Here is a 57671-nt window from a genome sequence, read left to right as displayed (position 1 = left end):
CAACATGCTGATCAGCCTCGATCTGCTGTTTGTCGATGAGCAGAGCAGGCTGGTGAAGATTTTTACCGAGGTACCGCCCTGTAGCGCGACGCCCTGCGATATCTACAGGGTCGAACGGCCGATGCGGTTTGTTATTGAGCTGCCCGCCGGAACAGCATCCCGGCTCGGACTCGAAGCAGGTATGCCGCTGGACCTTGGATCTGTCAGTCACCGTTCAGCGCCAGCGCAATGAATCAGGTTTCCGGATCACGCCCGCTGTCTGGTGTCGCGCCGGGCTCAACCCATCGGCCCTGGCTGATCTTTTCACAATAAGCTTTCAATACGGGCGCGTCAGTGGCGTTGGAGTAGTAGTAGATCGATTGCTGGTAGCCGACCCCTTCTGTGCGTGAGCCTTCACAAACGCCATAGGCGTCGCCCGGACAGGCTTCAACGGTACTGATCGCGAAGCTACGGTCTGGAATATTCGGTCGACAGAAGTTTTCCGTGAAGAGATTCTGGGGAATATTAATGTTCTCCTGGCACAACCGTATCGGCTGGTGATCGTCATCTGACTCGATCAGGCAAGCCGCAGCCTGAATCTCAGCCGTGAGACATAGCAACAATATGGGTGCGAGCAGTTTTTGCTTCATAGGGTATCGGCGATTATAAAAGCCAGACTTTACTGTTTACGTCGCGCTGCCTGCAAGCCGCTTTCCAATTGTCGCGGGTCAGGCCGCTGGGTCATCAGCAGTTCGATTCGATTGTCATTGCGCCAGGGGCTGGGTTGCCAGTTCAAAGTGTTTTCACCGGTGCCATTGAAGCTCATCCAGCCATCCTCGGTGTGCGCGATGCCCTTGGCTCGTTGCCAGTCCGACTCGCTTAACCACTCCTCCAACGCCTGACGTTTGAACTGCTGCGCCGGATGAATCTGCCACCCAATGCTGTACCAGACATCCCGACTGGATTCGCGACGGTGCCAGTCATCCACGGTGCGCCAGAGCATCCCAGGCCCGGCAGGGGTGTCAGGCAAATCATCCAGAGCAGGCGCAACGGATAACGGCCCTGTCTGCCGCGGTACGTTTTCCCAGGGCAACTGGCTGTGTTGACACCAGTAAGCTGGAGCACTGGTCTCCAGCCCGGCGAGCACTGCTTTGCGGTCTGGCATACTCAACTCGGCCGATTTGTTCAGAATCAGCAATCCGGCTCCGGATAAGGCCGACTGCTGTGCATCGGGCAAGGCTTTTCCGCTATGCAGGGCGTGTGCATCGAGCACCATCAGCATGGGTTGCAGTGCGAGTACGTCCTTCCACGGGAAGTTGCCCAGCTGCGACAGAAGTGCGGCCGGGTGCCCAAGGCCAGAGGCTTCAATAAAAAGTCGATCAGGGCGAGTACGCCGTAATAACCGACTCAGGCCGACCTGGAACGGCAAGCCGTTCACGCAGCAGAGGCAGCCGCCAGGCACTTCCGCCAGGCTCACGCCCTCGTCATCGTTCTGCAGCAAGGCCGCATCGATACCTACCTCGCCAAACTCATTGATGAGAATCGCCCATCGCTCGCCTTCCGGCCGCTCCGAGATGAGATGTCGCAGCAAGGTCGTCTTACCGGATCCGAGTGGTCCAGAGATGAGATGCGTGGGGATCTGTTCAAGCATGGCCATGCCCTGAAAGGTGGTGGTCGAAAGCCGTCGCACAATCAAATGACAGAGTGGCGGAATTTTGCTTCGGGGTCTGTCGAATTGGTCGCAGCCTGAAAGGCTATCGTCGCCCGCTTGCCGACAGGTTCCACGTGGAACGAAGCGGCGATCCAGCTGATCAGGTTAGACGCGAACCCAGGCGGATTCCCTAGCGCAGGGAATGAACGTTGGACGGCGGTTCATCCGGGCATGCGCCGGGAAACGGATGAGGCGCCAGCTCCAGGTTGAGCAGTCTGCCCCCGTGCAGCTCGATATAGCCGGGGTAACGACGTTCTCCGGTTACGCTGAACTCGAAGCCATAGCGTCGGATCAGGCCCACCCGACCGCTACGGTTGCGGCCCGGTCTGATGCGGATCAGTGCAATGCTTTCATCCAGCAACTGGACATCGGCCTTGCTGCAATGACGGCGCACCTGCTCCAGAGCGCGGTCGCGCAGGCCCACGCTCTGCCATATCCAGGTGCCGGCCCAGAGCGCCAGAATCAGCAGGGCAACGTGACCCAGATCAATCATCAGTTGGACACTCCGCTAGTGGGGAAAAGCTGATTATTGCACGGTGGGTGATGCAGAACACCCCATCTCAATGTTTGGCGGGTAACAGCCCAAGCACGCAGATGCTATCGGCTGAGGGGTAATGCCAGGTGACATTGAAATCCCAGAACAATGCGCCGTACCAACGGTCCGGACTGGGTTGCTGATAGGCGGGTTTGGGGTCCTGCGCCAGGCATTGTTCGACCAGTTCGACAACCGGCTGTTGGAGTCGCTGAGCATGCTCCTGTGCCTGGCGCAGCGCCTCCGGCGTCCATTGAACCTCGATTAGCGCCGGCGCAGCGGCGGCCAGAGCGTTGGTCGCATGGGGCACGGCGTCGACATAGGGCACGTAGGGCTTGATATCCAGCACCGGTGTGCCGTGCAGCAGATCGTGCCCGGAGATCAGCAGCCGACCGGGCTCGACGGCTTCGAGGGTAACTACCGATTGGCCAATCGGGTTGGGTCGGTGGGTGGCGCGGCTGGCGAAGACGCCGATTTTGCGGTTACCACCCAGCCGGGGTGGCCGTACCCTCAAGTGCGCTTCACCGGAGGGCGCCGCATGGAAGACGAACAATACCCAGATGTGACTGACTGATTCCAGACCTTCCGTTGCCTCGTGCTGATCATAGGGAGCAAGCAGCTCAATGATGGCGCGCGACGCGGGTGCCAGACGAGGCTGGCGGGGGATTGCGAATTTCTCCCGGAAACACGAGTCGACCCGGCCTATCGCCTGGAAATTGAAGTTCACACTAGCCCCGTGGAACTGGTGGTATGGATGCCGGATGATCGTATGTCACAAAATGACTGCCATTCTCGATCTCGATGATCTGCAGGTTTTCCGCCTGTTGGGCACTGGCGCGCATCGACGCTGGATCCAGAACACGGTCATTGGCTGGTACCAACACCGCGCCACACCGAACATTACGGTAGATTTCCAGGCCGGTCGAGGCCGCCCAGGACTCCATATCCTTGAGATTGGTAATCATTGTAGACACATGCCGGGCATTGAACGGCAATCCTGTGATCAGAGCGCGTTTGTGCGGGTCATCTAGCGGGCCCCAACGCTTGCGGTTCTTGTCGGAAACGGGTTGTTGCTGCCAGGCTACGAGGTAAAAGGGTAAGAGCCAGCTGACGATTGGCGAGATCGATTCAGTCGGCTTGGCCTGGGGCAGTACGGGAGCCTCCAGAATGACCTCGGCATCAGCGAACAGATCCGGTCGCTGGCGTGCGGCTTCCAGCACGACGGCGCCTCCGCGGGAGTGGCCATGCACGCGTAGAGAATGATGGCTGACCAGGTGCTCGATTGCCAGGTTCAGCACCGCAGCATCGTAGGCAATGGTCCCTGGCTGGTATTTAGGGACAAAGGTCCACTCGGCCGCCACGGGCTTCTGTTTCTCGATGGGCAGATGATAGTCCGCGCAGTCAAGCGCGATCAGCTCCAGATGGGGCGCTGCATAATACTGACTGAAGTACATGCAGTTTTCAGCAAAGCCATGTACTACCACGACGCTGGTTTTGGTATCGGTATTGGCTCGCCTGGTGATTGCCGCCTTGCCAACCCGATAGACTTCACCTTCGAAGGGAATAGGCGCGAGGGGTGGCGTTTCCCTGCGAAGCAGAAAACGTCGAACATACACAACGATCAACAGCGCAAGGCCGATGAGTCCAATCAGCATTTCCATATGTACCTAACCTTATGTAATCGCGGATGGTATCGTAATGGAATCAACGTGCAATTGATTCACCCATGCGGGCGACAGATTATGGTGAACATCCCGTGCTAGAGCGGGCTTTTGCGGGAGAATAGCAGCTTCTGGACGATGTTGCGGAAGGCAATATCAGGGTAATAGGCCGACCGTCCAAGGCGTTGGGCGGTCGGCTTTTTTGCCGGGCACAAACAGCTTAGCTGGCGGCCTCCCATTGCTGTTCCTGGAGGGCACGCCACATGATCTTCCCCGTAGGGGATTTCGGCAGATTCTCGGTAAATTCGATCAATTTAGGGCATTTGTAGGCAGACATGTTCTGCTGGCACCAGTCCAGTATGTCCTCGGCGCTAACCTGCTCCTGGCCTGCACTGCGCACAATCATCGCCTTGACGGTTTCGCCGCGGCGTTCATCCGGTACTGAAATTACGCAGACTTCCTGCACCGCCGGGTGTCCGTACAGCAGCGACTCGACCTCCGCTGGCCAGACCTTGAAGCCGGATGCATTGATCATGCGCTTGACCCGGTCGACGAGGAAGAAATAGCCCTCCTCGTCGTAATAGCCGATGTCACCGGAGCGGAAGAAGCGTTTACCATCCAGCTCGATGAAGGCTTCAGCGGTCGCCTCGTCACGACGCCAATATCCTTGGAACAGCTGCTCGCCCTGCATGATGATCTCGCCGCTTACACCGGGGCCGACTTCCTCCAACGTATCCACACTGATTACCCGGGCATCGACCCCAATGATTGGAATGCCCAGGCATTGCGGTTTGGGCGCCTGAGGCGGATTCATATGGGTGGCGCTCATGGTTTCGGATAATCCGTAGCCCTCGGAGTACTGCAGCCCGGTTTTGCCTTCCAGCTTGGCGGCCACCGCAGCGGGCATCGCCGCACCGCCGCCGCCAATGGATTGCAGGCTGCTCAGGTCATACTGGTCGATGGTCGGCTCGGAGAGCAGATCCACCACCATGGTGGAGATGTTCCGCCAGCTGGTGATCTGGTGCCGTTCAATCAACTGGGCGGCGGTCTTGCGGTCCCAGCGCGTCATCATCACTTGCGTGCCGCCGATGTAGATCGCACTGTTCATGCACACCTGCATACCGGTCACGTGGAACATCGGCACCGATACCAGCTGCACGCTGTGATGCTGAGCGTTGCCCCATACCGAACAGTAAACGGTGGTCGCCATGACACTGTGATGCGTATGCACGCAGCCCTTGGGATTACCGGTGGTACCGGAGCTGTAGGGGATCACACAGAGATCATCCGGGCCGGTGGTCAGCGGGCCGGGGGCCTGGTTAGCCGCGAGGGCGTTTTGCCAGGCCACCAGGCCAGGTCTATCGGGAATGTAGCCGGTCAGCTGTACCGCGTCGGGCAACTCCACCTCAGGCGGCTCGCGGACATACTCGCCATAGGCGGTGACCACCACGTGGCGCAGCGATCCTTCATCAAGCAGTTCGGTGATGTTGTCCAGCAACTCGAGACCGCACAGGGCAACATCGGCCTCGGTATCGGTAATCAGATACTCCAGCTCGGCGTGGCGGTTCATTGGATTGACCGGGACGACCACGGCATTGGCGCGCAGGATTGCGTAGAAACCGACTACAAATTGCGGGCTGTTCTGCATGTACAGCAGTACCCGGTCACCGGCTTTGACGCCATTGTGCTGCAGATGCCCGGCCAGGCTTTCTGCCTGACGTTCAAGCTCGCGATAGCTCAGCGCGGTACCGTAGTAGAGGATCGCCGGATGGTCCGGGTAGCGCAGGGCGGACACCGTGAGATTGCTATACAGGCTGGTCTTGGGCAAATCGAGAAAATGCGGTACCAGGTCGGGCCACACATCGTAGTGTCGATCGAACATGTTGTTATTCTCCGGCGGGCATAAATACTGACGCTCGAGAGTAGCTGCAGCCGGTGGTGCTGCAAACTGCCAACAGTTTCGTTGTTGATACATCATAAGCGTCAGACACAAGCGCCAGGGTGACTTGACACTGCAATCTGATTCGCGGCCAAGGGCAACAGCGCCTATGGCAACCAGATCCGGAATGTGCCGCCGCCAAGCGGGCCGTCATTGCTCAACTCGATATGACCCTGTACGCCGTTGCGTTGATGAAGCCGGGCGATGCGCTCGCCAAAGTACAGACCCAGCCCCGTACTTCCAGTGCTCAGATCGATGCCCATGACGTAATCTGATTGGCGCTCGATCATGGCAGGAGGATAGCCTTCGCCGTCATCGCTGATGGCAATTGATAGCTGGCCGTCACGCATACTGGCATGGAGCTGAATCGCCGAGCGGGCGTAGCGGATGGAGTTGTTGATGACGTTGGCCACCACCGAGCCCACCAGTTCCGCATCAAAATAGCCGAGCATGCCCTCTTCCTCGACTTCAAGGCTGCCTTTGATGTGGCGTGCCCGCAGGATGTTGTTGTGACGCGCCAGCTGCGCCTCGAGGAAATCATCCAGTTCGATCCAGGCGGGGCGCAGCGGCAACTGATTGACCTGCAGTTTGTACAGGCCAAGCATTTGCACCAGCATGCCGTTAAGCCGCAGGGATTCGTACTCCATCACCCCGTGCTCGCGGCTGCCGCTGAGTTCCGGTGGCAGACTGGCCAGCGATTCGCTGTACGCCTGCATCAGCATCGCCAGCGAATTCTTCATGTCATGCACGGTTGAGGCAATGACCGTGGAGAAATCGAGCCCTTCGCCGGACTGCTCGTCGTGGTCGCTCATAGCGCATCAGCCGCCCGGCGCAGTTTCTGATAGCGCTCGTAACGCTTGTCGGAAGTGGGCATGTTGTGCGCCTGCCCGAGACTCCTCAGGCACTCGGCCTTGAGTGCTTCATCGGGTGTCTGTGCGAGCAGTTGCAGCAGCGATTGCGCCGTATTCAGTGCATAGCTGATATTGCGCGGCTGGCTAGCGCTGGCCTGACGGAACAGCTCGAGAGCTTCAGGGAAATGCTTCTGCTGATAGCACTTGATACCCTCGCGGTTGCACGTCTTGGCCTGCTCGCCTGCCTTGAGGATCTCGGGGTTGTCGGTCTGTGCGGCAATTTGCTCGAGGATAGCTGGATCGTCACCGTACATCTCAGCGCAGGTGGACAGTACGGAGTCCGCGGTGTCAGCCCGTCCCAGGTCGCGCAGTTGTCGGGCCATATCCAGAACGGTGTCCGGAGCCAGGCTGCCCTCGAACCCTTCAAGACGCTCGCTGGCCATCTGCGCGTAACGTTCGGCTTCGCTTTTCTGGCCATTTTTGATGAGCGCGCTCCCTTGCAGCAGATTGGAACGGGCGATCAGCGTTGGATCGTCCTTCCAGGTCTTATCCACTTCCGCCAGGGTCTGACGAATCTCGAGCAGCACCTTTGAGTTGATCACGCCTGGGCCATCCTGTTCAGTCAGGGTGGCGGCTAACTGCAGGTGCGTTTCCGGGCTGCGGAAGGCGGAGTTGCGACCCAGGCCCACAGCATGGCGGAAGGCGCGGGCAGCCTTGGCGTAATCGTCGTTGCGCCGCGCCAGCTTGCCGAGTTCCACCTGACGCTGGAGCGCGTGGGGTGAAATTCTCACGCCCTGTTCCAGACATTGTTGAGCAGCGAGGCTGTCGCCGCGTGCGTCGTGTATGGCCGCGAGCCCATCGAACAGAGCGGGCAGCATGGGAAACAGCTCAACACCCCTTTCATACAGCGCCTGGGCTTCGTCGAGCTTGCCCCTGGCGCGCAGATGATTGGCCAACGCTACCAGCGCCCAGGGCAGCGGCCGGTCGCCGACCAGTCCGCTCAGCAGGGTTTCGAGCTCGGCATCCTGCCCAAGCTGCGCCAACGCATCAGCGAGGTAGCGCTGGCATAGCGTGGCGAGTCGCGGTTGTTCCTGGGTTATGGTTCGACAGGCGTCGACCACCGCCTGCGGATCGTTCCGGCTGACGGCCTCGAGCACGGGTTTGAGGGCGGCTTTGCGCTGGACCAGCTTATCCAGACGTTGCTCAAGGCTGGCGCGGTTGAATGGCTTGGTCAGATAAGCGTCTGGTTCGCATTCCAGCGCGGCCATCACCATCGCCTGGCTGCTTTCGGCGGTGACCATGACAAAGATACAGTGTGGGCTGATGCGCTTGGTATGGTGCAGCTCTTCCAGCACCTGTTGGCCGTTCTTGCCCTCGCCGAGATTGTAGTCATGCAGAATCACGTCGTACTGCGTATTGCGGCACAGCGCCAGGGTCTCTTCACCGGTGGCGACTGCATCGACGTTCCGCACCGCCATCTGGCGTAGCATCCCGGTAACTGAGGAACGAAAGCCGGAAAAGTCATCTGCTATCAGCACGCGTTTGTTGCTGTAATCAATCATCTCGGAATCCTGAATGCGATGCAGGCTATTGTTAGACTTTATTGTGCAAGCTGACACAGCCAATCATCAGGTTAGGGCAAAATGCCATCATTCGGCAATTGGCAGATACGTAATCCGCTGAACCGCACTTCTACGCTGGAGTCTATCAGAGCATCACGATTCTCCATCAGCTTGTAGGCGCCTGACGTCACAACTGGTGTCACCCCAGTGAATACCGAGGTATTACTCATGATCACCAAAAGTTTGCTCGATCAGCTATTAAAATCCGGCTCCGATCTGCTGCAGGGGCAGACCGGTCCCGCATCCTCCAGGCAAACAACCGGGCGCAGCGATTCACCGCTGGGCGGCCTACTGTCCGGCGTTGGCGGCGGAGCCCTGGGCGGTACGGCGATTGGCTTGCTGATGGGCAATAAGAAGGGGCGCAAGGTTGGCAAGAAAGTCGTGACCTATGGTGGGCTGGCTGCCCTCGGCGTGATCGCCTATAAGGCTTACGGCAACTGGCAACAACGGAACGGCAACACCAGCGCGGTGGAGCCCCGAACGGTTGATCGTCTGCCGCCGCCGCAGGTCGAGGAACACAGCCAGGCCATTCTGCGCGCGGTCATCGGCGCGGCCAAGGCTGACGGACATGTCGATGACCGGGAACGGGAATTGATCGAGGGTGAGATCATCAAGCTGACTGAAGACCGCGAGCTGCAGAGCTGGTTTGACCAGGAGCTACGCAAACCGCTGGATCCGGCCGAGATTGCCAAATCCGCTGGTACGCCGGAAATGGCTGCTGAAATGTATCTGGCCAGCCTGCTGATGGTGGACGAGGAAAATTATATGGAGCGCGCCTATCTGGACGAGCTGGCGCGGCAACTGAAGCTGGATCCGGAGCTGAAGACCGAGCTTGAGCGCCAGGCAGAACAGTCGGCGGCATAATGATCTGACTGTTCAGACAGGTCACCCACCGCCGGCTTTGCGTTAAGCCAAGCCGGCGAGGTGGGCGCTATCACTGCGTGGCGGTAGCGTCAGCCTGCCAGCCACCGCCCAATGCCTTGAACAGTTCGACCTCACTGATCAACTGGCTCAAACGGTCACCAATCAACTGTTGCTGCGCGGTGAACAGCTGGCGCTGGGCATCGAGCAGCGTCAGGTAGCTGTCCACCCCGGTGCGGTACCGCCGTTCGGCAATCTGGAAGTAGCTTTCACTGGCTTCGACAAGATCGCTCTGCGCCTGAACCTGTTGCACGTAGGTATCTCGCGCAGCCAGGCCATCCGACACATCACGGAAGGCTTCCTGAATGGAGCGCTCATACTCGGCTACGCGAGCGTCTCGAATGATCTCCGCATAGTCGAGATTGGCGCGCAGGCGACCGGCATTGAAAATCGGCAGGCTGATGCTCGGCGAGAAACTCCAGTAATCCGAACCACTTTCGAACAATCCGTCCAGATCGCTGCTGGCGCTGCCCGCCGCACCGGTCAGGCTGATGCTCGGGAAGAAGGCGGCACGCGCTGCGCCGATATTGGCGTTGGCCCCGCGCAAGCGGCGTTCGGCTTCGACAATATCCGGCCGATTGACCAACAGCTCCGAGGGCAATCCCACCGGCAACTCGGTCAGGTAGCTGTATCGCAGGTTGATGGGCTGCACGCTGTCGGTGGGCAGGCGCTGGCCCAGCAACTGGGCCAGCGCGTTACGGTCCTGGGCCACCAGGCGTGTATAGCGGGCAAGACTGCTGCGCGCTGTCTCCACCGCAGTGCGTGCCTGGGTGAGTTCCAGAGACGAGGCCACGCCGATATCGAAGCTGCGTTGGGTCAGCGCCAGGCTCTCGTCGTAGGTTTCCAGCGTGCCGCGGGTTATCTCCAGCAGCGCCTGGTCGGCCTGCCAGGTCAGGTAGGTATTGGCTACGGCAGCGATCAGGCTGATCTGCACACTGCGCTGAGCCGCTTCGGTGGCTAGATACTCTTCCAGAGCCTGTTCGCGCAGGCTGCTCAAACGGCCGAACAGATCCAGCTCCCAACCAATGCCCAAGGTGGCGCTGTACTGGCTGCTGATATCTGCTTCGCCCATCGGATTCAGGCTGGCAGGGGTGCGACTGCGGTTGCCGCCACCGTCAGCGCTGATCGACGGAAACAGATCTGAGCGCTGGATGCGGTACAACGCCCGCGTCGCATCCACGTTGAGCGCGGCAATACGCAGGTCACGGTTGTTTTCCAGGGCAACGCCAATCAACTCTCGCAGCGCCGGATCCTGAAAGAACTGACTCCAGTTAAGGTCGGCGGTCTGTTCGTTGTTGCTGGCCGAATAGGCCGCGCCCTGCGGCCAGCTATCGGCGACCGGCGACTCGGGGCGCTGAAAATCAGGAATCATCGAACAGCCGCTCAGCGTAGCTGCCAGCGCTACGCTCAATAGCGTTTTTTTCATGGCGTAGGCTCCTGAATGGCCGCTTCGCTGTCCGGCTTGGGCTGCTCCTTGCGAGCAAACAGCGACGACACCAGGACGAAGAACAGCGGCACCCAGAATATGACCAGTACGGTGGCGGTCAACATACCGCCGATGACGCCAGTACCGATCGCATGGGAGCTGCCGGCACCCGCGCCGCTGGCCAGGGCCAGTGGAACCACGCCGAGGGTGAATGCCATGGACGTCATGATGATCGGACGCAGTCGCATCCGACAGGCTTCAACTGCGGCATCGGCCAGACTCATGCCCTGCTCATGCAGGTCCTTGGCAAACTCCACGATCAGAATGGCGTTCTTGGCCGTCAAGCCGACGGTGGTGAGCAGGCCGACCTGAAAGAACACATCGTTGGACAGGCCGCGACCCAGCGTGGCCAGCAGCGCACCGACGACGCCCAGGGGTACCACCAGGATCACGACCATCGGAATCGACCAACTCTCATACAAGGCTGCCAGACACAGGAACACGACCAGCAATGACAGGGCATACAGCATTGGCGCCTGATCCCCGGAGAGCCGCTCTTCGAAGGACAGGCCGGTCCAGGCAATACCTACCCCCGGTGGGAGCTGGCTAGCCAACTCTTCGACCGCAGCCATGGCATCACCGGTACTGTAACCAGGAGCTGCCTCGCCCATGATCTCGATTGACGCCACGCCATTGTAGCGTGCCAGTTTCGGCGCGCCGTAGATCCATTCGCCGGTAGCAAACGCGTTAAAGGGGACCATGTCACCCTGATTGTTGCGTACGAACCATTTATCCAGATCCTCCGGCGTCATACGCGCTTCGGCTTCGCCCTGCAGGTACACCCGCTTGACGCGGCCGCGGTCAATGAAATCATTGACGTAGCTCGAGCCCCAGGCAACCGACTGGGTATTGTTGATGTCACTGAGCGAAACGCCCAGCGCCCGCGCCTGTTCATCGTTCACGGTCAGCTGATACTGCGGCTCGTCGTCCAGTCCGTTTGGACGCACGGAGGTGAGCACAGGGTGTTCGGCAGCCATGCCCAGGAACTGGTTGCGTGCCTGCATCATGGTTTCATGCCCTACACCGGCGTTGTCCTGAAGGAACAGGTTGAAGCCCGTAGCGTTGCCCAGGGCCATCACCGCCGGCGGAGCGAAGGCGAATACCTTGGCATCGCGATAGGTGTCGAATTCTTTCTGCGCGCGCTTAGCCAGCGCAAAGACACTCTGCTCCGCATCCGGCCGCTCGTCCCAGGGCGTGAGACCGACGAAGGCGATGGCGGAATTCTGCCCGCGGCCAGCGAAGTTGAAGCCGGTAACGGTAAATACCGAATTGACGATATCCCCCTCTTCCTGGAGCAGATGCTCGCGCATTCTGTCCACGGTTGCCTGCGTACGCTCGGCGGTGGAGCCGGCTGGTGTCTGAACCTGGGCAAACAGCACGCCCTGGTCTTCATCCGGCAGGAACGCTGAGGGTACCCGGGTGAAGAGAAACGCCATGATGCCGACAATCACCACGTACAACAGCAAATAAGGCGCCTTGCGCCGCAGAATCGAGGAAACGCCGTTTTCATAGCGATTCACGCCCCGGTTGAAGGTGCGGTTGAACCAGCCAAAGAAGCCACGCTTCTCTTGATGCGAACCCTTCGGAATGGGCTTGAGCATGGTGGCGCACAGCGCCGGCGTGAAGATCAGCGCAACCAGGACCGACAGGGTCATCGCCGAGGCAATGGTAATGGCGAACTGTCGATAGATCACCCCGGTGGAGCCGCCAAAGAACGCCATGGGGACGAACACGGCGGACAGTACCAGGCCGATACCGACCAGTGCGCCCTGAATCTGATCCATGGATTTGCGGGTCGCCTCAACCGGCGGCAAGCCTTCTTCCTCCATGACCCGTTCGACGTTTTCCACCACGACAATGGCGTCGTCCACCAGCAGCCCGATCGCGAGCACCATGGCGAACATGGTCAGAATGTTCACGCTGAAACCGAATACGGCCAGCACCCCGAAGGTGCCGAGCAGGACCACGGGAACGGCCAGGGTCGGGATCAACGTGGCGCGGAAGTTCTGCAGGAACAGGTACATCACCAGGAACACCAGCACAATGGCTTCGAACAGCGTATGCACCACGCCCTCGATCGACGCCGATACCACCGGAGCCGTTTCGAACGGATAGACCACATCCATCCCTGGGGGGAAGAACGGCTGTAGACTGGCGATCGTCTCCTTCACCGCATTGGCGGTATCCAGCGCATTGGCGCCGGTGGCCAGGTTCACCGCGATCCCGGTGGCCGGCATGCCGTTATACAACGCCGTGATGGCCGCGCTTTGCGAACCCATTTCGACACGAGCGACATCTTCGAGCCGCACCTGCGAGCCGTCGCTGTTGACCTTCAGCAGAATGTTGCGAAATTGCTCGGGCGTCTGCAGCCGCGTCTTGCCGATGATGGTGGCGCTCAGCTGTTGGCCGGGCACGGCCGGCAAGCCGCCAAACTGGCCGGAGGAAATCTGCACGTTCTGCGCTCGAATCGCGGCGCTGACGTCCGATGGCATGAGTTCGAAGTTATTCAGCTTCGCGGGATCCAGCCATATACGCATGGCATAGGGCGCGCCGAACACCTGGAAATCACCCACGCCATCGGTGCGTGAGATCGGATCCTGAATGTTCGACACCACGTAATCGGACAGGTCATCACGGGTCAGGCTGCCGTCGGTTGATACGACGCCGACGACCATCAGGAAATTGCTGCTCGACTTGGTAACGCGAATGCCCTGCTGCTGTACTTCCTGCGGCAACAGAGGCGTCGCCAGTTGCAGCTTGTTCTGCACCTGAACCTGGGCAATATCCGGATCGGTACCCTGGTTGAAGGTCACATTGATCTGCATGCTGCCGTCGGAGTTACTCTGCGAGCTGATGTAGCGCAGGCCGTCGATACCGTTGAGCTGCTGCTCGATAACCTGTACCACCGTGTCCTGCACGGTTTGCGCCGAGGCGCCCGGGTAGCTAACGGAGATCCGTACGGCGGGCGGTGCGATGTTCGGGTACTGGTTGACCGGCAGAGTGAGAACTGCCAAGCCGCCTGCCAGCATGATTACCAGAGCGATTACCCAGGCAAAGATCGGTCGATCAATAAAGAAATGTGGCATCGGTGATTAACCTTCCTGACCGGGTTGCGGTGCCGCCTGGTCGATGTTACCGGCAGGCACAGCCTTGACCTCAGCGCCAGGGCGGATGAACTGGAAGCCCTCGGTGATCAGACGATCCCCGGCATTGAGCCCTTCGCTCACCAGCCAGCGATTGCCGACGGTACGGTCCACCTTGATATTGCGCAGCTCGACGACATTCTCGCCGTTGACTACCAGAGCCGTCGCGGCGCCCGTTGGGGTGCGCGTCACGCCCTGTTGTGGTGCAAGAATGGCTTCACTGCGGGTGCCGGCGACCAGTTCAGCGTGAACAAACATGCCCGGTAGCAGGATCTTGTCGGGGTTGGGGAATACGGCGCGCAGCGTCACCGATCCAGTGCCCGCTTCGACGGATACCTCGGAAAATTCCAGGGTGCCGTCATGCTCGTAAACCGTGCCATCTTCCAGCGTCAGATTGACTTTGGCGGCGTTGTCACCTGCGCGCTCCAGCCGGCCGGCGGCCAGATCCCTGCGCAGGCGCAAGAGTTCGCGCGCAGGCTGGGTGACGTCGACGTAGATTGGATCCAGCTGCTGGATAGTCGCCATGGCACCAGCCTGACCATTGCTGACCAGTGCACCCTCGCTGACAGCGGAACGGCCAATGCGTCCGGAGATGGGAGCCAGCACCTTGGTGTAACGCAGATCGATGCGCGCCCGCTCCAGCGCCGCCTCGGCCTGCATGTTCGAGGCGCGGGCTTCGTCATAAGCCTGCCGACTCACGGCGTTTTCCTTGACCAGTACGTCATAGCGGTCGGCCAAGGACTTGGTCGATGCCTGTACGGCCTTGGCGCTACCCAGCGTTGCCTCGTAAATGGCCGGATCGATCTGATAGAGCTGGTCGCCTGCCTTCACATCACTGCCTTCCTTGAACAGACGCTTCTGAATGATGCCGTTAACCTGGGGGCGGACTTCAGCGACGCGATACGCGGCTGTGCGACCGGGCAGCTCAGTGGTCAGCGTGAAAGGCTCGGCTTCGAGCGTCACAATGCCGACCTCAGGTGTACTTTTCTCGGCAGCTGAGGGAGCGGTCTCTTCTTCTTTACCGCAGGCGCTTAACAGCGCCACTGCGATTAGCAGGACCGGGAGCAGAGCAGCGCGGACTGGCATGGCTGGCATGAACGAACCTCGTGAACGAGTACAGAATGAGTAAACCGGCCCGGGAAGGCATTGGTCAGTTGTAGGGCGACAATATACTTACATTCGCGTATGTTTGTAAGCATTATTAGCTCAATCAACCTTATTGATCTTCACTATCTGCTGCAATATCAGGGCCGAAGATCCGACACCCAGCGAGTACGGCACATGGCTCGACGCACCAAAGAGGAAGCTCAGGAAACCCGCGCCCAGATTATTCAGGCGGCGGAAATGTGCTTTCACAAAAAGGGCATTTCGCGAACCTCACTAGCTGAGATAGCGGCGGCCGCCGGGGTTACGCGCGGCGCGATTTATTGGCATTTCGAGGACAAGACCGAAGTGCTGGCTGCGCTGCTGGAAACGGCTCACATGCCGCTGCAACCGCTGGGCGAAGCCAGTCGTAACGAGGACGAGCCCGATCCCCTTGGCCGGTTGCGTGAGCTGATCGTTACGATATTCCAGCGTGTGGCGCTTGATCCGGCGATCCGACGCATCAACGAGATCATCTTCCACAAGTGCGAGTACACCGACGAAATGTGCGGCTTGCGTCAGCGCATTCGGGATTTTCGCAGCTTATGTGATCAAAACACCGAAAGCGCAGTGCGCCTCGCCATGGCCAAGGGGCAGTTACCGGCCAACCTGGATGCTGCACTTGCCAGCCGCTGCGTGCACAGTTTCATCAGTGGAATCATCGATCAATGGTTGATGAACCCGGAGGGTCTGGACTTGCCGGACAAAGCCCCATTGCTGGTCGATGGGATACTCGACATGCTCAGGCTGAGCCCGGCATTGCGCTTGAACTGATAAAAGCGGGCCAGTCAATCGGCGATCCAGTCGCAGGTTGCCTGCCTGATGCGGGGAACCATCTGCTGAAAAAGTTGACTGATGGGTCGCTACAACCGCAAGCAGGTTCGGCGGCTGCGAGGTACCTGCACGCAGTACGGCAATCGTATCTGCATAGGGTCGTAAAATGGCGATCCGCGTTCGGCAAACCTGAATACTGAGCTAGGCTTTGTCATTGATAGCTTAATGATGGCCATGAATATCAGCCATGCTTTCGATACCAGCATTCCCGCTAATACCTGTGTCGTACAGCTGGACGACGATGGCCAACTTTTGTGGATGGAGCAGCGAGAGCGTCAGCCGCTGCGGCATGACAGCGAACCGCGCGGCGGGTTATGTGGTCGTGCTCGGATTGCGCTGCTCTACGTACTGCCGATCGGGTGGTCATTGTAATTTTGATATTTTCCGAGGGGTTAAGGACTATGGACCAGACTGGCACACAGGACTCACGGACCGACCAGGCATCGGTCGGCGCGTTTGGCCACACGCCGCCACTGCGGATCATCGTCTCAGCCTGTTATGCAATGCTGCTGGCTGGGTGCGCTGCCAGCGGCCCGGATGCGCCGGCTGAAGCCGTTGGGGCTATCCAGCATTTCACCGCCTCGCCGACGTCGATCACCGCAGGCCAGACCACCGAGCTCGCGTGGGAACTGGGCAATGTTCAGGCCGTGAAGCTGGGGCAGCTGACCGCCACGCCGGCCGCTTCGGCAGTCGTTGCGCCAGCTCAAACGACCACCTACACCTTGACCGCGACCAACGCGCAGGGCGAGCCGGTCGAGCATCAAGTGACGGTCAACGTCAGTGAAGCGTCAAGCGTACTCGCCAACGTCTCGATTGATCCGGAGCAGACCGGCCCGCGTATCCCTGAAAGTTTCCTTGGCTTTTCCCATGAATGGGGCCAGGCGCAAATGATGATGGGTGATCCGGCCATCGGCACCAATCCCATTTATCGGCAACTGCTGACCAACCTTGTCGAGCGCAGCGGCAGTCCGTTGTCGCTACGTGTTGGGGGCAGCAGCACGGACCGTACCCGCGAACCGACCCCCAATACCGTCACCCCCATGGCGCAACTGACGCGCGACATGAACGCAGCTGGCGAAGGCGTTTCCTTCCTGATGGGGCTTAACATGGGCGCAGGTGTGCCGGGCCTCGCTGCGCTGCAGGCCAGGACCTACGTTCAGCAAATGCCAGCTGGTTCGATCGACGCATTCGAACTGGGCAACCAACCCGATCTGTTTGTCTACAACGACCACCGCGACAGCGGTTATGACTTTGAAGAATACCTGGGAGAATACCGGTTCTTCGCTCGCCAGATCGGGTCCAATATTCCGGGTGGCCCGCCGTTGATGGGGCCTTCGATGGCCGGGTTCGCCGGCAGTGCGCCGTTCCCCCTGGCAGAGGAATCGGATTTTGGCACCCCACTGGAGCTGGAGCGACTGCTGACCCAAGAGCATCAGATCATCGGTTTCGTCAGCCAGCACGCCTATAATGGCGGTAGCTCCGCCTGCGGCGGCGATCCCCAGCCGGGCTTCCTGTTGCAGCCTGATGCCGTTACGAACAACCGCGAGGCCACCGAGCCTTATATCAAGGTTGCCACCAAGATGGGCAAGCCCTACCGCCTGTCCGAGATGAATTCAATCATGTGCGCGGGCGAGCCGGGCATCAGCAATGCCTTCGAAGCGACGCTGTGGAGCGCTGATGCGCTGTTCGAGTACGCCTACGCTGGCATCAGCGGCGTCAACCTGCACAGCAATACCTGGAACAGCACGCACGGCTGGGACCTGTCTGGCGCTTTTATGTTTGACGTTCCCGAGGCGCAATACCAGGCATCCAGCACCGAGGTGCAACCGCCCGCGGATGCGCAGTTCCCGGTCAGCTATGAACTGAGAAAAGTGCTGCCGGTGTATTACGGGATGCTGTTCTTCGCCGAAGTGTCGGGAAACCGCGCGGAAATGTTACCTATCTCGCTGGCCAGCGATGCCAATGTCAAGGCCTGGGCCACACGCGACCCCGACACCAATCGGATCTCCCTGGCGCTGATCAACAAGGACCCGAGCGCATCGGGGCCGGTTCGGGTAACCATTCCCGGTTACGCCATCGGCGAGGTAAAGCGCTTGATCGCGCCGTCCTTCGACGCCCAGCAAGGGATCACCCTTGGCGGACAGACCTTCGATGGCAGTCGGGACGGCCGGCCGGTGGGCACCGAATATCGCGAACTGATCGAAGCGCAAGACGGCACCTTCACTGTCGCCGTCGGCCCGACCAGCGCTGTACTGCTGACCCTTAACCGGTAACGCGGTACCTGCCGGGGCGAGTCTGTATCAGAGCGCTACGGCATTGCTCACGTGGAAGAACACCAGCGCCAGCATACATAGCGTTCCCGCCCACAGCACCGCGATCCCGGCCGGTTTCTCGCGCAAGGTGAAACCGATGCCAATCAGAATGAAGCCCAGCAGGAAAATCGCAAAGGTCGGCCAGAAGAACAAAATATCCATCAAACGTACTTCCCGAAGCGCTATCCGCTGGCACATTGCCGGACGGGGCGCTGTTGATCGTTGAATTGTCAGCCAATATGTCTGGGCCACGAACCCAAAGTATGGAGCAAGCGCAACGATAACGACAGGGTATCCGGCTTGGCTGATCTGTCAGTCGAAATGTCCGTGTGCCCTCCTGGAAGCAGGACGGACCAATACCTTCTATCGGCCGGGTACCCTGACTGGCAGACAGTCGTTGATTGCTGCGGTCCAACCCCTTGAACCGGCTTGTGGATTTATCCAAAGACCACGGTCCCGGGACAACCTCAAAAGCAAGGAGTCATCCCATGGCGAAGAAAGCGAAAGCAACTGCTGATAAAGGCGATACATCCGCCAAGAAGGAGATCAAGGCCAGGGAAGCCAAGATCGAGAAGCACGAAAAGAAAATCAAGGACCTGAAGAAAGCGAAGAAAAAAACCGCTTAAGCTTCAACGAGGGCCGCCGCACTGGCGGCCTTGCTTTGTCGGCCGCGCGGCCACAACCCCTTTCTCGCTCTGCTTGCACCCTCCGCGCATCCCAGCTAGGTACCCCGCAGCCAATCCTTTAGCTCACCCGGCAACAGCCCGGTCCAGCGACGTAGCGAGCGGCGGAAATTAGCCCGGTCATTGAAATTGAGATAGTCCGCAACCTCTTCGCTTGAGTACCCGCGGCTCAGGTACAGCTCCAGGGCGACGCTGGATCGGGCGTGGTCCAGCTGCTTCTGAAAGCGCGTGCCGTGCTTTTGCAGCTTACGCTTCAGGGTCGCCGGACTCATGTCAAAGGCCTCGGCGACGCTTTCCAGGCGCAGTGGCTGGCGAACCTGCGCCACCAGATGATCATGCAGGGCATCGAGCAGGCTTTGTGAAGCCGGTAACGCCGCCAACATGGCCTGGCCCTCGCGTTCGGCTACTTGCCCGGCGGTCGTCGACGCGCTGCTCCAGGGTTGGGGCAAATAACTGCGCGGCAGGCACATCTGATTCAGTGGGCTGTTAAAGCGCAGATCGTCGCCTAGATGCACCCAGTATTGTTCGATATAGCGCGGCTGGGTATGGGCCAGGTGAAATGTCCAGGGCAGACGCTGACCGGACAGCCACTGGCTCATACCGGTCACCGCGGCCATTCCGGCCTCGATCAGGAATACGTTCTGCTTGCCCGCCCCGAAACTGTCGCCCCAGTCCAGCCAGACATGATATTCGTCCACCCGAAGCCGCACACGCAGCAACGGCCACAACAGCGGTTGCAGGCATACCAGCCTTTCCAGTGCCTCATGCAGATTGGCGGCGTGGCGCAGGGCATGGCTGGCTGCGCCGTAATGCCCAGGCAGCCACTGTTCTCCGAGCAGGAAGCTGGTGTCATCGGCCTGCATGTGCTGCTCTAGGTTGGCGATCAGCTGTAAGAACTGCAGCGGGCTGATCAGCAGATTGCCGGCAAGAATATCGTCATGGAAAAGTCCTGTGCCCTGCATCAGTCGATGCACATTCACGCCGCGGCCCAGCGCCAGGTCAATAAGACTGGCGGGCTGGTAGTGTGCCGGGATGAATCGCGTGTCGCACTCCAGCCAGTTGTTCATCCTGTCTGCCGTCCACAGTGGATGGTCAGGCTCCGCTTGGTCCGGACCATGGTGATATTCAATCGTTGCAGCAGCGCCTCCGAATCCTCCTCGCGAGCCATCAGCGCCACTACGGTGGCGCTCAGACTCATGCGCTCGCCGTGACGGCTGCTCTTGTAGGCCAGACTGCGCACTGCCTCGCTCAGTTCGGTGGCCAGCACCTGCGCCTGTCGCTCTCCCGTATGCGGCAGGATTATCACGAAGCGGTCGCCGGCCAGCCGGCAAAGCAGGTCGTGCTGGCGCAGGTTGAGCAGCATCAGTTGCGTCAGCACCTGCAACAGACGGTCCCCTTCAGCGTGGCCGTATCCGTGGTTAACTCGGGAGAAGCCGTCGATATCCAGCATGATCACCGACAGCGGCTGTTGCTCATCTGCGGCCTCGCCAAGCGCCAACTGTAACTGCGTGCGCAGGTAGTTGGCGTCGCCCAGCGGGGTGAGCTTGTCGAAATGTCGATGCTCGCGAAAGACCCGCTCGCGGTTGCGCATCTGTTCGTTGATTGCCAGTTGTTCACGGTGCCAGTGGAAAATACCCATGGTCAGCAAGACAAAGCTGATGGGCATTGGGCCCGATTCCAGCCAACCGTCCCAGGTTATGGCATCGGGCAGGGCGATGAATTCATCCACGCTATCCATGAACAGGCTGAAGAACAGGCACGCCAGGCCCAGGAATAACAGGTTGGTCACGCGACCTGCCGGTCGGCTCTTCAGCAGCAGGCAGGTCCACAGCAGCAGGAGCAGGGCCGAGCCTCCTTCGCCGGCAATATCCAGCCAATCCCACGCCATGACGGGTTTTATCTCCCCCACCAGTAGATGCAGGATCAGGCCCGCATTGGCTGCGAACAGCAATGCAGTGAGCTTGACGCGGTGAGTGGCAAACATGGATTTCAAGTTGATCTCCCTTCCTTGGGCGCCAGCTAACCAGCTGAATATGACAATCCAGTGGCAGGGACGGGAGTCATATCAGCTCAGGCAAGTCGAGCTATGGCCGTGTTTTGCGACTAATCAGCGCGGCAATGGCCGCTGCGCCTTGGCAAGCTGAGAGCTGCGCGGTATTTCCCTTTGCATGTCCTGCCCAATCGTCAGGTCAAATCAGCTTAAACCCGGACGTTTACCCCCTTGATCAGCTCTGTTTGCCGCTATTCGCCGCACAGCCGTCACATAACTGACATCTGGCTCTCCTAACGTGCAGCTCCAGGACGGCCCGGCTGCGGTCGCATTCTTTTCCAGGGGAGGACCAACCATGTCTGTACAGAACGTTACGACTCGCAGTACCGGATTTCGCCTCAGCGCTCTGGCGCTGGCCATCGCTGTCAGCGCGCCGCTGGCTGCCCAGGAGCGGCAGCCGGAGGTGGTGGACGTTGTCGGCCAGGCCGCCCAGCTGGAACAGGCACTGGATGACCAGCGCCGCGCCAACACTATAAAGAGCGTGGTGCATGCCGACGGCATCGGTCAGTTGCCGGACGACAACGCGGCCGAGGCGCTGCAGCGCATCCCCGGCCTATCGGTGGAGCGAGACCAGGGTGAAGGCCGCTTCGTGCGAGTGCGCGGCTTGAGCTCGGACCTGAACAGCGTAACCATCAACGGCACGCTGGTGCCGGCACCCGAGGATGACCGCCGCGCGGTGGCCATGGACGTGCTGCCCAGCGAACTGATCCAGTCGCTGTCGGTGGTCAAGACGCTGACCCCGGACATGGACGCCAACTCGCTGGGTGGCACCATTGAAGTCGAAAGCCTGTCGGCCTTTGACCATGATGGGCTGTTCTACAGTCTCAGTGCTGAGGGCAGTCACGACGAGAACACCGGCGAGAACAGCCCCAAGTTGTCAGGCGCCTTCAGCAACCGCTTCAGCATTGGTGATGGGGTAGACAACTTCGGTGTTGCCGCTGCCCTGAGCTGGCAGGAACGCGAATTCGGTTCAGACAACGTCGAGACCGGCGGCGCCTGGGATTTCGATGACGGTGACCGGCTGGAAGAACTCGAGCAGCGCCGCTACGACATTACTCGTGAGCGCACCGGCCTGGGCCTGAACCTGGATTACCGCCCCGATGAGCACAGTGAGATCTGGTTCCGCAGCCTCTATAGCCGCTTCAAGGACGATGAAGTGCGCCAGGGCATGGTGACCGAGTTTGGCGACGCGCAATTGGCCGGTGAGCTGGGGGAGGCTGAAGTCAGCCGCGAACTCAAGGCGCGCACCGATACCCAGGAGGTAGAAAGCTTCGTATTCGGCGGCAAGCGTCAGATCGGTGACTGGGGCGTCAGCGCCCAGGCCGGCTACAGCAAAGCCGGAGAAGAGAACCCCGGCGGCATTGCCAACGCGGCCTTCGCCGGGAATGACGATTTCAGTGACATCGGCTACGGCGGCACGCGCAAGCTGCGGCTACAGGCCGGGCAGGACGTTTATGACCCCAGCAACTTCTCGCTGGACGAAGTGGAGTGGGAGAAGACCCGCACGACCGATACCGAGCAGAACATCAAGCTCGACCTGACCCGCGACTTCTATCTGAGTGGGCTGCCCTCGCAGCTGGCTTTCGGCGGCAAGCTCAGCCGCCGGGAGAAGGACAATGACCTGGAAGTCTGGATCTATGAGGACTTCGACGAGCAGGGCTTCAGCGATGAGCAACTGAACCTGTCCCGTTTTACCCGCGGCACCACCGACTACGGATTGGGTCGCTTTGGACCGAAGATCTCCGATCGCGCAGTCAAGGATCTGATCAGTGGCCTCGACCGGGCCGACTTCTACGACGAAGAGGAGTCGCGCATCAACGACTTCACCATCGAAGAGGACATCAACGCCGCCTATATGATGAATACCCTGGATATCGACAACCTGCGCATCATCGCTGGTTTGCGCTACGAGGGTACGGAGCTGACAGCCCGCGGCACCGGTCTGGACCAGGGTGAGTTTGTCGCCAACAACACCCGCAACACGTACGACCACTGGCTGCCGGGTCTGCATGCCATCTACCAGCTCAACGACAACACCCAGGTCCGCGCCGCCTGGACCAACAGCGTCGTGCGCCCGACCTTTGGCCAGCTATTCCCCGGCTTCGTGCTGGATGACGATGAGGCCGAGTTCGGTAATCCTGACCTCAAACCCCTGGAGTCGGCCAACTTCGACCTGGGTATTGAGCACTATCTGGGCCGCGCTGGAGCCGTGTCTGCCTTCGTGTTCTACAAGGACATCGAAAACTTCGTCTACACCGCCGACATCGCTGGCACCGGCGAATATACCGGGTTCAGCGAGGCGATTACCTCGGTCAATGGTGACAGCGCCAAGGTCTACGGGCTGGAGCTGGCGTACTCACAGAAATTTGACTGGTTGTCCGCACCCTGGAATGGCCTGTTAGTGAATGCCAACACCACCTTCACCCGTTCAGACGCGGATATCGAACAGTTTGACCAGGATCTTGGCGCCATGCGCGGCCGCAGCATCAGTCTGCCCGGCCAATCCGATGTCACCGGCAATCTGACGCTGGGCTGGGAGAATGACCGCACCAGTCTGCGTCTGTCGGCCAACTACAAGTCCGACTACCTGGATGAGGTGGGCGATGTGCTGGATGCACGCTACGACGCCGAGGTGGATGACCAGATGTTCCTGGACTTCAGCGCCAGCTACTTCTTGCGCGACAACCTGCAGGTGTTCTTCGAGGCGCAGAACCTTACCGACGAGTCCTACTACGTTTACACCGGCTCGCCCCGCTATAACAGCCAGTTCGAGGAATACGGCCCCAGCTACAAGATTGGCCTGACCCTTACCCACTTCTGACTCGGCGCCAGCGCCAGCCGGCAGCGTGCTGGCGCGGCCCCCTTCTCACCGCACAGGATTGCATATGTACCACCAATTTCATTTGAAGCCCCTCGCCGCGCTGGCCCTGTCCAGCCTGTTGCTGGCGTGTTCCAACGCAGGCCCCAGCAATACGACTGCGGTCGATGCCGCCAGCAAGCCAGCTCAGGTTGAACTGCAACACTGGGAGCCGAGCCATGCAGCGCGCGCCGAATCCTGGCAGTTGCTCGGCTCCGGTCAGCAGTTGGCTGCCGATGCGGACGGCCTCTGGTTGCTGGACGCCCGCGGCGAGCGCCTGGCGCAGCACCCGGGCAACTTCACTACCCTGGATGCCCGCCGCCGGAACAACCAACTGCTGATCGCCACCACCGAGGCCGCCAGCCAACAACCGACCCTGCTGCAAACCGATGCCGGCAGCCTGGCCGTTCAGCGCCAGCTGGTATTGCCCAGCAGTGATTACCGCATCGAGAACCTGTGCCTGTACCAGGATGAGTCGCAGAACCTGCATCTGTTCATTGTGGGGGAAGAAGGCATGGGCGATCAGTGGCTGGTCGGCAATGACAGCGGTTTGCTCGATTCCGCCGCCCATGTGCGCAGCCTGCGCCTGCCGCCGGAAAGCGAGCATTGCGCGGTGGATGACCAGCAGCACCTGCTGTATGTCAGCGAGGAGAGCGTCGGCATCTGGGCCTATGGTGCGCACCCCGAGGCCGAACTGAGCCGCCAGCCGGTGGATATGGTGGCACCCTTCGGCGGCCTGCAGGAAAAGGTTGCCGGTCTGGCGGTTATACCCGGCGGATTGCTGGCGCTGGACCCGGACGCCCGCCAGCTGCATAGCTATCAGTTGGGTGATGGCGGCTGGCATAGCCTGCCCCCGATTGCGCTGGAAGGGGTGATTGAGCCGGAGCGACTGGCCGCACGCATTCAGGACGAACAGGCTCACCTGCTGATGGTAGACGGTGATGATGGCAGGTTCTACCAGAGCGTCATCGACGTGCCCCTTGCAGCCAAACCCGCTGACACCCCAGTGCCGGTGCTACTGCCCAGCGTGCAGACCGATCCCATCCCCAGTGTCGGCGACGCGGCTGATGATCCAGCCATCTGGCTGCATCCGAGCAACCCGAGCGCCGCACGGGTGCTGGGCACTGACAAGCGCAACGGCTTGGCGCTGTATGACCTGCACGGCAAGCAATTGCAGTACCTGCCGGCTGGTCGCCTGAACAACGTCGATGTGCGCGGCGGTTTCCAGCTGGGTGATCAGCGTGTCGATCTGGCAGTGGCCAGCAACCGCGATCACAACAGCCTGCAGCTGTTTGCTATCGACCCCAGGTCTGGCGCATTGCGTGAGCTGGGTCAGATTGCGACGCCGCTGCAGGACATCTACGGCCTGTGCATGAGCCAGGGCCCAGACGGCACGCTCTATGCCATCCCCAACGACAAGGATGGCCGCTTCCTGCAATACCGCCTGAATGGCCGCAGCGGCAAGATCAGCGGCGAACTGGTCCGCGAGTTTGCCGTGGCCAGCCAGCCGGAGGGCTGCGTGGTCGACGATCAACGCCAGCGCCTGTTCATCGGCGAAGAGAACGCAGCCGTCTGGGCGCTGGACGCTGGGGAGGATGCCTCCACCGAGATGACCCGGGTGATCGGCGTTGACGCGCCGATCAAGGCCGACATCGAAGGTCTGGCGCTCTACCAGCACCCCGAGCATCCCTATCTGGTGATCTCCAGCCAGGGTAACGACAGCTATGTGGTGCTGGATGCCGAGCCACCCTTCGCGCTTCGTGGCAGCTTCCGTCTGGGGCTGAACAGCCAACTGGGTATCGACGGCGTATCCGAGACGGACGGCCTGGAAGTGACCTCGGCCAACCTCGGTGGCCAATGGCGCCAGGGCATGTTGGTGGTGCAGGACGGCCGCAAACGCATGCCGGAAACCAACCAGAACTACAAATATGTGCCCTGGCAGGACATCGCCGCCGCACTGCAACTGGATTGAAGGAGCTACACATGCCAACTACCGGTCACACCATGACACCTTGGGCACTGATCACCGACGCCAGCCTGCTGGTGCAGCTGGTCATGCTGATTCTGGTCCTCGCCTCGCTGGCTTCCTGGTTTCTCATCGTCCAGCGCAGCGGCCTGATGGGCACGGCGCGCCGCTCGCTGGCGCGGTTCGAGAACAGCTTCTGGACCAAAGGGACCGATCTCGGCCAGCTGTACCGCACCCAGGAAACCGAGAGCCCCGGCGTGGAGGGGATCTTCCATGTTGGCTACCGCGAATTTGCCCAGCTCAGCCACCAGGAAACCGAACCGGACGCGGTCATGGAAGGGGTGCAGCGGGCCATGCGTATCGCAATCGCCCGGGAGGAGGAGCGACTGGAAAAGCACCTGCCATTCCTCGCCACGGTCGGTTCGGTCAGCCCCTATATCGGTCTGTTCGGCACCGTGTGGGGCATCATGAATGCCTTTATCGGTCTGTCGCAGACCGAGCAGGCGACCCTGGCCACGGTCGCGCCGGGCATTGCCGAAGCGCTGATCGCCACGGCCATCGGCCTGTTTGCAGCGATTCCGGCGGTGATTGCCTATAACCGCTTCGCCGCCTGCAGCGAGGGTCTGATCAACAGCTACTACACCTTTGCCGAGGAGTTCTCGACCATCCTGCATCGCCGGCTGCACAACCGGAAGGGGAGCTGAGCCATGCGCCCGGTGCGTAAAAAGGCGCGACTTAACGCGGAAATGAACGTGGTGCCTTATATCGACGTGATGCTGGTGTTGCTGGTGATCTTCATGGTTACCGCACCCATGCTGACCCAGGGCATTCAGCTCGAACTGCCGAAGATTGCCAGTGAGGCGCTGCCCAGCGATGACCCGCTGAACATTGTGACCCTGTCGATTGATGAGCAAGGCCACTACCACTGGAACGAAGGCGATACGGTTGAGACGCAGGAATACAGCAACAGCAGTCAGTCGCTGGATGAGATGCGCCAACTCATCAGTGCGCTGGTCGTTGCCCGCCCGGATACCCAGGTATTCATCCGCGCCGATCGGCATGCCGACTATGGCCTGGTGGTGGAGGGCATGGCCGCGTTGCAGCAGGGTGGCGTCAGCCGACTGGGCCTGATCACCGAGGCGCCCTGACGTATGAATGAGCCGATACACACCACTCCGTCCAATTCGCGCCCGTCCCGCCTAGGGGAGCGCTGGCTGTTGCCGGCGCTGGGCACCGGCCTGCTGCATGGCGCTGCTTTGCTGATGCTGTGGAACAGCTGGTCACCGCAGGCCCCGGCCAGCGCGGCGCAACCGGTCATGGTCACCCAATTGATTACTATGCCCAGTCCGGCATCCGAGCCGCCCGCCCCGTTGCCCGAGCAGCTACCCGAACCGGAGCCCGAGCCAGTAGTCGCCGAAGTACCAGCACCCGAGCCGCAGATTGATCACGCCGAGATTGCGCGCAAGCGGCTGGAAGAACAGCAGCAACGTGAGCGCGAGGAGCAACAGCGTTTGGCTGACCGGCGCCTTGAGCAGGAAAAGGAGCGGCAGAAAAAGGAAGAGCAGACCCGCCGCGAACAGCAGGAGCGTGAACTGGCCGAGCAACGCGCGCTCGATGAGCAGCAACGCCTCGCCGCCCAGGCTGAAGCCAACGCCCTGGCAGAAGCCGAAGCCGCCCGCCGCGCTGCCGAAGCGGCGGACATTGCCCAGTACCAGCCGATCAGCAAGAAGCCGCCCGCCTATCCGCGCCGCGCACTGGACCGGGCACTGGAAGGGGACTGCACGGTGTCCTACACGGTTACCCGTTCGGGCCGGGTCAGCGATCCCGAGGTAGTGGAAGGCGCCTGCGACGATCCGATGTTTGCTCGCCCATCGCTGGCCGCAGCCAAGTCCTTCCGCTACCAGCCACGCATCATCAATGGTCAGGCCGTTGCGGTATCCGATGTACGCAACACCTTCCGCTATCGCATTGAATGAGGGACAGAACATGAGACAGGGACATCAGCACTATCACGCCGACCTGCAGGCGGTTGACGACCGCCGGCTCAACCCGAGTGAGGCTGCGGATCTGGATTCCATCATCAGCCGCAGCCGTCGGCAGGTGCTCAAGGGCGGACTGGCGCTAGCCGCCTTTGGTCTGTTTGGCGGCAGTCTGCTGGGTTGCCAACGCAGCCCCACCGCGCCGTATGCCAGTAACTTACTGGGCTTTACCGGCGTCGCCGCCCAGACCTCGCCGACCTTCGATCAGATTCTGGTGGCCGAGGGTTATAGCGCGCGCCCCTTCTTCAGCTGGGGCGATGCGGTGCTGGATGGAGCACCCGAATGGCTGGACGACGCCTCCCAGGATTGGCAGTCGCAACTGCTACAAGCGGGCGATAACCATGACGGCATGCACTTTTTTCCCTTTGAAGAGGCGCCCAACGAGCACGGCCTTCTGGTAATCAACCATGAATACATCAACCCCACGCTACATACCCATGGGCTGACTGTCACCGAGTTGGACAATGGTCGCAGGCTGCGCCCGGTTGAGCAGGTGCGCAAGGAGCAGGCCGCCCACGGCGTCAGCGTGCTGGAAATCCACCGCGACGCCGAGGGTAACTGGCAGCGGGTGCCCGGCTCGCGCTTGCACCGTCGCATCTGCGCCATGACGCCCATGGCTATCAGCGGCCCGCTGGCTGGCGATCTGCGTATGCGTACCGCCAGTGATCCCGGGGGAATGCAGGTATTGGGCACGCTGAATAACTGCTCCATGGGCGTCACGCCCTGGGGCACTTATCTGACCTGTGAAGAGAACTTTCACAATTACTTCGTCAACCGCGACGCCGCTGACCATGCCGCCCGCCCGACCCATCAGCGCTACGGCATCGGCCAAGGCCAGAGCAGCGCTTACTACGCCTGGGAGTCGGTGGATCCACGCTTCGACGCCACGCCGGATCCGGCGCAGGACTATCTGGGCCATGTGCACGAGCCGAATCGCTTCGGCTGGGTCGTGGAGATTGATCCCTTCGATCCCGACAGTACACCGATCAAGCGCACCGCCATGGGCCGGCTGGGGCGTGAATGTTCGGTCGTCTCACTGGGCGACGACGGTCGCATGGCGATCTATTCCGGGGATGATGCCCGCGGCGAGTACGTGTGGAAATTCGTTCCTGATGGCCGCCACGATGCAGCCAATCCCAAAGCCAGCCGCGAACTTCTGGACAGCGGCACCCTGTATGCGGCGCGCTTTGAAGAGAACGGTCAGGGCCAGTGGTTGCCGCTGATCTGGGGCGAGAAGGGGTTAACTGCCGACAGGGGTTTTGATGACCAGCAGGCGGTGCTATTGAACGCACGGGGCGCCGCTGACGTATTGGGCGCTACACCCATGGACCGCCCGGAATGGGTGGCCGTGCATCCGCAGAGTCGTGAGGTCTACGTCACCCTGACCAACAACAGCGAACGGGGCGAACGCTTTGCGCTCGACGCTGCCAACCCCCGAGCAGACAACCAGCACGGGCAGATACTGCGCTGGCGCGAAGCCGACGCGAACCCCGCCGCCACGCAGTTCGAGTGGGATGTGTTTCTGCTCGCGGGGGATCAGCCCGGCGCAACGGACACTGACGGCCAGCCGCTACCGGACAACCTGATCGGCAATATCAACGGCGATATTTTTTCCTCGCCCGACGGCCTGGCCTTCGATGGTGCAGGGCGCTTGTGGATCCAGACAGACTCCGACGAAACAGCGCCTCACACCGTCAACACCGGGTGCAACCAATTGCTCTGCGCCGACCCGCAGACGCGGGAAGTGCGCCGCTTCCTGGTCGGCCCCTGGGGCGCCGAAATAACCGGTATCACCTGGACGCCGGACTACCGAACCCTATGGGTCAACGTCCAGCATCCCGGTATCAGCTATCCCGCCAGCGACGGCCACAGCCGTCCCCGATCCACCACCCTGGTCATTACCCATAACCAGGGCAAGGTGATCGGCAGCTAACGCATCACCCTGGATTATTCACACTTAAGGAAACCACCATGAAACTCCGCACCCTGATTCCCGCCTGCGTGCTGCTCGCCAGCAGCGCACTGGCTCCCGCGTTGGCCAGCGCCGCTGAACCGGTACTGCGCTTCGCCATCCTGGGCGACGCCGAACCCAAGCCCAAGGCCGAATTCCCCGGCCTCGCTGCCGCCGTCGGCCATGTTAATCACCTGACCGACACCCTGGATCTGGATTTTGTCATCGGCGTCGGTGACATTGCCCACAAGGGCACCGAACTGCAGTACGAAGCCGTCACCCCGGTGCTGCAGCGCCTGCCCCTGCCGTTCTACCCGATCATGGGCAACGAAGAACACGGCTCCACCGTCGAGCGTTATATGACATACGCCCAGCGCTGGAACGAGGGCAAGGCCGACATCGCCGGGCCCAGCTACGTGATGGAGTTCGACCGTCTGGCACTGGTCATGGCGTCCCCTGATGAGGGTCGATATTTCGACGATCAGGGCATAGCCTGGGTCAAGCAGCAGATCCAGCAACTGCACCCCAAGCCGGTATTGTTAGTGGTTCACGGCGCACCCGCCGGCACCTTCCCCGAACGCGCCGACAAGGGCATTCACCACCCAGGCTTTGCCGACGTCAGCATCCAGCCCAACCTGATCGCCATGATTTCAGGCGATTTGCACCTGGATATGGACCGCAGCGACCACTCCAAGCAGCTCGACGGGGTGCATCACCTGCACATCCCTGCGCTGGAACGCACCAAGATTCCGGACGAAAAGCACCACGTGCCAATGTTCCGGGTACTGACGGTGATGGATGATGATCAGGTGATAGTCGATACTTACCAAGTTGGCCTGGACGGACCGCTGCAGCGGCATGATTATCAGTTTGAGCTGAGCCGCCAAGCCAGAAAGTGACTTGCCGCTTGGCTGTAGCGCCCGTGAACCGGCGAGCCCAGGGATGGCCGGGGCATAACGGTGCTTTCCCGGGCTTAGTGCACGAAGCCCGTCTCGCTTGTTTGCGAGCGTCTGGCACAGTAAATGCTTGGATGTAATGGCGACTTGATATCGCCAAAATTATGTCTATGTCCAGATGTCGGGGAATCGAGCATGACCAAAGCCAGGGCTGAGCGCCGGCAAGATCCGAAGATGCGTGCCTATGTCGACCAGATGATTGCCTCGGGCGGGATTATCCTCGGCCGTAAACCGCTAAAAATCATTCACCGCGGCAGACTGCATACCTTGAGTGACGGCGTTCTGATCAGTGAATGTCTGAATTTCTGGCCGATCGACGCGGTCGCTAGCGATCTGTGAGCGAGACCGATGCGAGCCCAGGTAGAGGTCAAATCCGCCTCGAGTGGCACGGAAGTGGAATCAGATGATGTTATAGAGGGTTGCGATGGTCCTTAGTTACCGATCAGCTCTTTGATGACGCTGTACAGTTTTTCCAGGTCCACGGGTTTTTGCAGGTAGCTGTCTGCAATGTCGTAGGGGTTGATATGCGCGGGTAGGGCTGCACTCATCAACAGAATTGGGATCGCCGCATATTTCGGCTCGGCGCGTACCGCCTCGATCAGCTCTGTCCCCGTGAGGTACGGCATCATGTAATCCGTGATGATAAGGTCGGGCACCTCTACAGCCAGGCGCTGAAGCGCCTCGCGTCCATGATTGGCAGTTATCACCCGATAGCACTCTTCCTCCAACAATATTGTTAGCGTAAAGAGAATGCTGGGCTCGTCCTCGACAAGCAGGATGCATGGACTCGTCAGGGCGAGCTGAGAGGCGCTCATTCAGCTGTCGCCTTGGATCCGGCGCGGATGCCCATGCTCGGTCTGAGTGGTGTCGGCCTGCTGAAATTGCTCGCCGATAACGACGCCCTCATCAGTGATGAAGTATTCACGGATGGCGGGATCAAAAGCGCTGGAGCGTACCTTAACCACAGATATGGAGCGTCGGGTCGAGCTGTTAATCTCGACGTAGCGCAGCAGCAGAATATTCTGTACCGCTGCTGAAATGGAACCAAGCTGTACCCTGTTTTCCACACCCATCAACTCCTCGGTTACCAGCGAGCTGGCCACCGTAACCCCTTCTGAGTGAAGTACGTTGGTTAATGCCGCGAGAAAACGCCTGATACGGTCCGGATATTCCGCCGATTGCTGAAAGGCATTGATCCCATCGAGAAACAGGCGTTTGACGCCGCGCCGCTGTACCGCCTCAAGCAGCTCGTAACCGAGCTCATCGAGCGTGTTTTCAGTGGCCGGTTGCCAGATCGCTTCTACAGTACCGTCGCGAATGAGCGCTTCGAGATCGATACCGAGGGATTGGGCCTTGTCCACAAGATCGTCTTTGCCTTCATAGAAGCTGAAGATCAGGCCCGGTTCTTCTGGTGTGGATTGTGCGATGAATTGCAGGCCGAGCGTCGTTTTGCCGATCCCCGAGGGTCCGACGAACAGTGTGGTGGACCCACCTCGAATACCGCCGCCCATCATTTGATCAAGGCTCGCGATACCTGTCGAAACGGTTGTTTTTTCCGTTGCGGCACCACGCACACGACCCAGACTACTCTCGAGCCGCGGGAATACGCGTATGCCCTCGTCGGAGATATTGGTCATGTGATTGCCAGAAATGAAGCCGCTACCGCGAAACTTGTGGACCTGAAAAAAGCGGTGACTGTGATAATCCATCTGCTGTCTGCCCAGTTCAATCCAGCCATCGACCATGGTGTATTCAGGGCTGTGGGGCCCCCGGGCGCTGTTGGTCAGCAATAGCATGGTGCAGCCGCTAAGATTGGCAAAAGCCGACAGGTTGTTGACGAACTTACGGAATTCGGCCTCGGTGTGGACGGTTTCTTCCAGCACGAAAAGCCCGTCAAGCACGATCAGCGAGGCGCCACGTGTTTTGCGCTCATGGGTCAGCAAGCGCAGGATGCCTTCCAGGCCTTCCTGCTCCAGCACGCTGTAAGCGCTTATATAGTAAACAGACTCCGGCACCTGCTTCGCATCGAAATAGCTCATGGTGCTCAGATGCTCGACCATACGGTCGTGGGACTCGGCGAGCAGAGTCACATACAGCGAGTGCTCGCCAAGGTCCGCTCGATGGAAGCACACCTGGTTTGCCAGGATCGTCTTACCAGCGCCAGGGGAACCCTGAACAATGTAGACGGCAGCAGGAATCAAGCCACCAAGCAGCACGGTGTCTAACCCGTTTACGCCTGTAGAGAGACGGGGGCGAAGGGGTTTGCGAGGGGCTGATTCGCTCATGTTTTTCCTACCAGCTAAAAAGAGTCAACCTGCAGTGTGGCGCAGTTTGCTGATGGCGAACAGGTGCAAGGTCTGCTTTGGAGTCAAATAGAACCATGTAGGCGGTTGATAACCGGGCCCTTGCTTTGTTTGCTTAGGGTGGCCCGTTAAGCTTTCTCTCAACCGTCAACAACTGCAGGCAGGGGCGCTTTTGCTCAGCCAGTTTCGCGAATCGTTCCAGCGCATCGTTGACTGCGTGCCGGTCGCGCCAGTTTTCTACCTTCGCATCTGCCTGATCGCGCAGAGCCTGAATCTCGTCGTGAATGGCGGTGATCTGCTCGTCGCTCGGGCTGTCGTGCAGCGCATTTTTCATACATTGCACCAGAGTGATCATCACTAGCGGGTCGTGGCTGGCGTATACGCGAATAGGCGCGATCACCATTTCCAGCATACGGTGCATGGCCAGCTGTGGATAAAACAGGCGTGGTTGGTTCTGGTCAAAACAGCCCACATCAAAGGGTGGAACGCCGCCGAGCCGTTGCAACAGCACGCTGATCAAATTGATTGCCCGGATTGCCGTGCCCGGATCGTTGACCGCCGGACTGATTGCTTTGACCGCAATTTCGGCCATCTGGCGCATGCCATAGAACAGGTTATCGTCGGCAAACTCATTGTCGTGAAAATCGAAACAGTCGCGCGCTACTGCCTGGTCCTCCTCGTTCAGGGGCTCGCTGAAGCTGATCAGTGGGTGACCCTGAACCAGAAAGAAGCCCGGCTCCACCTTGATAACTGCCTGCAGGTTGCGCTTGCTGAGCAAGCCGCCCAGACACCTTTCGTTCACTTCCCGCAGATAGCCAGGCCGCGCCGCAGGTAGGCACCACCAGTCATTATCGTCTGGCACTCCGCTTACCTTGGTGAGGCGGCGCTTGCGTTTTTCAAGGTTGCCATCAGCTCCTGTGAACAGCTGACTCAAGATCCAGTCGACCTGAATCGATTGCGACACCGAGCGGATGAACACCACAAACATCGCCAGGCAGACCATGCCCATCAGCACTGCTAATAACAGGCCAACCGATGGCAGTTTTGATGGGTCGTTGGTGTTGATGGTGCTGATCAAAATCAGATAGTAGAGGATGCTGCCCAAATAGATGCCAAGGATCACCCGGTTACGCGTGTCACTCACCAGGCCCGGGAGCACTCGCGGTGTCAAACGAGAGGCTGCACCGTTGAGCACCACCATGACCATGGAAAAGCTGAACACCGTGAGCGACACAATGCTGGTGATCAACGTTCCGAGGATCACTCTCCCATTCTCCGGATCGGTCAGCCCGGATGGCAGACTGTCGCGCAGCGGGAGAACCGCCGACGTCGTTTCAAAGCTGAGAATAACCGCAGCGATCAAAGCGTAAAAAGCGGGAATCAGCACCGGATAGAAAGCGATGCTTTCGGTAATTCGCCGTAACAGGCGAAACAGCGAGTTGGTTAGGGCTGACATGGAGGGCAGCTATCCGACATAGCGGGCACTCGCCCGATAACCCTCTGACAGCGACTGGGCATGAAGTGCATTTTTCGCAGACCGAGAGCGCGAATTTCATAATCCGAATCTGTCGGGTGAAACATGCATAATGGGGCAAAGCCATCAGGGAAATGGTGGGTAAAAGTCTAGCGAAAATATGGAATAAGAATTATGCGGCAAAGCGGTATTTACGAGCAGTTAATTACAAAACTCATCGAAACACGCTTGGATCGGGACCATTTCTATATCGGCGAGCGAAAACTTGGCAGCGCAGAAGCATCTGTTTGGTTGTCGCGATTCCTGTCAAATATCCTTGAGTTTGCTATCGAGTCGGTGCCCTCAGGTGATACCCGCCTGCAAGAGCAGATTGATTTATCCAACCAATTACTGATGTGGCTGAAAGGACAGATTCAGGACAACGGATTTTTAGAAGACAATCTTCTTGATAGCCAGGGAAGGATTCTCACTGCTCTATACGAGCTCGAAAACCCTGTTGCAGCCAACCTCAAACAGTACGTCGAAGAGATTTTTCCTCTCACAGGGCTCACTCAGAGCGAGTTGTTTTCAGGTAGCAATGCTGGCCTGTCACTGGAGTCTGAGCTAAAGCGTGAAATTCTTTCCGCAGACAAAATTTACTGGCTGGTGTCTTTTATAAAATGGGCTGGTATCCGTATTTTCCGCAAAGAACTCGAATTGTTTGCCGCCAGTGGTCGCGAGCTCAAAATCATCACCACATCCTATATGGGCGCGACGGATGCCAAGGCCGTTGAGTATCTGGCCAGTCTGCCGAACACCGAAGTGAAGCTGAGCTACAACACTGAGCGGGAGCGGCTGCATGCCAAAAGCTATTTATTCCTTCGGGATTCGGGTTTTCATACTGGCTATATCGGATCATCAAATCTCTCACGTTCAGCTTTGACCAACGGCCTTGAATGGAACCTGAAGATCACTTCTCAGGAAATTCCACACATCATCAAGAAGTCACTCAGCACCTTTGAAACGTACTGGGCGTCAGACGAATTTGAGCGGTTTGACGGTCAGGCTCAAAGCGTTGAGAAACTCAAGCGAGCTCTGAAACAGCAGAAGGGCTGGGGAGATACCGGAACGTCGCATTTTTTTGATATCACACCCTTCCCCCATTAAAAGGAAATCCTGGAGCAGCTCTGTGTTGAGAGAGATGTCCACGATCGTTTTCGGAACCTCGTAGTAGCCGCCACGGGCACCGGCAAAACGCTTATCTCCGCGTTTGATTTTCACCAGTTTCTGAAGGCGAAACCTGACGCCAATTTTCTATTTGTCGCGCATAGAGAAGAGATACTGAAGCAGGCTCGCGAAGCGTATCGAGGCGTACTGAGAAACAATGCCTTCGGCGAGCTCTGGGTTGGCGGGCAGCTGCCTGATCATTACCGCCAGTTATTTGTGTCTATCCAGACTCTAAACAATCAGCTGAACCAGCTAAATCTGACACCGGGCTATTACGATTACATTGTGATCGATGAGGTGCATCACATCGCAGCCTCAAGCTACCAAGCGGTACTTGAACATTTCTCCCCTTCGATACTGCTGGGCCTGACGGCAACGCCAGAACGGCATGATGGTGGGGATATTCTCAGTGACTTCGGCGGCGTCATCGCGGCTGAGCTCAGATTGCCCGAAGCAATCAACCGTCGTCACCTTAGCCCATTTCAGTACTTCGGGATTGATGACGACACAGATCTGCGCACCATTCCATGGAGCCGCGGCCGTTACGATATCGCTCAGCTGACAAACTTGTATACGCACAACCACAGTCGCGTAAAAAAAATAGTGCGTACCTTACTGGAAATCGTCACTGATATAGGAAGCATGAAGGCCTTGGCTTTCTGTGTGAGCCGTGACCACGCGAACTTCATGGCGCAGCAGTTCCTACTGCACGGTATCAATGCTGATGTACTGACCAGTGATAACAGTCATGAGCGGCAGCAGAAGCAGCAAGCCATTCGCTCAGGGCAGATAAACGTCCTGTGTGTGGTCGATATCTTTAACGAAGGTATCGATATTCCAGAGGTGGATACTTTGTTGTTCTTGCGCCCAACGGAGAGCTTAACCATTTTCTTGCAGCAACTTGGTCGGGGTCTTCGCCTTTCAGATGTCAAGGATTGCTGCACCGTGTTGGATTTTGTGGGTAACTCACGACCGGAGTACGACTTCACGAGCAAGTTCAGAGCACTGGTCGGCAAGTCAGAACGATCAATTGCAGAGGAGCTGAAACAAGGCTTCCCCCATGCGCCGCTAGGTTGCCGCATCGAGCTCACCCGGAAAACTCAGGAAATGGTGCTGAGGAACATACGGCTGGCGACCCTCACAATGAAACGGCTCGTATCGCTGGTCCGCCAGTTTCCGCAACATTCAACACAGCCACTGACCCTAAGAAATTTTCTAGTACAGCATCCGCACATTGACCTCAATGAGCTCTATAGGCGCGCCAGTTGGTCGGAGCTGGTTAGCAAAGCCAAAAATGAGGCAGGCGTTGATGACTCGTTGTTCAAAATGGTGAGGAAGGCCATCTACAATCGGATTCTGGTTTGTGATGACCATGAGTATCTGCTGTTCCTGAAGAAACTGTGCCAGGCAGGCTTTGTTTGGGCGCAGGTGGACAATCGTCGAGCGCTTATGTGCCATTACGATTTCTGGCAAAAAGCAGGGCCGGAGCTGGAGTTTGAGTCGCTTTCTCAGAGCATGGCGGAGCTCAACAAGTTGGGACTTCATCGGGAATTGGTTGACGTGCTCGAGTGGAAGTTGGCCCAGACCAAGCATGCGCAGCCCACTATCCCAGACTTGCAGGAGGTCCCACTGCGTCTGCATGCGCGCTATTCCCGAGAGCAAATTCTGGTGGGGTTTGGTGCGACACGCTTCGATCACCAGCCGCTATCGATGGAGGGAGTATTCGTGGTCCCTGGACCGAAAACGGAACTCCTGTTCGTGACATTAGATAAAAACGAGAAGCAATTTTCCCCGACAACGATGTATCAAGACTACGCCATCAATGAGAATTTATTTCATTGGCAATCACAAAACAGCGCCCGACCGGACCGCGGGCGCGGGACGGAATACATCAACCATCGCTCTATCGGTAAGCGGATCTTCCTGTTTGTGAGGGAGCAAGCCAAAGATCAGTTTGGTCGTGCTATTGGCTATGTGAACTACGGCGAGGTTTATTATGTGTCGGACAGCGGTTCGCAGCCCATGAGCATCACCTGGGCACTCCGCATGCCAATGCCGAGTTTCATGTGGCAGCAAGCTGCAAAACTGGCGATAGCATGACAGTCGTCTCCTACACCAACACGGCCAACAATTCTTCGGCCAGTATCAATCCCTAACCTTCGAACAGGCCAGGGTGACAGGCTTCCGCAGTTGGTCAGCATCACTGGCCTGGGTTGGACGCCCCCTTCAACCGCAACAACCCCAACGCGATCAACGTCTGCCCCGTGAAGTAACAAACCACGATCACCGGAATTGCATAGGCAAACGGCTGAGCAAACTTGTTTATCCCAATCAGCGAGTCGGCAATGACGAACAGCATCGCGCCCAGCCAGAGCAGGCCGGCCTTGTCTTCGACCCGGCAGGCCATGAGGGCCATGGCGTACAGGCACAGCAAATAGATCGCAACGGGCATCTGATAAGCGCCGGCGGCGGGGACCAACCACAGGGCGAGCAGCAGGCTGTACAGGGTGACAGGCAACATGCGCCAGCGCAGCCAGGGTTTGCCCCTGGCCATCAGCGCGAAGCCGGCAACAAAGGCTAGTTGGTTGACCAGAAAGGCGCTCAGTGCCTGAATAAACAGCCCGTCCCGGGCGCCATAGTCGAGAAAAAAATCCCCTGCCGCTGCGGCGATAAACCCCGCGCCCAGGCATATCCCTATCTTGCCGGGATAGGCGCGCCAGGCGAGCACGGCGAACACCAGCATGGGAATAGGCTTGAGCAACCAGCTTAGGGGGTAGGGCTTAAAAGGCAGCAAGGCGAGGTAAAACAGCCCCAGTACCACAGCCACGGCAAAACAGCGGCGCTCGAAGGCGGACATGAGTGACTCCCGAAGGTTGTTTTTGTTGTGCCCTGCATAGGCTCATGAACTGCACCAGCGATTACGTTAGGACTCGTGCTAATCGACCTCGAGCCTTTGCCGATCATCCGAACCTCAAACAGTCATCCAATAATACGCGGCGTTGAGTGACGACAGTGTACGGGCAGCCCACAAACCACCCGTATTGTGCTTTGGTTGCTCGTAATTCACGTCATTGATGCAGTGAAATAGAAGACTTTGAACCTCGATGATTGATGGTATTTTCAGTGACATTCTCCCGAGTACCACTGGCTGGATGACGTAAATAGACGCCGCTCTCTGAGCGTGCTCATAGGACGGCATTGGACCAGCAACTTGAATCCTTTTGGCAGATCTGAGCTTGCGCTAGCTTCTAGAGTTCGGTTCTGGTCATGCGATTGTTTGGATGAAAATATGAGAGCTGTATCCTGGCGAGGAATGATCAGTTTCAAAATACTGTTGGCTCTGTTTTTGATTACGGTTACTGCTGGGTGGGTAGGTCAATGGCTACATCACAGGTCGAACCACTTGAATATAATCGACGCCCGAATCAAAACGGACATGGTGGCTATTGCGCCGCGCCTGCCGGGTTGGACTACTCGATTGAGCATAAGGGAGGGTGACCATGTCGTCCGGGGGCAAATCCTTGCTGAGATAGACGCCAGTGCTACTGAGGCCGATCTGGCTGTCCTGGCCGCAGAGCGAGCCGGGGTGGAGAAAGAGCGGGCAGAGGCTGTGGCAGAGTTGGAGCTGCAGGTTGCAATAGGCGACAGCCGCGTAGAGATAGCCCGTTTACAATTGGATAGAAGTGATGTTGGGCTTGATCAACGCAAACTTGATGTCACGAAAAGCGCAGAAGATCTGGAACGGTTGGAACGGCTCAGGGACAAGGAGGCGATCTCTGCGCAGCAACTTTCAGAAGCCCGTTATCTGTATCGCTCGGCGGGGGTCAGACTGCGAATCGCCCAGTCAGAGCTAGCAGAGCATCAAGCGGCGATAGCGCATGCAGAGGCAGAGCTATTGGCTCAAGGTGTCCTGGAGCGCCGTTTAGAGCTTATCGATAGCAGGTTGCGTGAACTGGATGCGAGACTCAGCAAGCTCCAGTTAGATGTGGAAGATCGAATAATCAGAAGCCCGATCGATGGCGTGGTCGCCAGAAGTTTTGTTGAGGTCGGCGAATACGCTCAAACGGGCCAGAGTATGTTTCTGATCTATGACCCAGCCAATGTATGGGTCGAGGCGAACGTAAAGGAAACAGCGCTCGCGAAAGTACGAAAAAATCAAACAGTTGCTATCGCTGTAGATGCCGTTCCTGGGCACGAATTTTCGGGTTTCGTAAAAAGTATAGGAGCGGCGGCAACGAGCGAATTCTCACTCCTGCCAAGCCCTAATCCGAGCGGAAACTTTACAAAAACAACCCAGCGCTTACCGCTGCGTATCGAGTTTGAAAATGCTGACGATCGGCTACTGCCGGGTATGATGGTCGAGGCGGAAATCAGTGTCGACTGATTCTCTCTTTGAACAGTACGGCCCTGCCTACAAGTGGCTAGCAACAGCGACTGCCATGCTCGGCACATTGTCGATGACGCTGGCGACCACCATCGTAAACGTGGCCATTCCCGACATCATGGGCAACTTTGGCATGACCCAGACAAAGGCCCAATGGTTATCCACAGGCTTCCTGGCACCCATGGCGGCCTTCATGTTGGTCAGTGCATGGACTTTGCAGCGATTCGGGATGAAGTGGGCCTATATCGGCGCGGTAGCAATTTTTATGGTTGCTGCAGTTATCGGTGGCATGAGCCAGAGCGAAAATATGATCATATTTTCTCGAATGCTCCAGGGCGCCATGGCTGGTATTGTCCAACCCCTTGCTATGACAGTTATTTTTACTGTTTTTCCTGAGCGCCAACGTGGTATCGGGATGGGCATTTATGGGATTGGTGTGATATTGGGTCCGGCGATTGGCCCGGCGGTAGGGGGTGTTCTCGTCGACTGGATAAGTTGGCGTGCGGTATTTTTTATGCCACTGCCCGCGTGCTTACTTGCGATTGTCTTTGCGCTCTTTTTCGCGCCGGGTAAGGATGACGAAAGCGCTTCTAATGATTTTGACTGGTTCGGGTTTGCCCTGTTGTGCTTGTTTATTGGCTGCTTACTGTCGGCCATTTCAAATGGACAGCGTATAGGCTGGGATTCGCTAGAGATCGTCAGCTTGTTCGTTGTTGCGCTTACGTCGTTCTCGGGATTTATCATCTGGGAGCTGGTCAGCCCACGGCCCCTGCTCAATATTCGAATATTCGGAGTCCCCGGGTTTGCCGCAGGCTCGGCTATCGCATTTTGTTTTGGCTTTGGGCTGTTTGGTTCGACTTATCTCATACCTATCTTCGTGCAGGATATTCAGGGTTACACCGCTACCACCGCAGGCCTGCTACTGATGCCCGCAGGCATAATCATGGCGGCAGCTTTTCCGTTAGCAGGGTATATGACGGATCGTGTTTCAGCGCCTGGCATCATCGCCGGAGGGATGTTGTTGCTGGCCGTGTCCTGTTGGGCGCTTAGCTGGGCCGATGTGTCAACGTTGCCTTGGGTGATCATGTTTTGGATCGCGGTTGGGCGCCTGGGGTTCGGGTTTGGATTGCCAGCCATCAGCACCGGGTCCTTAAGAACGCTGAACATATCATTAGTTAGTCAGGGTTCGGGAGCCAACAGCTTTGCTCGACAACTCGGCGGTGCCCTTGGCGTTAATTTGCTGTCGCTAGGATTGGACGTGCGCACCACCCATCACGCGAGGGCATTTACGGATGCCCAGACGGTGAACAACCCCATAGCTCTCGAGCTGTTATCCAAAATCCAAGCCATGGGCGCGTCTATGGGCCTTAGTCCCGACCAGCTCGTACCGGTATCTCACCAATTCCTGAAACAGATAATTGAGTTTCAGGCGTATGCCAGAGGGTTCCAGGACAGCTTCCTGTTGCTGAGCTTCGTGTTCATATTTACCTTGGTGCCGGTAGTTGTAATGTACCGTGCAAAGCAGCCCGCACATTCGTCCACGCCGGTAGTTAGGTAGCCAATTGGGGGCGGTGTGTGACGTTTGAAGCGAATGGCTCAGGGGGAAATTCAAGAAGATAGGTGGGTTGCACCGTTTGTGATCAAAGCTGCAGCGGCTTTGACACGGTACAGACGGGAGATGTGCGAGACCGAAGGAAGCCAGCGAGAATTGCTGAGCGAGGGTGGCGCAAGCTATTGAAATACAAAAAATGGCGCACCCGACTGGATTCGAACCAGTGACCCCTGCCTTCGGAGGGCAGTACCGCCTAAATGTTTTGATAGGTCTTAATCCGTATAATCTCATGTAAACCGCGTATGTCAAGACTTTCAGAAGGTTTCTCTGCTTTGTAATTTAAATCAATTAGCGTAAATTAATGCCTGTATCTTTAGGTCAACGAGAATATCGGGCACAGGATGCAGATAAAAAACGCTCAAAAATACAATAATTATGAGTATTGCCTAAAATGCCGGGTTACAGATTAACCTCCTGCCTCGTCGGTGATGGTCGCGAACTCCTGCCGGCACCCGATACAGGTGCTAGAGAGCGCGAGCCCAAGAACCAACCCCTGGAGCCTTTAGGAAAACATGATGACGTCGTACAGAGACCTGCAGCTCAGCAACCTTGTGCCCCACCCCGTAATAGCGGAGTTGGTGAATGCATCCCTGGCGTTCGAGGACCCGCAACATCTCGCGCGATTCAGTGATGAAATGTTGGAGGTCTTGCAACGATCACAGCCCGCGCATGTTGTGCAGGAAAAGCCAAAGCCCGAGCATGACGTGCAGGAAAAGTCACAGCCGGCGAGATATCTGTTTTTTGCTGGGTGGCGCCTGTTTCATGAACTGCGCCGACGCGGCGTCAAAAAGATCTGCGCGGTCGTTCATGAAGAATCCCCGCCAAATATGGAGGCGTGGGCAGTAATGGCTGAGCTGGGAGTGCTGAGCGCCGCGGGCAGTAATGAGCGCTACAGAACAGAGGCCTACCAACTGCTGAGCACCCAAAAAGTGCTATGGCCAAGAATTTTCTCCGGTGACAGACCACGTACACCGGCTACAGCGCTTGAGCGTCTGTGTGGTATATCACGAGCTGCCGCACAGAGAATCGCCAACCCAGCAGACACCCAGTTAGAACCAAGCCTGTTAGAACAAATACTGAATTAAACGCGAGAGCAGCAGTGATTCAAATACTGATGAGGCTGGAGCATGACGCACACACTACTAATGTCCTCGTGCGACGGGCGAACGAAATTCTATCTGGATGCGTGCTGGATTCTGAATATGGTCATGATTTAAAGGACCTCGCACAGCAGTATGCCAGTGCCTCCCCACATGATGATCCTTGTGAGGAGCATTTAAAAAACTTTCTTGGACAGCTGCGGGAGAAGAAGCAAATCACGGAGGCGCAAGCCGAGGCTTTTTTGTGTACACCTCCTCCGTCAGCATCACTACAAAATTTGCAGTCCTTCGTCCTATTAGCCGCCCTTGAACACCAAAAGGCATTTGGAGATTTGGGAAGGACGCTGCGAGCAATGTCTGCGTATCGTCTACTCGTCGAGGATCGTGCAAAAACTAGTAAACGTCTGAATAGCCTCGAGGTTGAAAAGCTGCTGCCTATTGCAAGCCGCACCTTGGAGAGCCTGTTAGGAAGCATTGATTTGATCTTGGGCAGCCTGGCCGCCTCACATAAAAGCTACGCCCAGCAGCGGCTGATGCCAGTGCGGCGAATACTGGAAGATGTCGTTTCGAGAAATCTTAAGAACAAACGTACACGACGCAACGCTTCTGAAGATGAGGGCACTTTCTCGGTCGGCGGTCAAAGAAGCGGTGGTTCTCTGATATATACAGTCTCTCAATCAGTCAGCACGCGATATGCGCTTGAGACAGACGAAACACCAGGTTATATCGAATTGTCGCTGCAGACGACCCTATCGGACGTAACACAAGAGACCTCAGAGTACCGTGCGGACCACCAAACCCCGGGTGTTTTTCTGGCAGCACAGGCTGAAAAAACTGCCCCAGCCAGTTTGCGGAGATCGTATGCCCTGAGTGCTATGCACGCGAAGGTCGTAGCCGGCGTCGTTGAAAGGCGCGAGAAGAGACTGGTTTGCCTGACTAACAGACTAACCAAATACGAAGTGGGGATACTGCTGTCGGAGCTCGCAAGCCGGATGGAATTCTGCGATGTTTCGTACATGCTGTATCTGGTACTGGCGACAGGTCGTAAGCCCGAAAAGCTTCTACAGGCTAGGCAGGTAGCTCGAACTGGTGATTTTCATGAAACCGGCGATGCATACCGTTTAGGACAGTCAGGCAGTATCTACTGGCTATACCGCTACGAACTACCACCGCATCGGCTACCCGAAAAGCAACAGCGACTGCTGGATCAGCAAAAAGCTGCCGTGGTGATGCCAGTGCCCTGCGCCGCGAAGGTGGTTCGTTCCCTTCCTGATGGCAAAGAGCTGGAGCTTCAAGCTGAGGAGCTTCTCAAAAGGATCAATAAAGCGAACTCTACCAAGTTGTCGGTCAGCAAAATTGCTGATCACCTGGCGAATTACCTACATCGTCAGGGAGTAGATGATGTTCTGATCGCCCTGATTATTGGAAGCCCTGACATCCAGGAGGCAGGGCTTTATTACACCCAATATGACACCGTTTCCATCTATAGGGCTTATCAAAGATACCTGAAAACCGAGCTGAGGACTGAAACTCCAGATCCAGATGAGAGTAAAGCCGAGCTTGGCGGCTCGCAGTTGGTGGTCAAGGAAGAAGCAGTTGTCGCAATTTTTGACCACCTACAGAAAAGCCTTCAGCGATTAAAAGACCGAAGCTGGATCGAAGTACACAACCGGTACGTGATGTACACAATCCATCTTCTGAATATTGCTACTGGTCATCGCCCCGTTATAGATCCCTTTGATGACATCGACCACATCGACCTGATAAGTAAAAAAATCTTCATTTCAGATAAGGAATCGCGACTGACCTCCAGCTCTGCGCGGACCCTCGTACTGCCAGACACCGCCGTAACCCAAATCAAGCTCTACAACAAACACCTGGAAAGACTGCATATCCAGATGCAGAGCTTATCCCCGACATTTGGTAAACAGCTCGGAGACGCACTCAATGGGAAAGGCCGACTGTTCTTCTTCGTACAGCAGGGTGACATGGCTGACGAATTCAGCATAGTTTCTGTCTCCCCTAAAAGTGTTGAAGATCTCTGGGCGGGTACTTTAGGTCTGCCATCGAACTGGCACCGTCATTTTTTACGCAGCTACCTGCTAAGGCAAAAAGAGGTTACTGGAGAATCAATCGATACCTGGATGGGTCATGCGAAGCCAGGACAGGAAGGACTAACCCGATATAGCGGAATGAGCATTAAGGCGCTGGAGACGATTGCTCTGGTGATAGAGCAGCTTTTTAGTAGGTTGGGAATCATCCCTCTTACCGACCAAGGCCGTGCTCATGAGTAGGCCTCTGTATGGCTCGGCTTTGCGGGCAAAAAGAAATGACATAAATTACTCGAATGCTAAAGCGCAGGTGCATGACGCTATGCCCGGCTTGATAGCTACTCACCTGCCTGCACTATCGGGATGTCCCCTTGATCCTGAGGAGTTTGGCGCTCAAGTACAAAACTTTCAACGCTTTCTCAGGACGGAATACCCTGATATTAAAAGGCTTAAGATCGCTTACGAGTTTCTGGCTGATTTCGTAGCGAAAGGCAATGAGCAAGGTTTATGGCAACTGGACATCCCGGCAATTATTGTCAGTGTTTCGAGGACGACCACTAGCCGAAGTCATACCAATTTCAAGGCAGGCATCAGGGCCGGCAAGCTGTACCAGAGTTGGCTGCACCAGTTGGCTATCGAAAAGCATTCATCAGATCCAGAAACCAGGCTGGCCGATGTACTTATTTCAGCAGTTTTTTATGGAGGCTTGGCAAATCCCCGAGCAGTCACCAGCCTCGCCAATGTGCTCGTTAGTGAGCCTAAGCCATTACAAATTGCCGGGGACAACGGTGCGTTTGCTTGGATAGATTTGATCTTAATTGGTGATAAAGACCCCCTGAATGAAAAGGCTTCTGACGAAAGCGGCACAAAATGGCAATCACTCAATAGGTTTTATCCAGACAATAGAACACTCGGACAGCTCGTTCAGTTTCAGCACATAAAGAAATACACCGACCTAAGAGAATCTGGAGAGCGTAATCAATCTGACGTCTGGGAGATTCTGAGGAAGAGGCTGGCAGGCAGCACTCAAAAAAATTCGATCACTAGTCTCAGCGCCTTCTGCCAAGGTGCTCAAGCGGTTACAGAAACATTACCTGATGTTGAGTTGCCGCAAGCATTGCTAGAGTGCGCAGCGGGTCGTGTTGGTTCAGTGTCGCTACCGTCGAAATTGTTACAGAAGTGGCTTCTGAAAACTCTTGACGACGCCACACCAAAGGCATTTTCCCTAAGCGGCGCGCAGATCGCCTGGAAAAGTGGCCAGCCAAAAACCTCTCTAAACCACGGAGCCCAAAACAGCTACTCAGATTCCGGGGAAAAGAGATCAGTAGACGCTCTTATAAAGCAAATTAGTGCTGCTTTGCATACCGAGATTTCCGGAATAAAAAATACGCCAGCTCGTGCCATAGCGCGGCTGCAGGAAATAGGTGGCCAAGCGCTCACGTTGAACGCTGCCCTTCTGGTCGACTGGCTCCTCGACTGTCTTGTCACACGCAAAATCAAGGTGTCTTCGGCTTCGCGTTACTTTTCCGAGTTGGGAAGTCTTTGGCTGTTTCATACAAACGAAGCTGACATCGATGATATGGATGAAAGCGAGCTCGAACAGGTCTATCGGCAGATACTTACCTTCAAGCCTGGGGAGAAAATCAAGTCCCTGAATTATCTCCAAGCTCGCTTGCGGGATTTACATCGATTCGCAACCCAGTCGGATCATTACGGACTACCCGAGTTAACCGGCTTTTTTGAGTGCGCGGGCGATACACAGTTACAGCCACAGGTCAGGACAGGGTACATCCCGGAGCACAACTACCAAGCCATGATTCGAGGCGTGCGAAACCTGACGGGCGTTGACCTAGACACAAAGGAAGGTCTTGCTGTGCTCCTGATCCTGGCATACCGCACCGGCCTGCGGCGAGGGGAGCTGCTCAAGCTGAGACTGTCAGACATCGAAAAGTCTGATGAGTACTGGTTCTATGTGGTAAATAATCGCTACGGGAACAATAAAACCGACTCGGCACGTCGAAGAATTCCCGTTTACTTACTGCTGCTGCCTAACGAGCTAGAACGGTTTCGTCAGTATTTAAACCACCGTCTTGCTCAAAACAAGAACCACATAAACACACTGCTTTTTTCAGAACCGCATGCAGTGAGTGTACCTTATAGAGGCAGCATCGTTTCAGGCCTCACCAAGGACCTTCTAAGCTTCCAGGGCCTGGATGAGCTGTCATTCCATCACTTCAGACACAGTACTTTGACAAACATATTTGTCGTGATGGAGGAGAATCCGGACTTAATTGTAACGCTGACCGGATACAGTGTTGAGCAGGCCAAAAAAATACGCTCTGAGTTGTTCTGCTCAAATCCGATGAGTAGTCGAGACAAGTACAGTGCGATAGTCGGGCTTGCTGGGCACCTGGTGCCTGATACAACATTTTTGTACTACGTTCATGAGACAAGCCTGCTCTTCTGGCAGCAGCTTGCTAAATTCGATCCAGTGCTGGACAAAGAGCAAATTTCTCGTCTAAGTGGTCTTTCGTCTAAGGCCATAAATCCGTATTTCATTGCTAATGACGAAACAGTCAGGCTTTCAGCTATGCGGCCCGAGATTTTAAAACGGCTTGCGCCGATGTCTCGGACCTTTAAGACAAAAACGTTAAGCACTGTTGCGACTGAAGAAGCTCCCTACACGCCTTTGAGACCGAAGCCAACAGTTCGTGATTGCCACGCTGTACTTCGTGATCTGGAGGATGGTGACCCTGTCCTTACGCTTTCTGTGCGTTATGCCATTGATAAAAACAAAATACTTGGATGGCGTGAGGCTGCTAAGGAAATACAAAGCTTAACTACAAAGGCCGGAAACAGTCGACACTTCCCCAAGGATGTGGCCCCAAAGGCCATCGGAATCCCCTTGGCGCCGATAAGACCTCAAGATAGAGCGACCGCGGCTGAGACTGATAAGGTGATCTCGCTTCTTCGGGACGCATACGGCGAAGACAGTATAGGAATTAGGTGGTGTATAGAATATTGGAAAAATAACACGAGCCAAGCGAAGCCAGGTACACGGTTTACCCACTTTGAAGATGCAGCAAAATTTGTAAATTCACTTGAACGGGTCATACCTAAAGGACGCTGGGGCTTGAATATTTTAGTAGCTCCAAAGGTTTCCATTGAAGAGCTGGATACCTGGCGTTCGCTAGGCATAAGCTACCAAATGCAAGAGGTCTCCCAGGGCAGCTCGGTTCAGGCATATCTGAGATTAAGGCATATCAACGAAAAAGAAATCATTGGTAAAAGGAAGCACATAAAGCAGTTTTCCTCGCAGCTGCTGAACTACGTCTTTCACATGCTTGCGATAATGGTCGCCGGAAGTAGAGTTGGAAAACCGTAGGATTTTGGCGTTACGTAGGATACGGGGACGGCCCTACAAACAAGCAATTCATGAGCTAGGGAGACGCTGCATAACCCATCCGCTGCTGCCTGGCTCAGCTTTTGAAATGATAAGGGGCGGACAAGACCACGAATTCGGCCTTTGTTGCCTCTACAATTTATTACGGCTGCAGCGGACAACTGGTTTGGTACTCCCGGTTTTCAGCGGGGGAAGCTCGACTAGATTCAGAGGTCGGCTATAGAAAATATCGACATGAATGTCTTGTTTGATAAAAAAGCTTATGAGGCTGAACCTCAAACCGGTAGCCACACGGCTTCCTGCTCCAGTGCCAAACCCGTCTGGCACATGCGATCTGTTAAGGGGCTCAGGTAATCCGGTAATTGTGATACGACACTGTTGAACTCGCGGTAGGTGTCCTGCCATAGCCTGTGGCTGCCGTAGCGTTCCAGCCTGGTTTGCCAGTCAGGCATCAACCAGCATTCGCAGGCTTCACCGAGCAGCGCGACAAGCCGCGCAACATTGGCCAGCCCGACACCGTCATAGTCCGGGAACAGTATCACGCGGCTGGCGCGTGGTTGCCTCGCCAGCCAGGCTAGGAGTCGGCCATCCAGCTGTCCGCCGTAGTACAACAAGGTCGCTTGGGTATCTGCCGGCAGCCAATCGGTACGATCGAACAGCGCCTGGTTTTCCACCAGCCAGAGCGGCTGTGAGGTTTGCCAGCTGTCCTCGGCCTGTAGTCGCAAGCTGGCTGCGCCGTAATTCTGGGTGAGCTGGCTGAGCGGGAGCTGGTTGCCGTTTTCGTCCTGATGCCAGAACACTCGGTCACCGACTGCCTTCAGCTGGGGGTAGTAGCTGTCATGCTGGTGATTGCGTGCCTTGCTGTTTCGCGCATGAGCGATGTGTTGCGCGCGAAGCGGTAAACTTTCAGTGTTTGGCATCTCGACCTGGGGGGAGAGTCCGGCTAGGTGGATGTTAAACAGTTGCGAATCGCTGACGCGGTACACATCGCCGCGCCCCTGCCGTTGGCAAGTCACCGCGCCGGTTTGCCGGGCAAAGCCATCAAGGGCGCTGCGTTGAGCGGGGGTGAACTGGCTGGCGGGCAGTGTTGACTGGCCGTGCAGCTTGAGCAAGGCGGCGCGCAGAGTGCTATCCATGCTCAGGCTTCCACTGGTTCGATGATCTGCCAACTGAAGCGGCTGATCTGGTTGCTTCCATTACGCTGGTGGATCGGGACGCAATAGCGCACTGTGGTCAGCGGCGCGGGGGAGGCAAAGATCAACGAAAAACCGAACTCCGCAGCCGTGTCGATCAGGCTGCGCTGGTTGCGGGCATCCAGAGCCAGCGCCTCGTCCAGGTAACAGATGCCTTGAATGGGCCGGCGCTGATCTTGCATCAGGTGCAGCATTGCCAGACCGGTCACCAGCTTGGCCATCAGCACGGTGCCGTTGGAGGCGGCACTGTCGAGGTCATCAAAGCCTTCAGGCTCACGATCCGCCTTGCCGACCCAGAAACGCAGGCGGAACAGATCAGCCACCCGCAAGCCGTGACGTGCGTTGCCCTCCTCGATCAGCAGGGCCTTGGCACGGTTTAGCTGGTCATCGTCGAGCACACTCTGCTGGTTGAACAGCTCGAAGGTATCTCCATTGTTCACGGTGGCCGCGGTATTGATCAGTAACTCGATGGCTTCGACCAGGGTGGTTTCGTCTTCCGGTTCGATCTTAAACACCTCCAGATCGGACAGTTGGCGCCCGCTGATCTTGCGGTTGAACTCGCGCATGCGCCTCTTGAATGCAAGCAGCCCGTCGCGCAGCTCGCGCAGGCAGGCAGCTACGTTTACTACCGCCGAACGCACTTTCTTTTCCAAGGCTTCGGCTTCTTGCGGCAAGTGATGGGCAAATTCAATCAGGCGGGCGATTTCACTCTCCTGATCGCCAACAAATTGATATTTGGTCAGTCCGCCGGTATGGATTTCACCCAGCAGTTGGCGAATTTGTCCATCCAGATCCAGCAACTGGCGGCAGTCCTCCAGATAGGTCTTCAGGCGCTCAGTCAGCTGTTCCAGCGGGAACTCGGGTTGTGCCAACCACGGCTGGTGCGGTAGGTCGGCCAGCCAGATAAAGGAACCTTCGTGATCAATGCGTTGGTTGCGGCGCTGTTCGATCTGCCGGTGCTGTTGCTGCAAGACATCTAGATCCTGCTTTCGCTGTTGACGCTGCTGATCCAGCGCCCGGTGCCTGTCTGCCGACTGCGCCAGGCTGGCAGAGAGTTCGACGAGCCTGTGCGTCAGGGATTCAAGCCGATCCTGGCGCGCGGCTCTGCTGTGTTGCAAGTCCTGCATGTGTGTGTAATAGCGTAGTTCACTATCCAGCTCTGCCAGTTCTCGGTCCAGTGCATGGCATTGCTGTTTGACGCTTTCCAGTTCCCGGACAGTCGTCAGTTGCTCTCGAAGCAGAGCCTGTTGCTGCTGTAAGTCCTGTTGTAGCTCGTCAAGTTCTTCCAAGGTGCGTTGTTGATACTGCGTTGGCAGGGCTTCCAGCCGCAGGCGCAGGCCGGACAAGTTGAGCTGCCCGGTATCGGTGCCTGCCAGCGCCACTGCCAGTGCATGGCTATCGAGCTGGTAATCCGCTGCGCCTAGGGTCAGCACCGGTTTAGCCAGTAGCCTGGTAAGTCCATCAAGTTGTTCTGCCGGGATCAGGCTGGCCAGTTGCTGATACAGATTCTGTCCCTGGGTACGTATCTCCTGGACCAGTTGGGCCAGCTCCGTATCCAGTCGAGCCAACTCGCGCTCAATGGCTACTGGTGAGCGTTTCTGTACCTGACTGATACGTCCCATTAGCGCATCGCGCTGTTCCTGGAGTTCGCGGCGGCGCGACTCAAGCGTGCTGAGCTCGGGAATCAGGGCAAAACGTTGCTGCAGTTCGTGCAATTGTTCACATTGCTGGCCCAGCTGGGCCTGTTCCTGCTGGCATTGGGTCTGCTCTACTGCTGACTGAATATCTTGCTTGCGCAACTGCTGCAGCGCTTCATCGCACTGTACCAGCTCATGCTGCAGTGTGTGCCGGCGGGTTTCATAATGCTGCTGCCACTGCCCCAGCGCCGCATCAATCAGCGGACGCCAGCACAGCAACTTGCCGCGCAGTATCTTTCGGGCATCCTGTCGCTCTTCCAGTTCGCTCAAGGAGGATTGCTGGCGCACGGCGGCTTGGTACTGGCTGCGCTCGGCGTTGAGGTCGGCGAACGCCTTGTCCCACTCAGCCTTGAAATCGATGCTGGCATCTGGCAAGTCACGGCGGAATATCTGCAGGAGGTAGTCCTTCACTTCGCTGGAGCGCAATTTGTCCAGCCTTAGTGTACGGGTGAGCACGCGCTGAAAAACGCTGGCGTCGTTTGCGTGCTCGAGTCTGAACACGCAAAAGTCCTGCTGGCTAGTGAGTTTGCGGCTGCGTCCCCCGTACACCATGTCGGCGAATTCGCTTCCGCTGTAGCTGAATACCCTGCGTCCGTGGCTGCCCAGATGGCTGGCTAGTTGAGGCTGCGCAACCAGTGTGCCATCCGGCAGACAGAACTGTTCGGTCTTGAGCGGGCCGGCATAGGCAAAGTATTCGTAGTCGAAGCTGACCCCTTTGCCTACGCAGCCGAGTACCACTGTTCCGGACTCCGGCAGGGTGACTTCCAGGAGCACATAGGCGCTGTTGTTGGGGAAATAGAAACGCCGGCTCTTCTCCACATCGTGCGCACCAAAGTCCATGCGGCGCCGGTCGATAATCAGCAAGAACTGCAGGGCATTGATCAGGCTGGTCTTGCCGGTGTTGTTGGGGGCGACCAGTGAGACAGCGCCATCCAGTGGCAACTCGGCGCGCGAGTACCCGGCACTGCCCAGCAAGACAAGGCGTTGGAAGCCGTACTGCATCAGTCCTTCTCCCCGTCGTCCGTTATCTCAAGGGCAGTATCCTCGTCAGCAACCGGGCTTGCCTCATCGCTGTCGTCCTTGGCGGTCAGTGCCAGGCCTTCGAAGTGGTCAAGGTAGCGGCACACCGCAGGCAGCAGTCGCCAGCCGTTTGGCTCGGCCACGGCGAAGCCCAGGTTGCAGGCGCGAACCAACAGATCTTGAAGAGCATCAGGGTGCAGGCCCTCAGCGTCCAGCAGCTCTTGCTGTTGCTTGTAGACTTCGCTCAGCCAGTCGCTGTCGATCAGCCAGTCAGTAAAGCGTTGCAGGGCTTTGCCTGCATTGGACTGGGCGTCGAAGATCACCATGAAAAGCAAGGCCAGCTGGCGGCTGGCTTTGCCAATGTTGCTGTTGGCTTCTCCGCTGTGGAACCAGGCAAAACCTCTGGCATCCAAACGCAGGTCAAACCCCAGCGCGACAAACAAGGCGGTATAGCTGTCTTCTTGTTGTTCCAGTTCAGCCCACAGCGCAGGCTCTGCCAGCCGGTTCAGGTGCTTGCCGGAAAGAAACAATCGAAATAGCTCCGCCAATGCCGGCATCTGCGACAGTGTGGCTGTCAAAGGGTGAGAAATTGTCATTCTGGCGTACTCACACGGTGGGGGTGGTGCAACACACGGATTGTCTGTAGACGGGTTTTTACGGGGTGCGCTGCCGGCTCGAACTGCCAGTCTGGTTCGTGTTGCAGGTCATGGAACAGACGCAGCAGGGTGGCATCCTGTAGGTCAGCGTAATGGCTGTTCAGCCAGTCGAGCAGGTCTTCCACCGGCAGGCTTCGGGCCAGGTGTGCACGAATAGCAGCTTCGTCGACGTGCTCCAGCAACTGCATGGCCTCACCGGGCTCGTCCTGTGGAAAAGCCACGGCCTGCGGTTGGTAGGCTCGTGCGGCAGCCATGACCATGCGCACTTCGTCGCCTAGCTGCAGCTTAAAGCCGCGCTCGTTGCGCCAGACGGGGAGTGCCGTATTGTCGGTATGGCGAGACAGAGCACGCCGCAGCCCACGCTTGCGAACCTGGCCCAGCAGCAGACTGATCGCGCTACTCAGCACATTGTGTTGACGTAGCTCTTCGCGCAAGGGCAGCAGAGTGTCGGCACACTGTTGTGCGACCAGTCGACCAAAGCGCCGCAGCTCTTTGGCTTGATGTGCTACCTGACGCAATTGCAGGCGATGCGAATAAAGCACGCCTTGTACCGAGAGCCTTTCCAGCCCCAAATCGAGGGCGTGCTCCGCGTCCTCCAGGTAATGATAGAAGGTGCCCTGCGGGCCGGTGTCCATCATCTGGTTCATTGGTTCCACATACTGATCATAGGCTTCCAGTACACGGCGGTAGCGCTGGCTGATCGGCATACTGCTATCGGCGCTTTTGGCGTTTTCGGTCAGCTCAAGGAGTGCGTGTCGGTCCTGATCAAGCTGCAGGCTGATCTGGCGAAAGAGTTCAGCGAGCTTGTTGGCGGCGGAGCGCACGCGGTCCATGTCTGCTTCCGCCATCCCCTCGTTGAGTACCTCGGTGGCCTCGCGGATGGCGATGACTCGTGCCTGCAGCACAGCAGCCAGACCGAGTTCGTGCTCGCGGGTGAGGCCCCGCACGAACTCCAACACATAGGCGTTTAGCTGAAGATCACTACTGCGCGGTAGAGTTTGCAAAATATTGGCGTTGACCAGCGCACGCAGCACAGCACCCTGCGCTTCAACATCAGCTTGTGCAGACACCCTGGCGATGCTGTTCAATACCTGATCGCTGGTCAGCACGGCAAATTCGCGTGATAGCCGCATCAGGATCTCCACGGCGTCCCAGTGTGTATAAAGTGAATGGACCAATGAGCGGGGAGTAGTGGTCACCTTAGCCTTGCCTTCCATGTGTGGCGTTGTGATTTCTGCGAGTGTTATCCATAGCTGCATTGTGCACTAATTGCATGTGATTCTGCAGGGCGGTCTCAGGGACCAAGTGCAACACATGAGATAGAGTGCTGCCAGAAAATCGCCTATCTTGTTTGTATCAATAACCTGAGTGGGAGTTGTCAATGATTGATATCTCGGAGTCTCTCAATAGGGTTCCTGCCAATCAATTGAAGGTCGGCTTTTGGCAGACAGCAGAAAGCTTGGCGAAACTCAGAGAAGCCGAGCACATAGCAATCATACGGACAGGGCTGCCTTCGGCGACGATCCGGATGGCCGCGGCGGCTCTCAACGTCAATCGCCAAGTCTTGTGCAGCGCATTGAATGTGTCTATATCGACGGTCAATCGGAGACTAAAGGACGGCAAACTGCTGGATGCTGTGGCTTCAGAACGCGTAGTTCGATTGTTGCAGATAGCCCGATTGGCGCGTGACTTATTTGAGAGCGAGGAACGGGCTGCGCATTGGCTATCAACTCCTAATAATGCGTTGGGCGGAGCGAATCCCTTCACCTTGTGCGATACGGAGCTAGGTGCGAGGCAAGTTCGGCGCACCCTTCGCTCAATCGAGTGGGGACATGCGGCATGACCTACCTTGAATTGCCTGAGCCAGGCGGACAAAAGAATCCACATTACGGCTGCTATTTTTAGGCTCTCCTTCTGTATGGGAGGGCGTGACAGATGCCCTCCTAAGCGAATATTCACTGGATGTGGAGTATCAGAATCGTGTCAAGAACGAGCTAAAAAGCTACACGCTGCATCCATTAGGGCTGGTGAACAGAGACAGCATTTCTTACTTGATCGCTACTGTAAATGAATACGAGACGCCATTAATGTTCGCCCTTCACCGATTTCGCTCGATAAACCCAAGTGCCTCGGTGTATAGACCAAATCCGCAGTTCGATCTCCAAGTATTTATCGACCAAGGTGCTTTTGGATTCCCTGTTCAGCAGTCGCCAGTTCAACTCCGAGCGCGGGTTAGCAAAGAAATAGCGCTGACGTTATCTGAGACAGCGTTGAGCATAGAGCAACGGCTGTGGCCTTCAGAGCAGGATGGTTGGTTTAATCTGGAGGCTTACGGTTGCGCATGACCAACAAACGCTCTGGTGGCTCAAGAGCCATGGTGCCGGGGTAGAAGTTTTGGAACCCGTAAGCTGGCGTGAGCATATTTTGCTTCAGGCCAAGGAAATAGCCGCTCGCGGGTAACCTGCGGTTGACTGGGACAGGCCCGGCCCAGACGCTCAAATGTGTGCTTGCTGGTGTCTTGCTATTGCATAGCACCATTGCCGATTGACGTCACTTGTGCCGAGCATTATGGACTGAATTGAATCAACCCAACCTGAAGTACATCATGATGGTTATTGCTCAAGAACATAGTCCGCCTAGCGAGAACGCGAAGCACATGATTGGCTTGCGCGCGGCCGTTACTATTCTTGAGCATTGGAAAGCCAACCGTAACCAGATCCAGCAGGTGCTACGCATTTCCCCGGCTACCCTGCTCCGAACAAAGGGCGAAGCAACCGCATCGAGGCTGGACGGTGACCAGCTTGAGCGCATCAGCATTGTGCTGAACATACACGCAACCATGCGCACTCTTTTTAAAAATCCAGCAAACGTCTATGGCTTTATGGGGCGCCCGAATGGCAACGAGTTTTTTAATGGGCGAGCACCGTTGGACGTTATCTCACATGGCAGTATGCTGACGCTTGTTGAAACCTATCGTCGAATTAACCGACTGCGCAACGGCCTTTGGTAAATCCTGAGAGGCCAGCTGTCGTTTATCCAGCACGTGCTGGCAGCACGCTATAGGCGATAATCAGGCACTCAGACAGGCGATGGCTTTTCACCAAGCTCGAGCTCCAACACTATCGGTGGATTATTTGGCTCGTATCGCTCATTACAGGTACTCGCATTGACCAGGCTTAGCGCTCCCCGCTGGTAAACGCCGTAACCTTCATGAATATGTCCAAATATATGAGCTTTTAAGGAAAGACGGTCAATCCGCTCCAGAAGGTCAAGACATCCTACATTTCTAAACCCAAGTCCCAGCTCGACTTCATCGCCAATACCCTGTGGTGGCCCATGGGTAATAAGAACATCAGTGTCGTCAGGGATGAGTGCCCAGGCATCATAAAGCGGTTGCCCCCGGTCCAGCATAAAGGCCCAATTCCAAAAGACGGGTGTCCAGGGCGAACCCCAAAACCTCACGCCCTCAATCTCAACACCGCTATCTTCCAGGTAAATCGCGTTGCTGAGTGCGTCGCGGACCAGCTCTGGGCTGTCTTGAAAGGCCCAGTCATGGTTGCCGGCAATGACGATCTTGTGCTTGTGAGGCAGTGTGCCCAGCCAATCATTTAGCTCATGAACATCGTCCAGTGTGCCTTGGCCAAGACTGTCTCCTGCGTGAATAAGGACATCGCCATCTGGAATGTCCCGGATGCTGCTGTGCATGCTATGGGTGTCGGATATGCATACTAGCTTCATGGGTTTCTCACATTAAGAGCCCTCAACTTCTCCTGCAGCCGTAGCTGGGTTTCAGTTGATGAAAGCCCAAGCATCGGATCTGTATGCACAAGGCTTTGATGTTGGCCAGAGGGCCATCCGACAGCGTCATCATCGATAGCCAGCCAGGGCATAGCAACGGTTTGCCGGTTGAGGTGCGCAGAAATCTGGTCGTAACGAGATTGCTGATCCCACTCAATGATGCCATCGGTGGTTGTGCTCATCGCTGAATGCCAGGTGCCACCAATAACCCTTTCCGCGAGGTGAGCAGGCAAAAAGGCTAATGCTCGACGAAACCCCAATTCTCGTACCCAGCTGGTGGACAGGACAATGCTCAAGTCGGGATACGGGGCCAGAGCTTCAATAAGTACCGGCGCCCACATGAACAGCTCGCCCGGAGCTCTTAGCTCAATGTGCCCATTCAAACGGCGGTATACGGCATCCGGGTGCAGGACCCCGTCATAGTCGAGAAAAATGAGTATCTCAGTTTTCATCCAGATCGTCCGCCAGCGACCAATTTAGAAACGGCAGCAACCGTGCGATGTTCCTAGCATCATCTATGCCCCGGTGTGGCTGACCGTCAAACGTCAGTCCGTGGTAAGCAAGGGCGCTGGCAAGGCTGGTTTTCTTGCGCTGCTTTGTTGTGAGTCGCCAGAGCTTTTTTAAATTGAGGTGCGAAAGGTGCAGCAGCCTGGAATCGGCGTTATCGAGGGTGCACTGAGCTTTAAGGTGATTCAGGTCGTAGTTGCCCCAACTGCACCAGAGTAAGTCTGGTCCGGTGTCGTCCAACCATGTATCCATTTGCGCGATGGCATTTGGTAGCGTCGGGGCGCTATCAACCATGGCTTGGGTAATATTGGTTAATTCGGTGCAGAACACGCTGAGGATCGGTTGGCGTACAGGCCGGACAATGAAAGAGCGCGAATCAAGAACAGCGCCAAGTCGATTGGTCAGCACGCAGCCAATCTCGATAATTTCCATGTTGTGGATGCTCTGCGGCTCACCCTCTGGCGTTGCTGACTCCCAGCAGGTTGCTTCAAGATCAACCACAAGAAGTGGCGAGTGTTCGTCTGGCACGGCTTAACCCTTGAATCTTCGACAGGAGAGATGACTGATCATAATCGATAGTGCTTGAGCGGCTTCAATCCCTGAGTACTGTGTCACCGCCGGAGTAATACTG

The 57671-nt window shown here is 57.3% G+C and carries 50 protein-coding genes (1 of these 50 running past the window's edge); 25 read left to right on the top strand and 25 right to left on the bottom strand.

Annotated features, from left to right (window positions below; translation table 11 throughout):
• Positions 1–232: the 3' portion of a DUF192 domain-containing protein gene (locus FHK95_RS15780; RefSeq protein ID WP_206668598.1), read on the top strand. The gene continues 230 nt to the left of window position 1, outside the view; the window shows 232 of its 462 coding nt (coding positions 231–462); its start codon lies off the left edge, out of view; it ends in the stop codon at positions 230–232.
• A gap of 1 nt (position 233) precedes the next feature.
• Here FHK95_RS15780 and FHK95_RS15775 read toward each other — a convergent pair whose 3' ends face one another.
• The 8 genes from FHK95_RS15775 to FHK95_RS15740 form a co-directional block, all read right to left on the bottom strand.
• Positions 234–629: an NADH:ubiquinone oxidoreductase gene (locus FHK95_RS15775; RefSeq protein WP_150305591.1), complete on the bottom strand. Its 396-nt coding sequence runs from the start codon at positions 627–629 to the stop codon at positions 234–236.
• Positions 630–658: 29 nt separating this feature from the next.
• The gene (locus FHK95_RS15770) at positions 659–1630 is read right to left on the bottom strand and encodes a CobW family GTP-binding protein (protein ID WP_150305590.1); all 972 of its coding nucleotides are present in this window, start codon (positions 1628–1630) and stop codon (positions 659–661) included.
• A 190-nt stretch (positions 1631–1820) separates the two neighbouring features.
• Entirely contained in the window at positions 1821–2183 is a 363-nt protein-coding gene (locus tag FHK95_RS15765) for a DUF3301 domain-containing protein (protein ID WP_150305589.1), read from the bottom strand.
• Between the two features lie 67 nt (positions 2184–2250).
• Complete coding sequence (gene tsaA / locus FHK95_RS15760; protein ID WP_150305588.1) at positions 2251–2949, bottom strand: tRNA (N6-threonylcarbamoyladenosine(37)-N6)-methyltransferase TrmO; 699 nt, start codon at positions 2947–2949, stop codon at positions 2251–2253.
• A gap of 1 nt (position 2950) precedes the next feature.
• On the bottom strand, positions 2951–3883 hold the full coding sequence (locus tag FHK95_RS15755) for an alpha/beta hydrolase (protein WP_150305587.1): 933 nt from the start codon (positions 3881–3883) through the stop codon (positions 2951–2953).
• Positions 3884–4103: 220 nt separating this feature from the next.
• Positions 4104–5765 (bottom strand): long-chain-fatty-acid--CoA ligase, encoded by a 1662-nt coding sequence (locus FHK95_RS15750; protein ID WP_150305586.1) that lies wholly within the window; start codon positions 5763–5765, stop codon positions 4104–4106.
• 164 nt (positions 5766–5929) lie between these two features.
• Positions 5930–6634: a sensor histidine kinase gene (locus FHK95_RS15745; protein ID WP_150305585.1), complete on the bottom strand. Its 705-nt coding sequence runs from the start codon at positions 6632–6634 to the stop codon at positions 5930–5932.
• On the bottom strand, positions 6631–8235 hold the full coding sequence (locus FHK95_RS15740; RefSeq protein ID WP_150305584.1) for a tetratricopeptide repeat-containing response regulator: 1605 nt from the start codon (positions 8233–8235) through the stop codon (positions 6631–6633). Before FHK95_RS15740 ends, FHK95_RS15745 begins: the two co-directional genes overlap by 4 nt.
• Before the next feature lie 228 nt (positions 8236–8463).
• On the opposite strand from FHK95_RS15740, the gene FHK95_RS15735 reads away from it, so the two are divergent.
• On the top strand, positions 8464–9159 hold the full coding sequence (locus FHK95_RS15735) for a tellurite resistance TerB family protein (protein WP_150305583.1): 696 nt from the start codon (positions 8464–8466) through the stop codon (positions 9157–9159).
• 70 nt (positions 9160–9229) lie between these two features.
• Here FHK95_RS15735 and adeC read toward each other — a convergent pair whose 3' ends face one another.
• Genes adeC through FHK95_RS15720 form a run of 3 tightly spaced genes read right to left on the bottom strand, consistent with a single transcriptional unit; the run spans position 9230 to position 14940 of the window.
• Positions 9230–10642: an AdeC/AdeK/OprM family multidrug efflux complex outer membrane factor gene (adeC, locus tag FHK95_RS15730; protein ID WP_150305582.1), complete on the bottom strand. Its 1413-nt coding sequence runs from the start codon at positions 10640–10642 to the stop codon at positions 9230–9232.
• Positions 10639–13788, bottom strand: a complete 3150-nt coding sequence (locus tag FHK95_RS15725; protein ID WP_150305581.1) for an efflux RND transporter permease subunit — start codon at positions 13786–13788, stop codon at positions 10639–10641. Before FHK95_RS15725 ends, adeC begins: the two co-directional genes overlap by 4 nt.
• A 6-nt stretch (positions 13789–13794) precedes the next feature.
• Positions 13795–14940, bottom strand: coding sequence for an efflux RND transporter periplasmic adaptor subunit (locus FHK95_RS15720; protein WP_150305580.1), 1146 nt, complete (start codon positions 14938–14940; stop codon positions 13795–13797).
• Positions 14941–15126: 186 nt separating this feature from the next.
• Here FHK95_RS15720 and FHK95_RS15715 point away from each other — a divergent pair, with 186 nt between their 5' ends.
• The 3 genes from FHK95_RS15715 to FHK95_RS15710 all read left to right on the top strand — a co-directional run bounded on the left by FHK95_RS15715 (position 15127) and on the right by FHK95_RS15710 (position 18095).
• Positions 15127–15762 (top strand): TetR family transcriptional regulator, encoded by a 636-nt coding sequence (locus tag FHK95_RS15715; RefSeq protein ID WP_150305579.1) that lies wholly within the window; start codon positions 15127–15129, stop codon positions 15760–15762.
• 234 nt (positions 15763–15996) lie between these two features.
• A complete protein-coding gene (locus FHK95_RS20070; RefSeq protein WP_178114824.1) occupies positions 15997–16194 on the top strand; it encodes a phospholipase D-like domain-containing protein in 198 nt (65 codons plus the stop codon).
• Between the two features lie 29 nt (positions 16195–16223).
• Positions 16224–18095: a glycosyl hydrolase family 79 C-terminal domain-containing protein gene (locus FHK95_RS15710; RefSeq protein WP_178114823.1), complete on the top strand. Its 1872-nt coding sequence runs from the start codon at positions 16224–16226 to the stop codon at positions 18093–18095.
• Positions 18096–18122: 27 nt separating this feature from the next.
• Here FHK95_RS15710 and FHK95_RS20065 read toward each other — a convergent pair whose 3' ends face one another.
• Entirely contained in the window at positions 18123–18296 is a 174-nt protein-coding gene (locus tag FHK95_RS20065) for a hypothetical protein (RefSeq protein WP_178114822.1), read from the bottom strand.
• 326 nt (positions 18297–18622) lie between these two features.
• On the opposite strand from FHK95_RS20065, the gene FHK95_RS20060 reads away from it, so the two are divergent.
• A complete protein-coding gene (locus tag FHK95_RS20060) occupies positions 18623–18760 on the top strand; it encodes a hypothetical protein (protein ID WP_178114821.1) in 138 nt (45 codons plus the stop codon).
• 95 nt (positions 18761–18855) lie between these two features.
• On the opposite strand, the gene FHK95_RS15705 is transcribed toward FHK95_RS20060, so the two are convergent.
• Complete coding sequence (locus FHK95_RS15705; RefSeq protein ID WP_150305577.1) at positions 18856–19884, bottom strand: AraC family transcriptional regulator; 1029 nt, start codon at positions 19882–19884, stop codon at positions 18856–18858.
• Positions 19881–20801, bottom strand: a complete 921-nt coding sequence (locus tag FHK95_RS15700) for a GGDEF domain-containing protein (protein WP_150305643.1) — start codon at positions 20799–20801, stop codon at positions 19881–19883. The genes FHK95_RS15705 and FHK95_RS15700 overlap by 4 nt, the downstream gene beginning before the upstream one ends.
• A 361-nt stretch (positions 20802–21162) precedes the next feature.
• On the opposite strand from FHK95_RS15700, the gene FHK95_RS15695 reads away from it, so the two are divergent.
• The 8 genes from FHK95_RS15695 to FHK95_RS15660 all read left to right on the top strand — a co-directional run bounded on the left by FHK95_RS15695 (position 21163) and on the right by FHK95_RS15660 (position 30975).
• On the top strand, positions 21163–23688 hold the full coding sequence (locus tag FHK95_RS15695) for a TonB-dependent receptor (RefSeq protein WP_150305576.1): 2526 nt from the start codon (positions 21163–21165) through the stop codon (positions 23686–23688).
• A 64-nt stretch (positions 23689–23752) separates the two neighbouring features.
• Positions 23753–25696 (top strand): phytase, encoded by a 1944-nt coding sequence (locus FHK95_RS15690; RefSeq protein WP_150305575.1) that lies wholly within the window; start codon positions 23753–23755, stop codon positions 25694–25696.
• Between the two features lie 11 nt (positions 25697–25707).
• Entirely contained in the window at positions 25708–26394 is a 687-nt protein-coding gene (gene tolQ, locus FHK95_RS15685; RefSeq protein WP_235906808.1) for a protein TolQ, read from the top strand.
• Positions 26395–26397: 3 nt separating this feature from the next.
• Positions 26398–26838, top strand: a complete 441-nt coding sequence (gene tolR, locus FHK95_RS15680; RefSeq protein WP_150305574.1) for a protein TolR — start codon at positions 26398–26400, stop codon at positions 26836–26838.
• 3 nt (positions 26839–26841) lie between these two features.
• Positions 26842–27666, top strand: coding sequence for an energy transducer TonB (locus FHK95_RS15675; protein WP_150305573.1), 825 nt, complete (start codon positions 26842–26844; stop codon positions 27664–27666).
• Positions 27667–27676: 10 nt separating this feature from the next.
• Complete coding sequence (locus FHK95_RS15670) at positions 27677–29662, top strand: PhoX family protein (RefSeq protein ID WP_150305572.1); 1986 nt, start codon at positions 27677–27679, stop codon at positions 29660–29662.
• Between the two features lie 38 nt (positions 29663–29700).
• The gene (locus FHK95_RS15665; RefSeq protein ID WP_150305571.1) at positions 29701–30579 is read left to right on the top strand and encodes a metallophosphoesterase family protein; all 879 of its coding nucleotides are present in this window, start codon (positions 29701–29703) and stop codon (positions 30577–30579) included.
• Between the two features lie 192 nt (positions 30580–30771).
• Positions 30772–30975 carry a hypothetical protein gene (locus FHK95_RS15660; protein ID WP_150305570.1) on the top strand — a complete coding sequence of 68 codons (204 nt, stop codon included), beginning with the start codon at positions 30772–30774 and terminating at the stop codon, positions 30973–30975.
• Positions 30976–31067: 92 nt separating this feature from the next.
• Here the strand turns inward: FHK95_RS15660 and FHK95_RS15655 are convergent, their stop codons facing one another.
• The 3 genes from FHK95_RS15655 to FHK95_RS15645 form a co-directional block, all read right to left on the bottom strand.
• Positions 31068–31451: a response regulator gene (locus FHK95_RS15655; protein WP_206668597.1), complete on the bottom strand. Its 384-nt coding sequence runs from the start codon at positions 31449–31451 to the stop codon at positions 31068–31070.
• Positions 31452–32921, bottom strand: coding sequence for an ATPase domain-containing protein (locus FHK95_RS15650; protein ID WP_150305569.1), 1470 nt, complete (start codon positions 32919–32921; stop codon positions 31452–31454). It abuts the gene before it with no gap.
• Positions 32922–33054: 133 nt separating this feature from the next.
• A complete protein-coding gene (locus FHK95_RS15645) occupies positions 33055–34395 on the bottom strand; it encodes a DUF2254 domain-containing protein (RefSeq protein ID WP_150305568.1) in 1341 nt (446 codons plus the stop codon).
• Positions 34396–34587: 192 nt separating this feature from the next.
• On the opposite strand from FHK95_RS15645, the gene FHK95_RS20125 reads away from it, so the two are divergent.
• Together FHK95_RS20125 and FHK95_RS20120 are read left to right on the top strand one after the other, a co-directional pair.
• On the top strand, positions 34588–35559 hold the full coding sequence (locus FHK95_RS20125; protein WP_206668596.1) for a phospholipase D-like domain-containing protein: 972 nt from the start codon (positions 34588–34590) through the stop codon (positions 35557–35559).
• A 6-nt stretch (positions 35560–35565) separates the two neighbouring features.
• Positions 35566–37719: a DUF3427 domain-containing protein gene (locus tag FHK95_RS20120; RefSeq protein WP_328592958.1), complete on the top strand. Its 2154-nt coding sequence runs from the start codon at positions 35566–35568 to the stop codon at positions 37717–37719.
• Between the two features lie 100 nt (positions 37720–37819).
• Here the strand turns inward: FHK95_RS20120 and FHK95_RS15635 are convergent, their stop codons facing one another.
• Positions 37820–38476, bottom strand: a complete 657-nt coding sequence (locus FHK95_RS15635) for a lysoplasmalogenase (protein ID WP_150305567.1) — start codon at positions 38474–38476, stop codon at positions 37820–37822.
• 546 nt (positions 38477–39022) lie between these two features.
• On the opposite strand from FHK95_RS15635, the gene FHK95_RS15630 reads away from it, so the two are divergent.
• The 5 genes from FHK95_RS15630 (at position 39023) to FHK95_RS15610 (ending at position 48151) form a co-directional block, all read left to right on the top strand.
• Complete coding sequence (locus FHK95_RS15630) at positions 39023–40003, top strand: HlyD family secretion protein (protein ID WP_178114820.1); 981 nt, start codon at positions 39023–39025, stop codon at positions 40001–40003.
• Positions 39993–41561 (top strand): DHA2 family efflux MFS transporter permease subunit, encoded by a 1569-nt coding sequence (locus tag FHK95_RS15625; RefSeq protein ID WP_150305565.1) that lies wholly within the window; start codon positions 39993–39995, stop codon positions 41559–41561. The genes FHK95_RS15630 and FHK95_RS15625 overlap by 11 nt, the downstream gene beginning before the upstream one ends.
• Before the next feature lie 632 nt (positions 41562–42193).
• The gene (locus tag FHK95_RS15620; RefSeq protein ID WP_150305564.1) at positions 42194–42700 is read left to right on the top strand and encodes a hypothetical protein; all 507 of its coding nucleotides are present in this window, start codon (positions 42194–42196) and stop codon (positions 42698–42700) included.
• Between the two features lie 14 nt (positions 42701–42714).
• The gene (locus FHK95_RS15615) at positions 42715–45009 is read left to right on the top strand and encodes a hypothetical protein (RefSeq protein ID WP_150305563.1); all 2295 of its coding nucleotides are present in this window, start codon (positions 42715–42717) and stop codon (positions 45007–45009) included.
• A 79-nt stretch (positions 45010–45088) separates the two neighbouring features.
• Positions 45089–48151 (top strand): tyrosine-type recombinase/integrase, encoded by a 3063-nt coding sequence (locus FHK95_RS15610; RefSeq protein ID WP_206668594.1) that lies wholly within the window; start codon positions 45089–45091, stop codon positions 48149–48151.
• A 293-nt stretch (positions 48152–48444) separates the two neighbouring features.
• On the opposite strand, the gene FHK95_RS15605 is transcribed toward FHK95_RS15610, so the two are convergent.
• Genes FHK95_RS15605 through FHK95_RS15590 form a run of 4 tightly spaced genes read right to left on the bottom strand, consistent with a single transcriptional unit; the run spans position 48445 to position 53868 of the window.
• On the bottom strand, positions 48445–49305 hold the full coding sequence (locus FHK95_RS15605) for a DUF7281 domain-containing protein (protein WP_150305561.1): 861 nt from the start codon (positions 49303–49305) through the stop codon (positions 48445–48447).
• A 2-nt stretch (positions 49306–49307) separates the two neighbouring features.
• Entirely contained in the window at positions 49308–52061 is a 2754-nt protein-coding gene (locus FHK95_RS15600; RefSeq protein ID WP_150305560.1) for a hypothetical protein, read from the bottom strand.
• On the bottom strand, positions 52061–52675 hold the full coding sequence (locus FHK95_RS15595) for a condensin complex protein MksE (protein WP_150305559.1): 615 nt from the start codon (positions 52673–52675) through the stop codon (positions 52061–52063). The genes FHK95_RS15600 and FHK95_RS15595 overlap by 1 nt, the downstream gene beginning before the upstream one ends.
• Positions 52672–53868, bottom strand: coding sequence for a hypothetical protein (locus FHK95_RS15590; protein WP_235906807.1), 1197 nt, complete (start codon positions 53866–53868; stop codon positions 52672–52674). Before FHK95_RS15590 ends, FHK95_RS15595 begins: the two co-directional genes overlap by 4 nt.
• 248 nt (positions 53869–54116) lie before the next feature.
• Here FHK95_RS15590 and parS point away from each other — a divergent pair, with 248 nt between their 5' ends.
• The 4 genes from parS (at position 54117) to FHK95_RS15570 (ending at position 55745) form a co-directional block, all read left to right on the top strand.
• Complete coding sequence (gene parS / locus FHK95_RS15585) at positions 54117–54578, top strand: type II RES/Xre toxin-antitoxin system antitoxin (RefSeq protein WP_150305558.1); 462 nt, start codon at positions 54117–54119, stop codon at positions 54576–54578.
• 85 nt (positions 54579–54663) lie between these two features.
• Positions 54664–55080: a helix-turn-helix transcriptional regulator gene (locus tag FHK95_RS15580; protein WP_178114819.1), complete on the top strand. Its 417-nt coding sequence runs from the start codon at positions 54664–54666 to the stop codon at positions 55078–55080.
• A complete protein-coding gene (locus FHK95_RS20495; protein ID WP_150305556.1) occupies positions 55043–55195 on the top strand; it encodes a WCX domain-containing protein in 153 nt (50 codons plus the stop codon). The genes FHK95_RS15580 and FHK95_RS20495 overlap by 38 nt, the downstream gene beginning before the upstream one ends.
• A gap of 196 nt (positions 55196–55391) precedes the next feature.
• Positions 55392–55745, top strand: coding sequence for an antitoxin Xre-like helix-turn-helix domain-containing protein (locus FHK95_RS15570; protein ID WP_408003633.1), 354 nt, complete (start codon positions 55392–55394; stop codon positions 55743–55745).
• A gap of 68 nt (positions 55746–55813) precedes the next feature.
• Here the strand turns inward: FHK95_RS15570 and FHK95_RS15565 are convergent, their stop codons facing one another.
• Genes FHK95_RS15565 through FHK95_RS15555 form a run of 3 tightly spaced genes read right to left on the bottom strand, consistent with a single transcriptional unit; the run spans position 55814 to position 57568 of the window.
• A complete protein-coding gene (locus FHK95_RS15565; protein WP_150305555.1) occupies positions 55814–56473 on the bottom strand; it encodes a metallophosphatase domain-containing protein in 660 nt (219 codons plus the stop codon).
• Positions 56470–56985 (bottom strand): HAD domain-containing protein, encoded by a 516-nt coding sequence (locus tag FHK95_RS15560; protein WP_178114818.1) that lies wholly within the window; start codon positions 56983–56985, stop codon positions 56470–56472. Before FHK95_RS15560 ends, FHK95_RS15565 begins: the two co-directional genes overlap by 4 nt.
• On the bottom strand, positions 56975–57568 hold the full coding sequence (locus FHK95_RS15555; protein ID WP_150305554.1) for a 3'-5' exonuclease: 594 nt from the start codon (positions 57566–57568) through the stop codon (positions 56975–56977). Before FHK95_RS15555 ends, FHK95_RS15560 begins: the two co-directional genes overlap by 11 nt.
• Positions 57569–57671 lie beyond the last annotated feature (103 nt).

Origin of the sequence: Pseudomonas saliphila (genome assembly GCF_008638345.1) — a bacterium.
Lineage (GTDB): Bacteria > Pseudomonadota > Gammaproteobacteria > Pseudomonadales > Pseudomonadaceae > Halopseudomonas > Halopseudomonas saliphila.
This window is presented reverse-complemented; position numbering and strand designations above follow the sequence as displayed.

Excerpts from the sequence above, each read along its gene's own strand:
- FHK95_RS15775 (WP_150305591.1), bottom strand. The coding sequence starts at position 629 with ATGAAGCAAAAACTGCTCGCACCCATATTGTTGCTATGTCTCACGGCT.
- FHK95_RS15770 (WP_150305590.1), bottom strand. The coding sequence starts at position 1,630 with ATGCTTGAACAGATCCCCACGCATCTCATCTCTGGACCACTCGGATCC.
- FHK95_RS15765 (WP_150305589.1), bottom strand. The coding sequence starts at position 2,183 with ATGATTGATCTGGGTCACGTTGCCCTGCTGATTCTGGCGCTCTGGGCC.
- FHK95_RS15755 (WP_150305587.1), bottom strand. The coding sequence starts at position 3,883 with ATGGAAATGCTGATTGGACTCATCGGCCTTGCGCTGTTGATCGTTGTG.
- FHK95_RS15750 (WP_150305586.1), bottom strand. The coding sequence starts at position 5,765 with ATGTTCGATCGACACTACGATGTGTGGCCCGACCTGGTACCGCATTTT.
- FHK95_RS15745 (WP_150305585.1), bottom strand. The coding sequence starts at position 6,634 with ATGAGCGACCACGACGAGCAGTCCGGCGAAGGGCTCGATTTCTCCACG.
- FHK95_RS15740 (WP_150305584.1), bottom strand. The coding sequence starts at position 8,235 with ATGATTGATTACAGCAACAAACGCGTGCTGATAGCAGATGACTTTTCC.
- FHK95_RS15735 (WP_150305583.1), top strand. The coding sequence starts at position 8,464 with ATGATCACCAAAAGTTTGCTCGATCAGCTATTAAAATCCGGCTCCGAT.
- adeC (WP_150305582.1), bottom strand. The coding sequence starts at position 10,642 with ATGAAAAAAACGCTATTGAGCGTAGCGCTGGCAGCTACGCTGAGCGGC.
- FHK95_RS15725 (WP_150305581.1), bottom strand. The coding sequence starts at position 13,788 with ATGCCACATTTCTTTATTGATCGACCGATCTTTGCCTGGGTAATCGCT.
- FHK95_RS15720 (WP_150305580.1), bottom strand. The coding sequence starts at position 14,940 with ATGCCAGCCATGCCAGTCCGCGCTGCTCTGCTCCCGGTCCTGCTAATC.
- FHK95_RS15715 (WP_150305579.1), top strand. The coding sequence starts at position 15,127 with ATGGCTCGACGCACCAAAGAGGAAGCTCAGGAAACCCGCGCCCAGATT.
- FHK95_RS20070 (WP_178114824.1), top strand. The coding sequence starts at position 15,997 with ATGAATATCAGCCATGCTTTCGATACCAGCATTCCCGCTAATACCTGT.
- FHK95_RS15710 (WP_178114823.1), top strand. The coding sequence starts at position 16,224 with ATGGACCAGACTGGCACACAGGACTCACGGACCGACCAGGCATCGGTC.
- FHK95_RS20065 (WP_178114822.1), bottom strand. The coding sequence starts at position 18,296 with ATGGATATTTTGTTCTTCTGGCCGACCTTTGCGATTTTCCTGCTGGGC.
- FHK95_RS20060 (WP_178114821.1), top strand. The coding sequence starts at position 18,623 with ATGGCGAAGAAAGCGAAAGCAACTGCTGATAAAGGCGATACATCCGCC.
- FHK95_RS15705 (WP_150305577.1), bottom strand. The coding sequence starts at position 19,884 with ATGAACAACTGGCTGGAGTGCGACACGCGATTCATCCCGGCACACTAC.
- FHK95_RS15700 (WP_150305643.1), bottom strand. The coding sequence starts at position 20,801 with ATGTTTGCCACTCACCGCGTCAAGCTCACTGCATTGCTGTTCGCAGCC.
- FHK95_RS15695 (WP_150305576.1), top strand. The coding sequence starts at position 21,163 with ATGTCTGTACAGAACGTTACGACTCGCAGTACCGGATTTCGCCTCAGC.
- FHK95_RS15690 (WP_150305575.1), top strand. The coding sequence starts at position 23,753 with ATGTACCACCAATTTCATTTGAAGCCCCTCGCCGCGCTGGCCCTGTCC.
- tolQ (WP_235906808.1), top strand. The coding sequence starts at position 25,708 with ATGCCAACTACCGGTCACACCATGACACCTTGGGCACTGATCACCGAC.
- tolR (WP_150305574.1), top strand. The coding sequence starts at position 26,398 with ATGCGCCCGGTGCGTAAAAAGGCGCGACTTAACGCGGAAATGAACGTG.
- FHK95_RS15675 (WP_150305573.1), top strand. The coding sequence starts at position 26,842 with ATGAATGAGCCGATACACACCACTCCGTCCAATTCGCGCCCGTCCCGC.
- FHK95_RS15670 (WP_150305572.1), top strand. The coding sequence starts at position 27,677 with ATGAGACAGGGACATCAGCACTATCACGCCGACCTGCAGGCGGTTGAC.
- FHK95_RS15665 (WP_150305571.1), top strand. The coding sequence starts at position 29,701 with ATGAAACTCCGCACCCTGATTCCCGCCTGCGTGCTGCTCGCCAGCAGC.
- FHK95_RS15660 (WP_150305570.1), top strand. The coding sequence starts at position 30,772 with ATGACCAAAGCCAGGGCTGAGCGCCGGCAAGATCCGAAGATGCGTGCC.
- FHK95_RS15655 (WP_206668597.1), bottom strand. The coding sequence starts at position 31,451 with ATGAGCGCCTCTCAGCTCGCCCTGACGAGTCCATGCATCCTGCTTGTC.
- FHK95_RS15650 (WP_150305569.1), bottom strand. The coding sequence starts at position 32,921 with ATGAGCGAATCAGCCCCTCGCAAACCCCTTCGCCCCCGTCTCTCTACA.
- FHK95_RS15645 (WP_150305568.1), bottom strand. The coding sequence starts at position 34,395 with ATGTCAGCCCTAACCAACTCGCTGTTTCGCCTGTTACGGCGAATTACC.
- FHK95_RS20125 (WP_206668596.1), top strand. The coding sequence starts at position 34,588 with ATGCGGCAAAGCGGTATTTACGAGCAGTTAATTACAAAACTCATCGAA.
- FHK95_RS15635 (WP_150305567.1), bottom strand. The coding sequence starts at position 38,476 with ATGTCCGCCTTCGAGCGCCGCTGTTTTGCCGTGGCTGTGGTACTGGGG.
- FHK95_RS15610 (WP_206668594.1), top strand. The coding sequence starts at position 45,089 with ATGCCCGGCTTGATAGCTACTCACCTGCCTGCACTATCGGGATGTCCC.
- FHK95_RS15605 (WP_150305561.1), bottom strand. The coding sequence starts at position 49,305 with ATGGATAGCACTCTGCGCGCCGCCTTGCTCAAGCTGCACGGCCAGTCA.
- FHK95_RS15600 (WP_150305560.1), bottom strand. The coding sequence starts at position 52,061 with ATGCAGTACGGCTTCCAACGCCTTGTCTTGCTGGGCAGTGCCGGGTAC.
- FHK95_RS15595 (WP_150305559.1), bottom strand. The coding sequence starts at position 52,675 with ATGACAATTTCTCACCCTTTGACAGCCACACTGTCGCAGATGCCGGCA.
- FHK95_RS15590 (WP_235906807.1), bottom strand. The coding sequence starts at position 53,868 with ATGCGGCTATCACGCGAATTTGCCGTGCTGACCAGCGATCAGGTATTG.
- parS (WP_150305558.1), top strand. The coding sequence starts at position 54,117 with ATGATTGATATCTCGGAGTCTCTCAATAGGGTTCCTGCCAATCAATTG.
- FHK95_RS20495 (WP_150305556.1), top strand. The coding sequence starts at position 55,043 with ATGGTTGGTTTAATCTGGAGGCTTACGGTTGCGCATGACCAACAAACG.
- FHK95_RS15570 (WP_408003633.1), top strand. The coding sequence starts at position 55,392 with ATGATTGGCTTGCGCGCGGCCGTTACTATTCTTGAGCATTGGAAAGCC.
- FHK95_RS15565 (WP_150305555.1), bottom strand. The coding sequence starts at position 56,473 with ATGAAGCTAGTATGCATATCCGACACCCATAGCATGCACAGCAGCATC.
- FHK95_RS15560 (WP_178114818.1), bottom strand. The coding sequence starts at position 56,985 with ATGAAAACTGAGATACTCATTTTTCTCGACTATGACGGGGTCCTGCAC.